Source organism: Bacillus cereus group sp. BfR-BA-01430 (assembly GCF_022663115.1).
GTDB lineage: Bacteria > Bacillota > Bacilli > Bacillales > Bacillaceae_G > Bacillus_A > Bacillus_A cereus_BD.
The window spans coordinates 1-55,795 of the sequence record NZ_JAKUEW010000017.1; the positions used below are offsets into that span (position 1 = coordinate 1).

The following is a 55,795-nucleotide window of genomic DNA, read 5'->3' on the forward strand; positions in this document are numbered from 1 at the left end:
TGCTGGCATTCACTTAACGATTTAGCTACTTGAGCATTTGCGGATAACTTTGTAATTCTGTCTCTTTTATTCACCCTATCCACCTCGTTTTATACAAAATTCAAATTGTATAACATTATTTATTTTCGAAAGTCTTCTTTTCAAATTCTTGTAACTCTTCTTCAAATGCCATCATAGCTTGTTGTAATTTTTCGATTCCTTCTTTTAGTTCCGCAAGCGATCGCTCAAACTTATCCTTAGATTCAAGAATATATTTTTCGTCTAACATTTTTATCACCTCAATAACCGTTATCTTGGCGTTGATGATTTACTTCATTTTTGCTAATGTAAGCCTGTTCAATTTCTAACAGTGAGAAACCTAGCATCTCACCTAATCCTAGGAAAGTTTCCATTAATTCTATATATTCGTAGTGATCGTCTTGTCCTGTCCAAAATACTGTATAAAATAATTGGTTTAAATGCTGAATAACATCGGATGATTTCTTTAATTTAAATTCTTCTTGTAAATCATCTTGCAAAATATCAAGTGCATGGCATTGTAATATGCTTTGTCTAATTTCCAATCCAATTGATAAAATAAAATGTAAACAATCAACATATTCATCCAATAATGGATATGATTTAATACCATCGCTAATTAAGTTTTCGCCGTCTTCTGAGGGCTTCCAATTATACTCTGGCTCAACAGGACTTTTTCGCTTACTCCAAAACTTAAACCCACGCCATTCATTAGTAAGTTCTCCAAGTTCAACTTGAAGGGCCAAAATCTTCTTTGGTAATAAATTTTGACCTTCTAATCCATGCTCCTTAACAATTCGCTTATCTAATTCATTCTGCATTTGAAATAATCTTGATAAATTAATAGTATTTTTACGCATTTCGTATCTTCCCCTAACTTTATTGAAATAATTTACTTTCTCGTGTATCCATACGCGCTACTTTTCCACCTTTGTATACAAACGACTGCTCACCATGTCCAGTTGTTGGTGGCTCAATCGGATGAATCTGTCCATCTTTCACAACGTAAATCATATTTTTTGCTAAAGAAATTTCAGCCTTCATTTCTGCAATATTTTCTTTGATAATTCCCACCGAAACCACTCCCGTATGTGTTATAATTAACTGGTCGAGTTTAGTCGAGAGTGATCTCGGCTTTTTTTATTTGCTTATAAATATTGCACAACATTTTCTGGAACAAATGATTGTTCAAGAGATAAGTGAAGACGTATTGGAATTGGCTCTTTATTATCCCTTGCTCGCTTACAAAGTTCCTCGGCTTCTTCCCATTCAAATTGCTTATCCTCCGCTCTTTTGTAACGCCAAATTCCAATTGCATAACCTTCAAATAATTCATATCGGTCATCGGGAGCCGTAGTAGGCTTTAACTCATCAACTGCCCTTGCTTGTCTTGGTACTTGAACCACTACATCAGTAAAACGTATTTGAGAATTCACCCGATGGATATGTGCCTTCTTAGGATCAAATGCAATGACTGGTTCAACATCAAATATTGTTAACTGCTTTGGCATCGACTTTTCCCTCCAACACTTGCAAACTTGTTTTCAAAATTCCTTCAAGTTGCGTTAATGTTAATTGGTCTAATGTTTTTCCATTTATTTCAGAGAGTCCTAAACTAAGTAACTTTCGAATAATGAGCAATTTTCGTCGTTCAACTTCTTGTCTTAATAACATCACCGTGCCTCCTGTTGATGATCATATCTTCTCTCTAAATTTATGAATTTGCTAAACTCTTTAATAAATGCGAGTTCAACTGTACCAACAGGACCGTTCCTTTGTTTAGCTAAAATGATTTCAGTTATGTTTTTATTCGCCGTTTCTGCATCGTAATAATCTTCTCGATATAAGAATGCAATTAAATCAGCATCTTGCTCAATTTGTCCTGTCTCGCGTAAATCAGATAACAAAGGACGTTTATCTTGTCTACTTTCAACGGCACGACTTAACTGTGATAAAGCAATCACACATACATCCAGTTCTCTGGCCATCAATTTCAACTTCCGGCTAATCTCGCCAATCTCTTGCATACGATTCCCTCTATGCTTTGGATCACCAACAATGAGCTGCAAATAATCAATCGCGATTAATACCTTTTTATCTGGATGTTTACGCTTTAATTTTCTGGTCTTTGCATAAATTTCTTGCATTGTTACATTCGCTTTATCGTATATTTCAAGCGGTAGATTGTTAATCAATCCCATCGCTTGGCTGATATTTTCCCAGTCCTTAATGTTGCACAGTTTCTTAGGGTTTTTCATTTTGGTTGCATCAACATTACCAGCACTAGAAATCATTCGCTTGAGCAATTGTTCTTCTCCCATCTCTAGCGAAAAAATTCCAACCGCTGCATTCGAACTTGCTGCATGATAGGCAATGTTTAGTACAAATGCTGTTTTCCCCATTGCTGGGCGTGCACCGACAATAATTAGGTCTTCTGTTTGTAATCCAGAAGTCATTCGATTCAAGTCGTTATATCCAGTGTTTATACCTGTTAAATCACCAACATCAATTTGCATTTTTTTATATAGATCTACAAGAGTGCCTTTTAAATCGAAGTCATTAGCATAACCAGTTTCCTCAATCGCGCTTAATTCATCAATCGTTTTACTAATCGCGCTAATATCTTTATCCTTTTGAAGTCGGTTATATAAGTTTCCAGCGACCTCTTGAGCGTGCCGCATTTTCCATGCTTCTATGACTAACCCCTCATGGTATGAGAAGTTTTTCGTTGTTGAAACAGATTCTGTTAAGTTAACGAAAAACTGAATACCCCCAATTTGATTTATAAAGCTATCATCAAATTCAGCAACAAGTGAAACAAGATCTATCGGCCTTTCAGCATCTTCAAGTTCTCTCATCGCTTTAAAAATAACTTGATGTGTTGGGAGAGAAAATTGATTCGGCTTTAACTGACAATCTTTAATCAAGTCACCCTCGATGATAATGCTTCCTAAAACGCTTTGTTCCGCTTCTACATTACGAATGATTTCATTGCTCATTGATACATCCACCCATTCTGTTGATTAAGCGCTGCAAGTTCTTCGTCAGTAGGAATGTTTTGCTGCCATGATTCTTGTTGTTGCAATACTTGTTTAGTAGATTCAGACATAGCGACAGGTTTCTGTACTGGCTGTTGTTTTACTTGTGCTGTTCGTTTAGCACGAAACTCTTTATCAGCTACCTCAACATCTGTTACTGTTTTAAAGCCTTTCGCATTCCAATCTCTCAAAATTGAATTCACATAAGACATGTTTCTTGTATTTTTTTCTAAAGCAATTTCCATGGCCTTAACAACTAGCTCTGCATTTAAATCATCTACCCATGCAAGAATTCCTTCTGCAATGAAAGGAGAAATAACTCCGAAGTTTTGCTCGTAAAAAGAAATTGGATTAACCTCAACATCTTCTTCTGCGCCTGCGCGTTCTTCTTGTTGTTGTTCTTCTTCTTTTTCTTCTTTTTTTTCTTTTTGTCCACCTGTCGTTGACGTATCGTCGGACGTATCGTGATCAGCGATGAATTCTTCAAAAATAGTACGTAATTTATCATTCTTTATTTGTGGAGTTACTAATTGAACAAGACTAATATCCTGTACTTCTTTTAATTCTTTACGAATACAATCCTCAACAGGTTTCCCCCCGCGATTAAGATTGTATTTCCCCCAGTTAACAATGGCCAATTCACGTGTTTCTGAGTTATATTTAATTAACTTATGGTGATTTTCAAAACGATCTAACATAGCATTGATTGCCTCAATCGAATAACCTAAATCAAAAGCCATTTTCTTTTTTGTAATTTGATAAACTCCAATTTGCTTTGTTGAAGGATTTGTTAAAATGTAAAGATTAAAGAGTTTATCCTCAGGAGTCATATCCTCAACTACTTTTCCATCCTCCCAAAACGAAACTTGAACCATTCTATAAACTGCCATATTCTTCATCCTCCCGTTTACATATCGCGAATCCGTCCTCTACACGTAATAAGCGATAATTCTTATATCCTGTTTTGAGATATTGCTTAACTAAGTAAATTAGGTGTTGCTCTGATGTCGCTTGCTGAAATAACTTAGGATTCAGCAACACTCTATGTAATGATTTATCTAAAAGCATGCAACACACTCCATTGTTATATGGCTTTCAATTTGGTATAATTACCTTAACTATTTTTTAAAAGCCATTTACTGATCTATCACTCTGCCAAGTGATAGATTTTTTATTTCTTTCGAGTTACTAATGAAGCATTAATTCCTCTCGCTCGAAAATCAGTTATGATTACGCGATAACTATTTGCTACTTCATGTTCCTCTTTCGCTTCTCGAAGATTCATAAAATCTTTAGAACAACGAATTAACTCTTTATCCCAGCGATCAGCTTCTTCTTTTGTTTGAGCGTTAAACATGTTATACAAGCAAGTTACCATACAATCATGTAACTCATTAGCAAGCTCAACATCTTTAGGAAGAACCAAATCTGTTAGGCGATTATATTGAGTTTTCATAGGTCTCACCTCTTTTCTTTTTAGACTGATGCTGTACGCATCGTTACAACCAGAAAGGAATCATTTTTAAGGGGATGGGGGTAACAACCCTTTCTGGTCATAACGACAAGCACAGGGCTTGTCCAAACAATTAATGAAATGTTATAATTACTTTAGATTATTTGTTAGAGCTACTGTTTCCTAGGCGGTAGCTTTTTCTTTTGCCCATTTATGTTTTAAAACGAATGACGCTTCAATAATTTTTATTCGAATTCCCACTAACTTCTTCTCTTTCATCGATTCTTTCAATTTCTTATTGTCGCCAAATGTTTTTGCTATTTTGATTTCACCTGTTAACTTTGCATCGAGACGAATCAATGCTTTATATTCTTCTAAACTAGGATTTTTATAATCTACTGTCATATGTTATCCACTCCTTTATAAGGCTTTAGTTAGATGAACTAAACTATCCACCGTTTGAATCACAACATTTTCAGACATAGCTTTTTGTAACCAACTCTTTTGTATTTGTTCCATAATGCCAAGATGAACTTGTTCTAAAGCTTGTACAACGGATTGAGTGGCTTGAATGGTATCAAATATTTCTTTTGCATGAACTGCATATTCATGTTTCTTCTTTTCATCCATTTGCCATGAGCGTGTTGTAACTTGCAACTTCATGATTTCCTTCGCGGCTGCAATTCCTTCTTCAGCTTGCTTAATATAGTTCATAAGCTGTAAATTAACATCATTGGTTAAGCGTGGATCAGTTGGTGGCAAACCTACACCGTAAATGTGTTTAATGGCCTGCTTGTTTAGCCTTGCTCCTGTTGCATCGCACCAATCCATCGCAAGTTCGAATTGTGGTTTTGAAAAACCTAATTCAATATTTTTTAAGCGTTCATATGTAATCCCTAAATACTCAGCTAATCCTTTCTTTGTTCTTAATGTTGCATCTTCGCAACACTCTCTAGCATTTTGTAAAAGTGTATTTATCGATGAATTACAATAAATACTTGTTCGCATATTTGTTCGCCTCCATATTAAGTTTTCAAATAGTTATAATGAATTTAGTACATACATAACTTGTCTATTTTTTGTGTAAGAAGAGAGGAATTAACTCTCAACATTTTTTTCTTGCATTTCACGAATAATGGCCCAACCAGCTAAATGCATTTCACGAATGATTGCATCTATCTCTTTTTTTGGTTTAGGTGGCGGGGCCACAATATTTACTTGTGTATTTCCAAATTGATAAGTCGCCGCATACTCTTCTTGACGGTTCATGCTGTCACCTCTTGAAGTGTTTTGTACATATGTATGCTGCTGATCTACTGGTACAGCCATTTGAATTGCTGACATTTTTCCACCTACTTCCAGCAAAATATACGTTTCGTATATTTTTTATTTAAAAAAATTTGCAATTGGAATTTCTAAAACTTTTGCAATTTCCTTTAACAATTCAACATCAATCCGTCTTCTTCCTAACTCATACCCGCTATACGTTTGAACAGGGATATTTAGTTTTTTCGCCACATAAACTTGTGTAATTCCTTTATTTTGACGGATATATCTAATCTTTTCGTGGACTTTCAAAACTCCACCTCCTTTATTATACGTTTCGTATAACTCATACTTTAATAATAATTATACATTTCGTATAAGTCAACACATTTTTATACTTTTCGTATATAAATTTTATTCATTTTGAATAATAATATACAATTAGTTTATCGAAGGGAGGAACAATTTATGACTCTTGGGCTAAGAATACGCTCTTTACGTGAAAGTAAAAAACTCACACAAAAAATGCTTGCTGAAAAATTAAAAATACCTAATCAAAATTTATCTAATTATGAAAGAGGATTTAGACAACCTGATTATGAAACACTTGAGAAAATCGCCGATTTTTTTGACGTATCAACTGACTATTTGTTAGGTAGAACTCAAAAAAAAGAAATGACGATTAATGAACTACCTGCATTATCTGAAAAAGAAGAACGCGACATAGCAAAGGATTTAGAGAAAACATTAGAAGAACTAGAAAATAGTGATGATGCTCTTATGTTTGATGGTGAACCTATCGATGAACATACAAAAGAAATGATTCGTATTTCTCTTGAAAACTCAATGCGTATGGCAAAACAATTAGCTAAGCAAAAATTTACTCCGAAAAAGTATCGAAAAGAATAAAAGGAGTTAATCGGGATGAACATTAAAGAATTCGTACTACACATCACGAAAAAATACGAGACAACAAATCCTTTTGAAATCGCCAGGCAAAAAGAAATTATCGTGTTGTATGAAGACTTGGGGAATACCCTTGGCTTTTACAACACTTATAAACGATTAAAATTTATTCATATTAATAATAAAATAGACGAAATCACTCAACGTTTTGTTTGTGCTCATGAACTTGGGCATGCTTTATTACATCCGAAATCAAACACTCCATTTTTGAGAAAGAAAACATTTTATTCTGTAGATCGCTTAGAAATTGAAGCGAACACTTTTGCTGTTGAACTATTACTAACTGATGAAATGATTTCACAATATAAAAATACAAGTCTTTCAATGCAAGAAGTAGCGGAAATTCATGGAGTTCCAGGAGGATTTTCTCGTTTAAAAACATATCAATCACCTAAAAAGGAGCTATATTCATGAAGATTTCAAAAAAATATTTAATTATATCAGCCATTGTTATCGGAATAGCAATCCTAACAATTAATGTTGTTTATCAGCTAACTAAAGAGCAAAAATATACTGTTGACGATATAGCTACGAAAGTTGAAGCTTCTAAAATGGGGTATAAATTAGATGAAAAACTCGGAACACAACGTGGTGAAAAAAAAGATATACTTTCCTCAATCAGATTAAAGAATACTGAAACTTCTGGATTTGCTAATAATATGATGATTGACGAATACGAAGATAGTAAAACAGCTGAAAAGAATTTCAATACGGAATTTGAACAATCTAAAAAACTAAATATTAAACAGTACCAAGTAAGAAAAGGAAATGTAATTATTCAATCGTATTGTGTTGGTGGTATTGGTCACGCCCCAACAAAAGATATATGTCCAAACTATGATAAAGAAATACGCACTTTGGAGAATGTTATAGGAAAACCAGATCGAATTAAGGAATTTGATGACGATAAGGAACATTATCACTCTATCAAAGATGTTTTAACTGTTGAAAAAACTATTGATGCTGGTGATTTTAGACTTTATCGTGCTTCTGAAGAAACTAGATGGGTATTCTATGATAATGCTATATTTGAAGATGATTTTGATGGTTTTAAATTTAAAATAAACCCTCTTTCTTTATCAAATAAAAGTGAACTTTATCAAAATAATTATTTAGGAGCTATTGGAAGTGCATTTATTATCAATAATGAATCTTCTTCAACTTTTGTATTTAACACAACTCAATTAGAGATAACTACTAATAATAACCATAATTTAACTCAAAACTCTAATACAAATATGATTAAAACTTCTCTATTTAATCCTGGAGATAAAATAAATGATCCTAAACAAGGCATAATAACATTCATATCGAATAGTACAAATTTAGAGTCTGCTGATTGGGTGAATTTCAAATTTGAAATAGCAAAACTAAATAAAGATAGAGATGTTATCCAACGTAAAAAATATAACGTAAAATTTAATATCACTAAACATTTCATAGATAATGAGGGTGACACCAAACAAGCCAAGGTGAGTACTATAGAATCTCCGATACAGGAATCAAACAGCTCGAAACCAGAAGTGAAAGGTACACATGCGTCTGAAAATAAACATACTGTCTCGAAAGAAGAATTTAATCGTATTCAAAATGGAATGACTTATGAACAAGTAAAAGATATTATTGGAAGTGACGGAACCATCTTATCTGAATCAGGAGAAAAAGGGACTGAATTCTATACAATTATGTATAAATGGGAAGGCGAAGGTTCTATAGGTGCTAACGCTAACTTTATGTTTCAAAATAATAAGTTAATGAATAAAGCACAATTTGGGCTAAAATAAAAACTCCTAAAAAGGGGTTTTTATTTTGCTATTTATTACATTTACTTCTTTATCCTATTTCCTTTTCGTATAATGGATGTTAAATAAGGAGGAATTGCTATGAAGACAGCAATCTATTTACGTAAATCACGTGCTGACATTGAAGCGGAACAACGCGGCGAAGGCGAAACATTAGCTAAACATAGAACAGCACTTCTAAAAGTTGCAAAAGAAAAAAACTTAAATATCATTGCTGTACATGAAGAAATCGTATCTGGTGAAAGTCTTGTTCATCGACCTGAAATGCTGAAACTTCTTCAAGATGTAGAAAATAACAAATATGATGTTGTTCTTTGTATGGATATGGATCGTTTAGGTCGCGGTGGTATGAAAGAACAAGGAATCATCTTAGAAACGTTCAAACGCTCGAATACAAAGATTATGACACCTAGGAAGACTTATGACCTTAACGACGAATGGGACGAAGAATACAGTGAATTTGAAGCGTTTATGGCGCGTAAAGAGTTAAAAATCATTACACGGCGTATGCAACGCGGCCGTATTGCTTCTGTAGAAGCTGGTAATTATATCAGTACCAATCCACCATATGGCTATGTTATAAAAAAGATAAAGAACGGTCGTACATTAGAACCACATCCTGAACAAGCTGAAGTTGTAAAATTAATTTTCGAATGGTACACACATGATGATCCAGAAATTAGAATTGGTGCTTCCATGATTGCAAATAAATTAAATACATTAGGATATAAAACGGCGAAAGGAAAAACGTGGGGTAACTGGACTGTATTAGGAATTATTAAAAATATTGTATATTGCGGGAAAGTAACATGGAAAAAGAAAGAAATAAAAAAATCTACTACACCAGGAAAAGTGAAAGATACACGAACGCGAGATACAAGTGAATGGATTGTAGTGGATGGAAAACACGAAGCTCTTATTTCAGAAGAGTTATTTGAAAAAGCACAAGCTATTTTAAAAGGTCGCTACCATGTTCCGTACCAATTAATTAACGGTGTTAAAAGTCCGTTAGCTGGAATTGTTAAATGCGCTAAATGTGGTGCATCTATGGTATATCGTCCATATACAACTCAAAAACCCGCTTTAAAATGCTATAACCAAACACGATGTCATAATAAATCTAGTAATTATGAGCTAGTGGAACAACGTATTTTAGAAGGACTAGCTGAATGGTTAGAAATATACAAAGCTAACTTCGAAGCAAACACACCAGAAGAAGCATCAAGCGAAGTAAAGCAAATAAATGTTTATCGACAAATGTTAAAAAATCTTGAAAAAGAATTAACCGAAACAGAAAAACAAAAAGAAAAGTTATTTGATTTGCTTGAACGCGGCATTTATACTGATGAAATGTTCTTAAATCGCTCTAAATCACTTTCTGCAAAAACTGAGAAATTACAACAAGATATTGATACTGTTAAAGAAAGCATTAATAGTGAGTTACAACGAGAGGAAGCGCAAGAAAATATTATCCCTCAAGTTGAAAGAGTGCTTGATTTGTACACTAAAACTGATGACCCTAAAAAGAAAAACAGCCTTCTCAAGTCCGTACTTGAAAAAGCTGTTTATAATAAAGAAAAGCATCAATATAAAGATGATTTTACTTTGACATTATATCCTAAGTTACCAAAGTAAGCCTGTAGACCTTGATTCTACAGTATTTTTCAAAACAGGATAAAGTGTAGTTGATAACTCATTCCCCTCTTTATCTTGCCCAATCGGGTCATGAAGTGAAACATCCTTTTTCGTTTTCTTCAAAACGCGGAGATGCATTAAAATTTCATTTTCAATACAGCGTGCTGCATATGTTGCAAGCTTTGTTCCTTTTCCTGCTGAATAGCTTTCAATCGCCTTAATAAGTCCGATCGTGCCGATTGAAATTAAATCTTCTGCATCTTCACCTGTGTTTTCAAATTTCTTAACAATGTGGGCCACAAGCCGCAAGTTATGTTCAATCAATAAGTTTCTCGCCTGAGCATCCCCTTGCTCCATTAACTCTAAGTACTTTTTTTCGTCATCTGGTGACAATGGTTGTGGAAACGCATTGTTTTTTACATAAGAAACAAACACAAACACTTCACGAACCATATATCCAATTGCGGCGAATAAACTCAACCCCTTCACCCCCGCCAAAATAGTGGTCTTTACTATATGTATGTGGGCGTGAAGTTGTTTGTGTCTGTACCCATTGAAATATGAAAATTCATCATGAAAACATATTGCCTGTGCGTGGAGAAGGTGAACATTAACGTGCTTACGATTTTACGGTAGGGGATAATGATATGCTGTAAAAAAGAATACTTAAATTGCATTAAAACCAATTCACTTACTATTTGAGAGAGATACAAATAGTCCATCAAGAGTTCTCGGTGGACTTTTTTTGTAAACTTACTTACTCCAAATCTTTTCTCCTGTATGTGCGTCAATATAGCGAATTTCTTTTCTATTTTCATAATCTGCACCATATCCATCACTCATGTTCCCGGTCGTTTGCACATAGACAAGCTGATATTGAGGCGGATTTGTCTCACATTCTTCAAACCATTTCAATCGTACGTGAAGTGCTTGACAATAAGTAGATAATGCTGTTTCTTGATTCACTTTTACATTTGTGTCATAACTGAGTAGCTGTTCAATTACCTGTTGCGATACACCACGATACATGTCTACTTCTCCTGATGATGCATCCACAACGACTCTCACCATCTCACCTTCAATACGAATCCCATTCACATACACATAAAAATTAAAATGCCCTGGATCCTCATCATCCTCTTGGTTCTTCCAAATACGAAGGTATTCTTCAAAATTTGGAAACACTTTCCCTAAAAATTGCAATGCTTTTTCCAAACATTCCTCACGTGTTAATATTGGTTCTTCGCACGCAGTCTTTCCCCACTTACAGTATGTAAGCAATTGATTTGTCTCTTGATCCATTGTTATAGTCGTTGCCTCTTCATACTGCAAGATAGGAATGTGTTGTCTACAATATGTATCAAAAGATTTATCGTTATCTTTTCGCTGCCTTTCTTCCGTTGACAACTTTGTCCAAACACTTGTCAGTTCTCTTCCTTCAGTCTTTTCATGTACTTTTTTCATTTTTGTCGTATCTATATGCAGTAGTTTATAAATATCTGTTGCCACTTCCACTTTTTCTTTCAAAGACGGCAATGGGGCTGTTTCAATGATATAATGACTTCTATCATGTAAGTCTGCTCCTGTACACGGATTTATAAAAGCATGTGCTGTAATCGGCTCGTATACAAGATTGTATCCATCCTTCATTTCGCGATTCTCATATGCAAGCCATCCGTGAGAAAGATGTACAAAAACAAGTTCCACTTCCTGTTTTTTTCGCAATTTGTCTAAAATAACTTCCTTCTTAATAATGGAACTCGGCCAAGCTGGTCTTTCTTTTATTCCTTCATTTCTAAATGTGATAATATTTCCGAGTAGATCTATTTCCACTACACAACCCGTTCGAGGTAAAGGGCATCCATGTACTTCTTGTTTATATTCAACGGCAATACACTCTTTTTTTGAAGTTACATATATAAAGTTACACGCTTCATGTATATAAGGTGCATGTTTTTTTATAAATGCATCTGCAAATTCCTTCGCTTTTGATTCCGCAATTCCGTTTCGTTTTTGCATTGTTTCTTTACGAACAGATAATTCTAATAATTCCCCATCCTCTTTCCGCAAACATACTTGAATGCTTTCCTCAGGCTTACCACATTTCTCCCACCAAAGGAGATGTACCTTTTCGTTCATTTTTTCATCATCTACAACAAGCACATATTCGTCTGGAATTTCAATAATATGTGCAACTTGCTCTTTTCTTTTTTGATCGTTTACCTCCATCATACCCTCTCCCATTCCATGTCTATCCCTTTTATTATTCCATAAAAAGGAATGGACATCTATAAAAAAACAGCTAGATCTTTCTAGCTGCCTTACTTCGTTTCACGATGCAATGTTACTCGCTTTAATCGTGGACAATATTTTTTTAATTCGATACGTTCCGGATTATTTCGTTTATTTTTCTTTGTAATATAATTACGATCTCCGCATTCTGTACAAGCTAATGTAATATTAACACGCATATGTAACCCTCCTTTCTGATTCAAGTTCGCAACTAAAACGTAATCATTACGATTTATATCGTATACAGAAACATCCCTTTTGTCAATTACATACGAAAAATTTTCTATGCATATTATGTATATTTTATAATCTACAACAAGTTACTTATGAATCAAAACGATTCATAAGTAACAAATTCTCCAATTGGTTTTCTATATCCACGTGCTCTTACTTTACTAGTATCAGCTTTTCCCATTGTAATCATAAGCATTGGCATCAAATGATTCGGAATATTTAATTCCTTTTTCATTGCTTCTTCATCAAATCCAATCATTGGGCATGTATCATACCCATAATATTTTGCCGCATACATAAAGGTCATTGCGCTTAATGAAGCATTACGAATCGCTTCATCTTCCATAAAGCGCTCTCCTCTTCCTTCATATAAATCTTTCGTTTTTTGTACAGTATTTATATACTCGCATTCGTCAATCATCTTTAACACTTTCATGCCAAAATAAATATTTTCAACGTTTTGATATGCCTTCTTATCTCCACATACAATAACAACAGCTGATGCACTTGAAACTTTATATTGTCCAAAAGCAAGTTCTCTTAATTTTTCTTTACGCTCTTGATTGCGAATTACAATATAGTGTGCGTGTTGCAAGTTATAACAAGAAGGTGAAAGTTTTGTAAGCTCAAATATTTTTTTAAAATCTTCTTCCGGAATTTCTATATCTTTTAAAAATTTTATCGCCGATCGTCTAGCATTTGCTAATTCTTCAAAATTCACGATTGCTCCTCCTTAATATACAAATACAAAAATTATTCAACCTATCATGTGTAAGAATACAATTAAAATATCTCAAATTCAAGGAATTCTTGCACTCATTATCCAAAAGACAAAAAGCTGAAACAATTAGTTCATACGAAATTCACATCAATCTATTACTATTAAACTTGTACATAATCAATTTGCTAACAATTTTTTGAATTGATATAGAAAAATGGAGAAGAAAGGAGTTAAAGCATATGAAAACCAAATATCGTTTCATGATTTCATCATTTGCAGCATGTGCTTATATGATTTGGTATTTAGTATAATAAGCAACCTGAGTTGTAAATATGAAAAAGGTGTGTATATAAATGGAATATAACCAATCAACTGTTAACTATTGGAAAACATTTGTATTACCATATACATTTGCTTTAGAAGAGTTAAAAACAAAATTTGAAATTATGAATCGGGAAGCTCAGTTCCTAGAAGACTACAACCCGTTTGAACATATAAAAACAAGGCTAAAACAACCTGAAAGCATTATAAAAAAGTTGGAACGTAAAAATTTAGCCCCAACAATCGCAAATGCTCAGAGACATTTACATGATATTATCGGCATTCGGATTACATGTTGCTTTGTAGAAGACATTTATCATTTAAAACAAGTAATTGAAAATCGTGAAGATATGCAAGTTGTAGAGGTAAAAGATTATATAGACACTCCGAAACAAAATGGGTATAAAAGTTTGCATATGATCATTAAGTATCCATTATTATTGAATTCTGGTACAAAGGATGTCTTTGCTGAAATTCAGTTACGTACACTTGCAATGGATTTTTGGGCAAGCTTAGAACATAAGTTCTATTATAAATATGAAGGAAATATCCCTGATTATTTAAAGGATGAACTACATGATGCTGCCATGAAAGCTGAAGAGCTGGATAATAAAATGGCAACCATTCGCCAAGATATCGATGAAATTGAAGCATGTACAAATCAAATTTCATTGCCATTATAATGTGAAAATGTAATCCGTGCTTTTTTCTTCTAAAAAATATAAAAGCGAGGCAAATTGCCCCGCTTTTTTTCACAATTAGCGTCTACCTTTATTTGGGTCACCGCCGCCTACAATATCAAAAACACGTTTTGCTAAGTTTGTATTTTCTTGAACACCTGAGAATAAGTATTTACCTGGTCCAAATGCATATACATTTACATCCTCACCAGTATGTCCGCCTGTTGTCCATCCCGTAACAGATCGCTTATTGAAGATATTTTCAATTGCGTTATCAATCTTCGTCACATCTTTTGACGGAGCAGCATCATTTACTGCTTGAATTTCTTCTGGTGTTAGTTCTAAATCAATATACTTTTTCAATGTCTCTTCTACGTTGGCACCTTTTGCAATTTCATTTGCCATGAAATCCGGAGTACGTTTAGCAGCTTTCAGAGGATCTACTTTAAAGTTATATTCACCATTTGCGCCTAAAGAGAAGCCTCCTGTAGAATGGTCAGCTGTTGCGACAACTAACGTATGCTTATCCTTTTTCGCAAATTCAACTGCCGCTTTAAATGCTTTTTCAAAGTCTTCCATTTCACTCATCGCTGCAACGACATCATTATCGTGACCAGCCCAATCGATTTGGCTACCTTCTACCATCAAGAAGAAGCCTTTATCATTTTTCTTTAAGCGATCAATTGCTGCATTTGTCATTTCTTCTAATGAAGGTGTTTGTTCATTGCGATCAATCATTTTATCTAAGCCACCTGGTGCAAATAAACCAAGAATTTGATCGTTTTTATCCTGTAACAATTGCTCTCGATCTGTTACATAACTATAACCAGATTTTTTAAATTCCTCTGTAAGGTTACGATCCTTTCTCGCAAAGTTTTTTATGCCGCCACCAAGCATAACATCTATTTTATGTTTTCCGTTAATTTTTTCATCAAAGTAATCGTCTGCAATACCATCCATATTTTTACGACTCGTATCATGAGCACCAAACGCAGCTGGCGTTGCATGTGTAATTTCAGAAGTTGCAACTAATCCTGTTGCTTTCCCTTGCTCTTTTGCCTGCTCAAGCACGGTTTTGACTTCCGTTTTATCATTATCAACCGAAATCGCTGCATTATATGTTTTAATACCAGCTGACATTGCTGTTGCAGCCGATGCAGAGTCCGTAATATTTTCATGCTCATCTTCTGGATATGTTTTTTGCGTCCCTACAAGATGTTTATCAAATTCTGTCGGCTCCATTCCAAATGTTTTTGGGTCATCCTTCATATAACGATGAGCTGTCATATAAGAAGGGCCCATACCATCCCCAATTAATACAATAACGTTCTTAATTTTCGCGTTATTCCCCTTACTATCTGCTTTGATTGTTTCTGAATGTGTAAAGTTCCACGTTGCCACTGAAGTAATTGCTAACGATGCAACAACGGCAAATGGCCATGCTTTCTTTATCATTTTCTTCACTTTTTTGTCCCCCCAACAGATTATTCAGTTCCCACTACCCAATCTACTGAAAAACTGTTAAGAAAAGATTAGTCTCACGTAAATATTTTGTTAAGTTATGTAAATTATCGTTATAATTTGTATAACTTTGTCCTTTCCTATCAAGTGTTTTGATCTTTACAATAGACGAGTGTATCTTCCTTTCCTTGTGATAAAATATTTATATCCATTTTGGACAAAACAAGCAGTATAAACCGAAATGGCTTTCATAACTAAAGTTTATTTACTAAAAAGAAGTGGGGGCGATTCTATGAAAATACAACGATTAAACAAATGGAACATTCCAGATTTACTATCCCTTTGTGAGTCCGTTGGATGGTTGCAACCTAAATCTTTCATGCAAAAACAATTTGAATTATATCTTTCAATCGGGACATTATTAGGCTATATAAAAAATAAAAAACTCGTTGCCGCTGGCGGGGTATTCCCCTTTCAACCAGCATGTTCTTCTATCGGTATGTTAATCGTTCATCCAAATTTTCAGAGACAAGGTATAGGCCGCGCCTTACTAGAACATTGTTTACAATTAGCCGATTCTTCTCTTCCTACTATTCTTATTGCTACCGACGTCGGCGTACCTTTATATCAATCATTTGGGTTTGAAACAATAACAAATGTCCATCGGTTTGAAAAACTCGTTACAAATCCAACTATGAAATCCCCCCATTTTAAGACAATTGCGCCACGCGATTTTGACTCTATCGTTCAGCTTGATCAAACCGCAACAGGTGCCAATCGACGACAACTTTATTCATTATTACTACCTAGAATAGCATTCTCTCTTAAACTAGAAACGAATGGTACTATAGATGCCTTTACACTATGTATACAAAAAGGAAATATTCTATGTGTAACACCTCTTATCGCGAAAAAGGAAAAAGATGCTATTCAATTGTTACAACAAATCTCTCAAATGTGGAATGGCGTGATTCGGATTGATGTCCTGCAACCACAAATCACATTTCGCACTTACTTACAAAATGAACAATTTCAGGAAACATTACGTTCTCCACTTATGATCAGAAATGGAAGACACCTTCCTGGAAATCGTGATATGCTATTTACTATGATAGATGCAGCCTTATGCTAGAAAGGGGACACATCTTTGAATAAAATAAAATGCTACATCGTCAGCTGTCTTGCTCTTATGCTATTAGCATCATGTAGCGTGGCAGAAAAACCGGTAAAACAAGCAAAAGATATCCTCACCGTTGCAGTCACTACCAATGAAAAAATGGTAGAAATAGATGGACAAACCATTTATTTTAAACAAATCGGTGACAAAAAACCTCCGCTACTTATGATTCATGGTTTCGGCGGATCATCAGATGGCTTTCAAAAAATTTACTCAGATTTAGCAAAAGATCATACAATTATTGCTGTTGATGCTTTAGGATTTGGAAAATCATCAAAACCGATGGATTTTTACTATTCTTTCCCAACTCACGCAAATTTATATTATAAATTAATGAAAAAACTAGGTTATGATAAATTTGCGATACTCGGCCATTCTATGGGGGGAGAAATTTCTCTCAATTTAACATATTTATATCCTGAAGCAGTCACGCACCTTATTTTAGCAGATGCTACAGGCGCTGCTGCATTAACGAATAAAAACGGATCACCTAAACCAAAGTTATCTGCAGATTTAAGCAATGTTTCTTCTATTACCGATTACGATGAAAATAAAGTGAAATTTAAACGAAATGATGAAGCACATTACAACAAAATGAAATTATGGCCCCGCCGTCTAAATATTAATGCAGCGGAAATAACCACTCCGGCCTTAATTATTTGGGGAAGAAATGACAATAGCGTTTCTTGGAAAGAAGGAGAAACATATCATCAATTCTTGAAAAATAGCACTTTCCATATTATCGAAAAAGGCTATCATGCTCCATTCCGTCAAGAGCCGGAAGAATTTGTAGGATATGTAAAAGAGTTCTTTGAAAAAAATCCTATTTCACCAATAAAATAATCAAAAGGGTATCCCGTATATGAGATACCCTTTTCCTATATTAAGCAGCTTGTTTCTGTCGTTTTTTTAGTTTTGAACCGAATAATTTTGCTACAATCCAGCCATCAAGTCCCAGTTTGCCAGCATTCATACTCGAAACAAGAATAAGCATAGATAAAATAACCATTTGCGGATTTACACCAATAGACCCACTAAACATATAGGAAAAGTTCATTACAAGACCAAAAAAGATAGCTGTTTTTGTTAAACAACCTACAATTAAGCCTATTCCAACTAGAATTTCTCCCCATGTTACAAGCGTATTGAATAGATCTACATTCGGAATTGCGAAATCTTGTAAAAATGACGCCCACCAAGTTTGTACAGCCGGTTGTGCTCCTTTTGATTTTTCAATGGCTCCTTGTAAATACCCTGTCGCATCAAATCCCTTTCCTTGTAATTTACCGATCCCAGCCATCAGCCATGTATAACCAAGATAAACACGAATAATCGCTAATACAAAAGAAACTGCTTTGTTTTCTCTTAAAAATTGAATAAACATTTCTTCCTCCTATAGTTGTAATTGATTTAGTTACAAAAATATAATAACATTAGTTACTTATTTTTAAAATGTTAATTATGAATAGTTTGTGACAATTATATAAAACATCTAAAGCTAATATTTATATAGTTACTTCTATTACATATAAAAACTTGAAAATATCATACCACAATTGATAATTGTTTTCATTAAAAGAATGTGAAAAATGATGTAATACATGTGAAACGTGCTCATCCTATATGGAATAAGCACGCCATTTTCTCATCTATATAATTGGAAAGTATACGTTTCATCATCTATTGTTTTCGCTGTTTGAAATGCTTCCGTGATTGTTTGTTTATGATTCATTAACCCATAAAATAGGCGAATGATAAACATTAATGCTGCATTTCCATCGACATCATCTACCGAACCAATATAAGTTTTTGCTCCGCTATTTAGAAATGCTTCTGCAAGTTTTCTATTTCCTAATGTACATCCATTATTAAAAATATGCTTATTATGCAATTTTGCATATTTGCTAATTTCCGTTACGCCAAAGTTTCCTCTCGGTTCATTTTCTTCATATACTTCTTCAGCTAATTCTCCCATTATCATTTCTCCTTCGTCGCCATGGAAACAAAAAACAATATAATGTATATCGTCATACAAAACTTCTCCCGAAAGGATTTCCATCAAATCTCGCGGTCGCCCAATCCAATAGGTAATCACTCTCGCCCCAAAATACTCAAGTGTCGATCGCAGTGATTGTGCTTCTAGATTGGAATAATCACCGACTACTAATGCAATATTCATATACTCCCTCCATTCATAGCTTTAATTTATATATACCTGTTTCTTCTAAAAAATCCTCTCTTGTCAATATTTTCTTTTGCAAATACTGCCTATATGCTGTAATTGTTCCATCATGAGAAACAAGACAAATTCTGTTTGCATGTAATGTATAGCACCATTTTATGCATTCATCCGCTATATTCATAAAGTCTTGTTCTAATATTGTATTGGTTCCTTCTTTCCATAACAGATTATTCTTACTATCTCCTACTAAAAAATTAGGAAATAACTTTTGAATGAGCTCCCGATTTAACAACTAATCACATGGCAAAGTTCTTGCTTCTTTTCGGTATGGAAAAATACGCGGTGAAATACAGGAATGAGTTATTTTTCGACAAAATACTTGCGAGCTCCAAATTTCCGCAGTCTGTAAAGTTCGAAGTGTCGGACTTACAATTAGCACATCATTTTCATTCAGCGGTAAACTCTTTCGAAGTAACAGCGCTTGTTGCTTCCCTTCTGTTGTCAAATGAGGCTGCTCGATTTGCAAACTTACTGGCACATTTTTGGTATGTACTCCTTGACCATGCCTTACAAAAAAAGTTCATCTCTCACCTCCTCTATATGAAATTCAATATATATTGTCATACTAGTTTCAATAGCAACATCCTAATCCCTTCCACTTACAATATTCTCCTCAAAAAATTTCATAAATACAATCATTTATCTCCCCCTAAACCTCTAATCATCATTTCTACCACAATTGGTTATAGTAACAGAGAGAACACGAAACTTTGAGGAGGAATCATTCATGAATAGTTCAAATGATTACTTAAACACATTGCATGAAAAACAAGCAAAGGATGAGCAAAATAGAAAGCGGCAAGGAAATGGAAACCCTGGAAAGAAGAAGCCAAATAAAACGCATAAATAATTAGAAGAAACCCACCTAAAAGTATATTTTAGGTGGGTTTCTTAAACTTCCTTAACAGAAATCACTTCTTCCCAATCCCATTTTTCATAATACGACTGAGGGACATCTATATTCTTAACCCATTTCTTCGCTGCTGATCCATCCGCATTCGCCAACCACATCTCTGCCTTTTTTCGATTAGAACGCATCCATGTTAACTTATGATTCCTTATATAAACTGGATGATAATCACCATACTTTTGAGGAGGAATTGTGATTTGACGTTGTTGATTTGTTTCAATATTCACTTGATATAATGAAGGCAAAACTCTCTTTTCTTCTTCATTTTCCCAATTCATCTCTTTCGCTCTTGAAAGTGTAATCAGCTCATTATTATGCCATGTAAAATCCCAATCCACATATCCTTTAGGAGTAAACGTTTCTTGTTGAAGCGCTGGCAATTCTTTTACTTTTAAATGCTTATTCTTAACAGCGAATCTCCCGCTTCCTTCAATATATGCTAATGTATTTTTTGATGGTGCCCATTGTATCCAGCTACTATTTAATAACATTTGGTCTATTTTTGTAAAATCCCTTCCATCTGCTTTCAAAAGACAAAGCGTGTTGCTATCAGCAGACCATGAAGCTGTTGGCACAGCTAAAAAAGCAATCCACTTTCGGTTTGGAGACCACGTAAATTTACTTGCAACATAAGCAAAGAAATCCTCCTGCATACTCGGTAGTGAATACAAATGTTTTATTTTCTTTGGGTTCAGTTGAGCTTCCTTTTGTACTTCGTATAATTGCGCCCCTGTCCAACCTGTTGGAAGAAGCTGGGCTTCAGATGAAACAAGGAATCTCTTTCCATCTGGATACCATGCATAGTCTCCGGTGCCGCTTGATACATTTTCAAATGTGGCATTCTTTTTTTCTGCATCAAATATATTTAATGTCTTTGTAAATTTAAACGCAATGATGTTGTCTGTCGGCGACCATTGATAATTTCGTGCCTCCGTTTGAGATGGCACAATTTTTTTCCCATCCTTAATGCGGTACAATTCAAGCAGATTTTGTTCTTTCCCCTTTGCATATGCAATCCATCCCCCATCGTGCGACCATTTCGGTTTTGTAATATATTCTCCGTTTGTTATTTGTGTTTCCTTACCGTTTATTTTTACCCATAAATTATGATCGCGGATAAAAGCTACTTTTATATCTTTTGTTTCCGCTTGAACAGTAGAAATACTCCCATATAAATAAAACATACAAATTATAAGAAAAAACCACTTTTTACACATTTTCTTTATCCCCCTATTATTCGTCCTCCTTATCATTCCCCCATCGCTATATTTTAGATAAGATAAAATTTTTATCAGTGGTGTTTTCTTCACCCTCTACTCCGTACAAAACTTCACCAAGTAAGCTATCCTAAAATAGAAGGGTGGGGTATCGCTATTTCATCTCCCTCTATCAAATGATCCAATACTAACTTTTTTTGTTTCTCACAAAACAAATGTTAAACAATTCGGAATCTTATGATAAAATTTTTATAAGCGTTTACATTTTTAAAAATGGTGGTGATACATTTTATAAAGGATGATATTTCAGTGAATTTCTACTGACAGAAAGAACTCATAACCAATTGATGAGAGAAAAAAGGAGGATGTAGAAATGAAAAAGAAGACAGAAATTCCAGCTCATTTAAAGCCATTTGTGTCTCAGCAGCATTATGATCAATACACACCCATTAATCACGCTGTATGGCGCTATATTATGAAGCAAAACCATAACTTTTTAAAAGATGTGGCTCATCCAGCTTATGTGAACGGATTAAAATCATCTGGTATTAATATAGATGCAATTCCAAAAGTGGAAGAAATGAATGAATGTTTAGCACCAAGCGGATGGGGAGCTGTAACGATTGATGGTCTCATTCCCGGAGTCGCATTTTTTGACTTCCAAGGTCATGGTTTACTACCAATCGCAACAGATATTCGCAAAGTAGAAAATATTGAATATACACCAGCACCTGATATCGTTCATGAAGCAGCAGGTCATGCTCCAATCTTACTTGATCCTACATATGCTAAGTATGTAAAACGCTTTGGACAAATTGGAGCAAAAGCTTTCTCAACAAAAGAAGAGCATGATGCCTTTGAAGCAGTTCGCACACTCACCATTGTAAAAGAAAGTCCAACTTCTACACCTGACGAAATTGAAGCAGCAGAAAAAGAAGTAATCGAAAAACAAAAACTAGTTTCAGGTGTATCAGAAGCGGAACAAATTTCTCGCCTTTTTTGGTGGACAGTTGAATATGGACTGATTGGCGATTTAGACAACCCTAAAATTTACGGAGCTGGTCTACTATCTTCTGTAGGCGAAGGTAAGTATTGTTTAACAGATGCTGTTGAAAAAGTGCCATTCTCAATCGAAGCTTGCATAAAGACAACATATGATGTGACGAAAATGCAGCCGCAACTATTTGTCTGTCAGTCATTTGAAGAACTGATAGAAGCACTTGAAGCATTTTCTAAAACAATGGCTTTTAAGACGGGTGGTGCGGAAGGATTAGAAAAAGCAATTCGCTCTGAAAACATAGCGACTGCTGAACTAAGTAGTGGTTTACAAATTACAGGTACATTCTCAGAAATGGTGCAAAATGAGGTTGGTGAAGTAATTTATCTGAAAACAAGTACACCAACAGCTTTAGCATTCAATCATAAGCAACTGCCTCATCACTCAACAGCTGTACATGAAGATGGATTTGGTACACCAATTGGTTTATTACAAAACAATATAGCACTAGAAGATTGTACAGAGGAATCTTTACAATCATTAGGCATTAGAATTGGAAACAATGCTGATTTTTCCTTTGCAAGTGGTGTTCACGTAAAAGGAACTGTAACTGATATTATAAAACAGGATGAGAAAGTCATTCTTATTTCCTTTACAAATTGCACTGTTGTTTATAAAGATCGCTTATTATTTGATGCTTCATGGGGAACTTTTGATATGGCAGTTGGTTCTAACATTACATCTGTATTCCCAGGTGCAGCCGATGCAGCTTCATTCTTCCCTATGGATGAAGAAATAGAAAAAACCCCCGCACCACTTTCACTATCAGAGCTAGATCGTATGTATCAAACGGTTCGAGATATTCGAAATAAAGGTGAGCTGCAAGATTCAGATGTAGAACAATTAGTAGCCATACATGAAGTATTAAATCAATTCTATAAAAAAGAATGGCTACTCCGCCTTGAAATATTAGAGTTACTTGTAGAACATAACAAAAATCAAAAAACAGCCTCTTTCTTACTGCAACAACTCTCTACATTTACAGAAAATGAATCTGTACAACGTTTAATCCATAATGGACTTGCTTTACTTCCAATAAAGGATGTGAGAAATAATGCAACGATTAACAGATCATGAAGTACAAGAGGAATTAAAGAAGCTAGATAAATGGACAGTGAAAGATGAAAAATGGATTGAAAGAAAATATATGTTTTCCGACTACTTAAAAGGTGTCGAATTTGTCTCTGAAGCCGCCAAACTATCAGAAGAACATAATCACCATCCATTTATCCTTATTCAGTATAAAGCAGTGATTATCACTTTGTCATCGTGGAATGCAAAAGGACTAACAAAACTTGATTTTGATTTAGCAAAACAATTTGATGACCTCTTTTTGCAGAATGAAAAAGCGATTATAAAAAAATAAGAAGAAGCCGCTTAGGCTTCTTCTTTTGTAATCAAGCGAATACGATGGCCAAATGGATCCTCAACTTGTAATACTCCCTCTTTGTACGTCGCAATAACACCAATATCTTTTAAGCTTTTACATACCTTTTCTGTTTCTGTTTCATTCGCTAATACAATTGTGAAATATTTCAAGCCGATAGAATTTGGCATTTGTGGTGGCACTCCTTCACCTTGCCATGTATTTAAACCGACATGATGATGATATCCACCAGCAGAAACAAACAACGCACCATTTCGGGGTGGAATCGTTACATCAAATCCTAGACCATCTACATAAAATTGTCTTGCTTCTTCTAAATCAGATACATGGAAATGAATATGTCCCATCACTGTACCACTCGGGAACCCACTCCATGCCTCTCCTTGCTGTAATAATCCTTCACCATCTAACGGGTTACTAACAAACGGGAGCTCTCCATTTTCATCGCGCCATACTTCTCTTTGGCGATCATGATAAATTTCTATTCCATTCCCATCTGGATCAGCTAAGTAAAGAGCCTCACTAAAGTAATGATCTGCTCCACCATGCAACGGATATACCTTCTCTACAAGATGACGCAGCACATTTGCTAAATCTTGTCTCGTCGGTAATAAAATTGCATAGTGATATAGGCCAGTTCGATTTCTCTGTTTTGGTAAAGCATCTTTTTGTTCTTCTATTATAAGAAGTGGTTCATTTGTATTTGTACCAAGTGTAACGATTGTCTCTTCTTCTTGAATGACTTTGAATTGTAATACATTCGTATAAAATTCTCGTGATTTTTTTATATTTGATACGTATAGATGAACAATACCAAGTGCTGTGTTGGGATGAAGCTGAAAGCTCATATTGTTATACCCCCGATAAGATTAGTCTTTTTTAAACATAGTTGCTTTTAAGAAATTATCTATAAACCCATCAGCTTTCGCAATAAATAAATGAAGTCCCATTGCTAATAGTGCAAGATCTAATTCAAAACCAGGATTTTTCCCATCTCCTAATAGACCAGCTGACCATTTTACTTTTACAATTGCTCCAAGCATAATGATTGCAAATAGTAGTCCAACATATCTTACACCTAGACCGATAATTAATAATAAACCGCCAACCAATTCCATTGTTGCTACACCATAAGCAAGGCCACCAGGTAAACCGATACTTGTAAACCATCCTGCAATATTTTCAATTCCTGATTGGAATTTTACTAAACCGTGCATGAAGAACGTTACTCCTAACACGATACGAATAATTAAATTACCAATACGTTGATTCATTTCTTTCTCTCCTTTATAGTTTTGTTATATAGAACTTTTATTAACATTACAAAACATACAATAAAATTTTTTATTCGTCAATTCATTTTTTTTAAGAAAAAATAATTTTTTTTTGCTATGATACAAATAGTTGTTTACAAAAAGGAGATTGATTTTATGAATATTGGTTCTGCAATACGCGAAATTCGTCAACGCAGAGGCATCACAATCGCCCAAATTTGTGAAGGGACAGGACTTTCTAAAGGATTTATGAGCCAGGTTGAAAATAATAAAACTTCACCATCTATCTCAACTTTAGAAACGATTTCCAATTTCCTAAATGTTCCTCTTCCTTATTTATTGCTTGAACAAAAAAATCGCATGAAAATTGTTAAAAAAGAAGAGCGGAAATATAGCGTATACGGAAAAGATCAGCAAAGAATTGAACATGTAGCAGAACAAGGTGGTCTGCGCTTATCTTTAGTAGAGATTCCTGTTGGATTCCCGAAAGAAAATAAACCAAACGCTCATGAAGGGGAAGAATGTCATCTCGTTTTACGTGGAAAATTAGAAGTACAGCATGGAGAAGATATTGCAATCGTAGAAGAAGGTGATTCATTTTCTTGGAGCGCTTGCGTGCCTCATATTGTTCGGAATATTGGGGAAGAATCTGCATTACTACTCATCTCTAGCCATGCAGAAAACCGAAAACACGTATACTAATTACTCTAAAACCGATAAAATGAAATTTTAATTAGTGAGGGTCTTCATCCCTCACTAATTATGAGCTCTCACCTATCTTCCTTGCTTCTCTTTGAATCTTGAGATAGGAGTCTTACTGCCCAGATAAAAGGCTTGTTTTCACTTTGAAAACAAGCCTTTTCTTATATGTTCTTATCACTTTTCGTTTGAATATATAGATTTTTCAACGCATTGCTATTCTCTCTATCCTAGTATATCTATCCTTCAAGGTTGTTCTTATTGTATAAGCTAGCAGATTATTCTTATACCGTTTATACAACGCTAGAAGTATCGCTTCCTACTAATCATTACTCCGCTCTTTTAATCGCATAAACAAGAACATCCTTCCCATGAAATGAAGCTGTTTTTTCATAGCTTAATCCTGTCTTTCTAGCGACAAAAATAGAAGCGGGATGATCGGGGTTAATAAGGGAAATTAATTTTTTTAGTCTTAGTGCTTGAAATCCATAGTCCCGAAATGCTGTTGCTGCTTCTTTTGCATAACCTTTTCTCCAATATGCAGGAAGTAACCAATAACCAATTTCAATTTCTTCTTTACCGTCCACTTGTTGCCGCACAAGTCCCGCGTGTCCAATCGGTACTGCTGTCTCTTTTTCAATCATTAGAAATAGTCCTAAGCCATTTTGATAACCTGGAAGAACCCAGTTTTCGAGGCTTTTTTTACACTGCATATATGTTTTAAGTGTCCCATTTCCAATATAGCGCATTACTTTTTCATTTCCCCATAACGAAGCATAAAAGTCTAAATCAGCCATTGTATATTTCCGAAACTGCAAACGATCGGTATGAAACATATTGCTACCTCCTTATCCATCTCATAATTTGACTGTAAAATCACAATATCATAATGATTTTTTTAATATGTGGCTTCATTCTTGAATTAACTGGCTAAAAAAGATGATATATATTTGGAATAACTACACCAACTAAATTTGTTTGAAGACACCTCAAATCTTTAGCCGTTGCGATTGGTACATCGTTTTGTTCCTCAATAATTGCTTCTATTCTTGTCCGCAATTTTGGACGGACGTAAGGATGACGATTGAGTATTCGAGAAACCGTTGCTTTTGATACTCCAGCTACCTTCGTAATATCTTCAATAATAGAAATGGTCATTCCCTCTTGACCTGTAATATATTTCAGAACGTACAGTATATTGCAAGTTTTACATCTATTATAAACGAGGTAAATAAAAATATGGGGAAAATTCAAATTTTAACAGAAGTGATTGAGGGAAAGGCAGTTGTTTTTGATATTGCAAATGATGAACGTGGTGTAGAAGAGCTAAATCTCTATGCTAACTTTATTATTACAGCGATATACAAGTCTTGACGAAAAAAAAAGCAGTAAACAAAACTTGTTTACTGCTTCCATATGATAACTAGTATAAAGAAAACTACAGGTTTGAGGGGGGTGTAGAATTTTCAAATATATACTAGATATTTCACTCGGTTCTAATCCTTCTAAACTCTCACATTAGAGCTATCTTCTCTCACATTATAATTGATAAAGATTATCATTGTCAATATAAAACGTATCCATTTTCTACAAAAATTTTATCTATATAAAAAAACGCTACAAAAAGATATATTCTTCTTGTAGCGTTTCATCTATTCATACTCGTTCTCCTCTAACCGATCACGCAACACTTTAACACGTTTAAAAAAGAAAAACGACATTGCTAAAAATAAAACGATAACACCCATCATCGCAAAAAATTGTACCGTTTCTCTTCCTCCATTTGGAATCAATAAACCAATCATTAAAAAGGTAGATATTGCGAGAAGGACTTGACCGAAGCGAGTATAATCTGCGATTTTTTGTTGTAATTCTTTCAACTTCTATCCCCCCTCCCTACCACTGTATCATATTCTAATAGTTTTTGAAGTAAGTAAATACAGCCAACGAGGGAGAAGTTTTCCATAGAAAAAAAGCCGTTATTAACGGCTCTTTCATTATGCCAACGCTTGTGCTAAATCTTCAATTAAATCTTGACCATCTTCAATACCGACAGAAATACGAATTAATGTATCCGTAATGCCAAGTTCTTTACGACGGTCAGCTGGAATGGAAGCATGTGTCATTTGCGCTGGAATCGAAATTAAGCTTTCAACAGCTCCTAAACTTTCAGCAAGTGTGAAGTATTGTACTTTCTCAAGTACTTTATTTAATGTTTCTTCACTATCTACATCGAATGAAATAATTGCACCGTATCCGTTTGCTTGTTCTTTTGCTAACGCATGATTCGGATGTGATTCAAGTCCTGGATAATGTACTTTATTAACTTTTGGATGGTTATTTAAAAACTCAGCAATTGCACGTGAGTTTACTTCATGTTCTTCCATGCGAATACCTAATGTTTTTAAACCGCGTAGTAATAAGAAACTATCTTGCGGTCCAAGAACACCACCTGTTGAGTTTTGAACAAAATGAAGTTCTTCTGCTAATTGCGGACTATTGACAACAACTAAGCCAGCAACTACATCACTATGTCCCCCTAAATATTTCGTTGCACTGTGAAGGACAATATCTGCTCCAAGAGAAATAGGTGACTGCCAATAAGGAGTCATAAATGTGTTATCAATAATTGTTAGCAAACCTTTTTCTTTTGCAAATGTAGAAATTGCTTTGATATCTGTAATCTTTAATAGTGGGTTTGTTGGTGTTTCAGCATAAATTGCTTTCGTATTTGGACGTACTGCTGCAGCTACTTCATCTAAATTTGTCGTATCTACAAATGTATGCTCAATACCAAAGCGGTTCAATACTTTTGTCACAACACGATATGTTCCACCATACACATCATCCGTTAAAATGATATGATCTCCTTTTGAGAATAACATGATTGTTGCTGTAATTGCAGCCATTCCGGATCCAAATGCGAATCCCGCATGGCCGTTTTCTAGCACTGCAATCATTTCTTCTAAAGCTGCACGTGTTGGATTTCCTGTGCGTGAATATTCATATCCTTTATGCTTCCCAACCGCTTCTTGTCTGTACGTACTTGTTTGATAAATTGGTACATTGACAGATCCCGTTGAAGGTTCTCCTATGCGAATACCATGAATTAATTTTGTTTTTGCTCTCATTTTTATTCCCATCCTTTGTATATATCTTTACTTAAGTAACGCTCACTACTATCTGGAAAGATCGTTACAATATTTGTACCTGGTTTTGCTTTTTCCGCTTCTAGCAAACTTGCATGAAATGCAGCCCCTGATGAACTTCCTACAAGAAGCCCTTCTTTTTGTGCTAATTCTTTCACACGTTTAAAGGCATGTTTATCAGAAATCGTATAAATTTCATCAAAATAAGACGGCTTTAAAAACGGCGGAATAAATTCAAGACCAATCCCTTCCGTTTCATGCGAACCTGCTTCCCCACCATTTAAAATAGATCCTTCTGGTTCTACAATAACCGTTTTTACGTTGGAATTTTGTTCTTTTAAATACGATGCAGTACCCATAAATGTACCACCAGTACCTGCACCTGCTACAAATATATCCACTTCTCCATTTAAAGCTTCCCAAATTTCAGGTCCCAGTGTTTTAAAATAAGCACGTGGGTTTGCCTCGTTAGCAAACTGACTTGGAGAATATGAATTTGGAATTTCTTTTACTAACTCTTTTGCTTTTTCAATTGCACCTGTCATTCCTTGTTCGGTTGGTGTATGAACAACTTTTGCGCCAAGTGCTTTCATTAGCTCTTGTTTTTCAACGCTAAATTTCTCTGGCACGCAAACGATAACATGTAAGTCATGCTCTAGTGCAGCAAGTGCCAGTCCAATACCAGTATTCCCTGCTGTTGGCTCAATAAGCGTTCCGCCTTTTGTGACAAGCCCTTTCGCTAATGCATCTTCAATTAATTCTCTTCCGAGACGATCTTTCACGCTTCCACCCGGATTATAAAATTCAAGCTTCGCAAATAATCGAACACCCTCTGGAAGTGAAAAACGAGTAATTTCTACAATCGGCGTATGACCAATTAATTCATGAACCCCACGATACACCTTCATCGTGTTCTCCTCCTTACTTGCCAATAAAGAAAAGGCAACTGTATGTAATTCTTTATATGAGACAGTTGCCTTTTTGTTACATTACTTTAACTCTTCCAAGACTTTTACGATAAAGTTTGTAGAATGAAGAGCTGCTTGATCTAAAAATTGATCAAATGAAACATTTGATTCTTTACCAGCAATATCAGAAAGTGCACGAATAATAACAAACGGAACGTTATATTGATGGCATACTTGTGCAACAGCTGCCGCTTCCATTTCTACTGCGTAAAGATTTTCAAATTTATCACGAATTGCTGCAACTCGGTTTGGATCACTCATAAATGAATCACCCGTTGCAATCATTCCTTTAACCACTTGAATATTTTCTTCTTCCTTCATGCATTTCTCTGCCAATGCAACTAATTCTTTATCCGCTTTAAATCCTGGTGGCATGCCTGGTACTTGACCGTATTCATAATTAAATGCCGTTACATCCACATCATGATGACGAACCTCAGTTGAAATGACAACATCTCCAACATTTAAAGAGTGATGGAAGCCACCAGCTGAACCTGTATTGATTACTTTTTCAGGTTGATATCTTTCTAACAACATTGTCGTAGACATCGCTGCGTTCACTTTACCAATACCGGATTTTAACAAGATTACTTCATGTCCTGCCAACATTCCTTTTGTAAATTCACAACCAGCAACGCTTTCTGTCTCTGCTTGTTCTAATTTATCACGTAAAATACGCACTTCTTCTTCCATTGCTCCAATTACAGCAATTCTCAATCTAATCCCTCTTTCTATTGCTTAGTTGCCTCCATAACCCAAACGAAATGATTTAGTCTCGTAAATGTAACATGAAAGCCATTCTTTTCAAAAATAGATTGCATGATTGGAATACGTGTATAGTATTCTGTTTGCAAATCATTAGCTAACTGATGAAAACCTCTTTGTTTTGCAGTTTCTACAGTCTTATCATACGCTTCCTGATCTGCAAATATTGTATCAGCAAAGACTATTTTACCACCTTTGTTTAGTAATTGACTATATTTCGCAATCGCTACATCTTTTTCTTCATCTGTTAAATGATGAAATGCATAAGTGCTGACAATCGTATCAATCGTATTTGGGACATCAAATTTGAGAAAATCTCCCTCTGTAATTGTAAATTCTTCTGGCAATTTTTCTTTTGCAATTGTACGCATTTCACGTGACGGTTCTATACCGTAAACAGTGCGGCCAGCAAGTAATAATTTATTTGTTAAGTTGCCAGTGCCGACACCAAATTCCAATACATTTCCAAATGATTTGTTTACTACATCCTCTAAAATTTCCTCATAACGAGCGAAAACTTCTTTATATTGTATATCTTCGCCCTGTACAAATGAGTCGTACGTATGAGCCCATTCGTCAAATAAACCATTAAATTCTGTACCCATGAAAATTCCCCTTTTTCTTATCGGTTTTATCAGTATGATATGCTTTCTTTCCTAAAATGTCAATCTAAATGTACATGGTATTTCCTTCTTTTCTTTGCTACACTAAATGTGATGAATAAAGGAGAGGAGTGTTTCTTCATGTCATTCACCTTTGAAATGTTAGAGGATAAAGTAGAATTTTTTGAAGCAACCGACTTAGTTTCTTTAGAGAAAAAGATTAACGAACAAATAGATCATAACAAAGCACTGATGCTTGAAGTTCATCGCGTTTCTCACCAAATGATTATGGATCCAGAAAGCAAACGTCCATATTATAGTGCTGTTGTTCATTTTAAACTTAAAAAATTGCGTTAACTATAAAAGAGAGAGATTCTTTTCAGAACCTCTCTCTTTTTAGTTTAGAGTTTGAACAAGTGTTGGCTTCCAACCCTCATTCTGTACCCATTCAATATTTACATAATATCTTTTCCCTGTTTGCTTATCTTGAACATTACCATACGCTTTTTCTTTCCCATTATTTCCAATGCGATGAATAATTAATTGTTCTACAGGAATTTCAATTGCAGAAGAAATTGCTTGATTCATTTCATTCCAATCTGCTGTTCCTTTTGTAAATGTCATTGCCGGCGTTGCGCCTTGCGTTGTACCTACTGGTTTCCAAGAAGGTTTTGTATAGGCATCAGTCGCCTTTGGAAGTGTTTTTTCAGCTGACACTTTTTCATTTGCCTTTGCTTCTTCCTCAGCTTTTTTCTTAGCTTCCTCTTCTGCCTTTTGCTTCTCTTCCTCAGCTTGTTTCTTTGCTTCTTCTTCTGCTTTTTCTTTTTCTTTCGCTTTTTTATTCTCAGACTTATTCTCTTTCTTTGTTTCCTGAGATACTTTCTTATCTTGAGAAGACGCTTGTTCTGTTGTATCAGAAGTAAAGAAGACTTGATATGCTACAACAATGACTGCTAATAATACAATCGCAATCGCAATATTTAAAACACCGTTTTGACGACGTTTTTGTTGTTTCTGTTGGAATCTAGATCCTCCTGCCATTCTTCAAACCTCCATGCAGTTTTTCCTACTTGCTATTGTAACATTAAATCTAAAAAGGTTGAACAATTACAAACATTTTTTCACAAACTGAAAACATTTTATATACAATTGCAAGATTACTGTGCATGTTCTAATTGATAAATCGCTTCTACAAACTCTTTAAAAATAGGGGTTACCATATTTCGGTTATTACCTGTTTCTATATCCACTACAACTAAAGCATATTTAGGACGATCATAAGGAAAATAACCAGCGAACCACCGATTTACTTTATTTCCTTTTCCGGTTTGTGCTGTACCGGACTTTCCAGCAACAGATAAAGGTAAACCTTGAAGAGCTGACCCAGTGCCTTCCTTCATTGTTACTACACTCCTTAATAATTGTTGCATCTTTGTTATCGTTGTATAAGAAGGCTGTTTTCCTTCTAACTTATGATCTTTAAACCGAAAAAAACTCGTTCCATTTTTATATCGAATTTCTTTTACAGCCTTTACTTCACGTTTCTCTCCGCCCCGAGCAATCGTTGCCATCATATTTGCCACTGCTAACGGTGAGATTCGGACATCTTTTTGTCCAATTGCAGTTTGTGCAATTGCTTTATAGCTTCTTTTATTTTCTTCTTCATCCCAAACAACAGCTCTCTTTTCTTCTGGTAACTGTTTAAACTTTAATGCATGAAATACCGGTCCCGTCCAGCCAACATCCCCACTTCCACCGAGTGCCTTTAAATATGTTTCCATCATACTTGTATCAAGCTGCAATAATTCATTTCCGAGTTCAGCAAACGTTCGGTTACAACTCCTAGCAAAACTCTCTTTAAAGTTTAATTTCCCCATCATTACTTCTGGAATATCTTCACCATATAAATCTGTATCACAATTAAACATTCTGTTATGCTGAAGTAATTTTTGATCTATTGCTGCCGCAGCTATCACCGTCTTAAAAATAGAGCCTGGAAAATGAGGTATTACCATTTGGTTTTCCAACGCCTGTTCATATGTACCCTTATCATTTTGCTGCATAGACGGCTTACTTACCATAGCTAAAATTTCACTATTTTCTATATCTAATAGTACTAATCCGCCCTTTTTTATCCCATGACTTTCCAGAAGTGCTTCAGCTTTTTGTTGCATCCGTTTATGAAGCGTTGTTTGAATCGTGACAGGATAAAACGGATTTCCCGGAGAAGTGAATTTCGCATGCTTCCCAAAAATAGGCTCCCCTTGCCGATCCACTTGATATAATATTTTTGTTTCACCGTCGGTCATCAAAAATTCATCAAATGACTGTTGTAGCCCTGAAATACCGACAGGGGTTTGACTAGATAACTTATGTTTCTCTCCATATCGCTTTTGAAACTCCCTCTTATTCTCTCCTACTACACCAATGAAATGTTCTGCTTCGGATGCTTGTTTTAACCTTACTTCAGCCGCTACCATCCCTAACAGATTTTCACGATTTATCTTTTCCATCTGTTCTTTCGTTAATTGAAACGGCTGATCACCTCTTTGAAATAGAAATGGTTTTCTTTTATTTTTCATTTGCAAATGTATGTCTTGCTCTGACACACCAATGATATGCGCAATTTTTTGTAACATGTCACTTTTTATTTGCAAGAACGGAAAAATTATTAAAGCGGGATAGCTTTTTTCACCGATTCTTTCTCCATTTCGATCAACAAAATGCCCTCTGCCATCATCCACTGTGACTGCTTGTGTACGCTGGGTGACACTCTTTTCAATTAAATTAATATGCCTATCTGTAAATGATTCAGTAGATATAAGCTGTATTTGCGCCAGTCTACCAAGTAAAAGTAGCATAATACATGTAAAACATAATAAAATGATAACAATTCTTCGCTTCATTTTCATAAAAAAACACCTCGTCTTTTCAGTTTAGACGAGGTGTTATTCTTTTTATACAAAACTTCCTTTTACCCTTGATTTGCTGGTTGCTTTAAAAACTTCTTCAAAATTGACTTATATGTCTCTTCATCTATCCCTGCATTTTTAGCAACCTCAATCGAAGTATTGGTTACCTGTATTGCGGCATTTAAATATTCTTTATGTAAACCGTCCATTTCACTTCTTTTTTCCCTTGCATTTTCAACTGTTACAGAATCAATGCATGCAATCATTTTGTCTACAATCTGTAAATAAGCGTTTTCAGCATTTATTAGCTTTTGAATGTCATCTTTATTCTTAACTTTAGATTGTTTTAAAAATGTATATGCTTGATTTACTTGATCCTTGAGCACTTTATCATTCTTTTTTGCCTGGTCTTGTAACATAGCCTTCATATCATCGATTCTCTTTTGATCCATTGTATCTCGTAGCAAAAACTCTGGATTGCCAATTGCGTAATCATATTTAATCGTTACATCTTGAAACATTTGCATTACAATAGCTAACTGATATTCTAAAGCAAAGTCTTCAAATTTTTGCTCCTTTTTCTCTTCTTTTTTATCTTCTTTTAGTTCCGAATTCTCCTTTGTACGATTTGACGTTGAAGTTTCGGCATCATTCTTTTTCTCTTCTTGTTTCGGTTTCGCTTCGTTTGATGTAGTTGTTTTCTCCGTAGAACCGCATGCAGCTAATCCTGTCATCAGGATACCACAAGTTATTGTTGTAAATAATTTCTTTTTCATGAACGTTCCTTCTTCCTTATCCCTTTTAAAATCTCTTCATGGCGCAAAATATAATTATATGCTATCAAAATTAAAACTTTTTTATTGTCGTATTATGTCGAATTTAGAGAAAATTAAAATATTACGGATGTTTATATAGCAATTTTTACTTATAATCCTCCCTATCTTACCTTCGTTTAGAGAAGGAGCTTCTCAGTGAAAATAAAAAAAGTTCACTCATAGGAGTGAACTTTTTTTATTATTTTACAGAGATAATTTCAACTTGCATTTCTCCGCCTGGTGTTTGGATTACTACTTTCTCACCAATTTGCTTACCTAATAAGCTCTTTGCAATTGGAGAATCATTAGAAATTCTTCCTTCAAATGGATCAGCCTCTGCACTACCAACGATTGTGTAAGCTTCTTCATCTCCATCTGGAAGTTCTTTAAATGTTACCGTTTTCCCTAATGTAACAACTGTAGACGCTTCACCAGTATCCTCAATGATTACTGCATTACGAATCATGTTTTCTAGCTGCGTGATACGCCCTTCTACGAATGCTTGTTCATCTTTCGCTGCATCGTACTCAGAGTTCTCAGAAAGGTCCCCGAAGCTACGTGCAATTTTAATACGTTCTACAACTTCTTTACGTCTTACTGTTTTTAATTGTTCTAGTTCGTTTTCTAATTTTTCTTTACCCTCTTGCGTCATAGGGTATGTTTTTTCTGTTGCCATTCTTTTCCACTCCTTTTATATACCAATCCCCCGAGAAAAAGAGGAGTTCCAATATGAAAACTCCTCCGCATTTCTAGTAGCGGAGGTTTCTAGTACATATGCACTAGCGGAGTTGTCACATACAACCCCGTCTTTTCCAATTCTTCCTTATATAAAGAAGATATGTATGGAAAGTTGATATAAATATGCCCTCATCTATATACAGATGAGGTTGCATGTATCATTGTATTCGATAGGAAGGGAAAAAATCCCTTCCTATCGAATATCTTTTACTATGCTATTACAAATTCACTTTTTCTTCAAGAATTGTTGCGATTTTTGTAACCATAATATCAATTGCAACATGATTTTGTCCACCTTCTGGGATAATAATATCCGCAAATTTCTTAGAAGGCTCGATAAATTGGTTATGCATTGGGCGTACAACATTTACATATTGTTCAATGACCGAATCCATTGTGCGTCCACGCTCTTTAATATCGCGTTGCATACGACGTAAAATACGAAGATCAGCGTCTGTATCAACAAAAAGTTTGATGTCCATTAATTCACAAAGGCGCGGATCCTCTAGTACAAGAATCCCCTCTAAAATAATGACATCTTTCGGTTCAACCGGAATCACTTCCTCAGAACGCGTATGCAAAGTATAATCATATACAGGTTTTTCAATCATTTTATATGCAAGTAATTGGTGCAAGTGTTCAATTAGTAAATCATTATCAAAAGCTAATGGATGATCGTAATTTGTTTTTAAACGTTCTTCCATAGGTAAATGACTTTGGTCTTTATAATAATAATCTTGCTCCAAAATTAAGATGGAATGACCTTGAAAATGATCAAAAATTGCTTTTGTTACGCTTGTCTTACCTGATCCTGAACCACCAGCAATTCCAATTACAACAGGCTTATTCGTCCCCATTCAACTACCACTCTTTCTTATTGATATATGCTTTTACGCATCATATTGTTCACATACACTGGTCGATCCACTTTGATTTTCACGATTTGCAGCGGATGTCTTGCTGCATCTAATTCATTTCCATCCTCATCCCAAATTTTCTCCACCGTTTGTGTAAAGTTTTCTATTTCTGGTCCAAAGAACTCCACTTCATGTCCTGGTTTAAAATAATTACGTTGTTCGATTGTTGCAATGCCTGTTTCTTCATTATAATCTAACACTAAACCAGCAAAATCATACGTTGTTTTCTTACTATGATTTCCATACATTTGTTCTTGATATCCTGGTACACCTTCAAAGAAAGCTGGAGCTGTGTCACGATTTGCACATTTATCCAGTTCGTCTAACCATTCTTGTTTAAATTCAAAGTTATCAGGATCTGCGCAGTACGTATCGATTACTTTACGATATACCGTTGCTACAGTTGCAATGTAATGGATAGATTTCATACGTCCTTCAACTTTTAAGCTGTCAATTCCGATTTCAATCATTTTTGGAATCGAAAGAATTAAATTTAAATCTTTCGGACTCATTGCGAAAGGAGCATCTCCTTCTTGGAACAACGGTAGTTCTTGTGCATCTTTATGCTGGGAGACCGTTTGAATTAAGTCGTAATCCCAGCGACAAGATTGGCAACAACCACCGCGGTTAGAGTCACGTGCTGTCATATGGTTACTTAATGTACATCTTCCAGAATACGCAATACACATTGCCCCATGGACAAATGCCTCAATTTCAATATCAACGTGTTCTTTTATTTCTTTCATTTCTTCATATCCAACTTCACGCGCTAATACAAGGCGATGTAATCCTTCCTCTTTCCAATATTGCGCTGCTTTCCAGTTAGATAGTGATTGTTGCGTACTTAAATGTACTTCAACAGAAGGTGCTACTCGTTTACATGTTTCAATAATAAGAGGATCTGCAACGATAATACCTGTTACACCAGCTTTCTCAATGCCTCTTAAATATTCTTCTAGCCCTTCCATGTTCTCATTATGTGCAAAAATATTTGTTGTTACATATATCTTTGCACCATATTTCTTAGCAAATTCAACGCCTTCTGCCATTTCTTCTAATGTGAAGTTTCCAGCATTGGAACGAAGACCAAATTCTTGCCCACCTAAATATACAGCATCTGCACCGTAATGGATAGCTATTTTTAATTTCTCTAAATTCCCTGCTGGGATTAACAATTCAGGTTTCTTCACAATAACGCGCTTGCCATCAATTACTCGTGAAATTTCTTGCATTGTCATATTCTACACCCTCCTCGTTTAGTAAACCGTTTCTTTAAAGAAGAATCCTGTATCAAGTGGACGATTTACTGGTTGCATCTCTTCTATCTCTTTATATAAATTTTCTTTTATGTCATAATACGCATCGCGATCTTCTACGCATAAGTCAATTGCTTTACGGTATTTCTTAGTAACCTCAACAATATATTCAGAGCTTTTTAATACACCATCGATTTTTAAGCAATCTATTTCCGCATCGATTAGTTCCTCTAATTCATCAATAAAGCAAATATCATTTGGACTCATAATATGCGTACCATTTGCATCTTCATAAATCGGGTATTTATTATTACGTTCTTCATCATATAAGAACATATTTTCTTCCTGTTTTTTCTTTTCAATCTCCAAATGACGCCCTTGATATTCAAAGTAGTTCCCAACCAATGAACGTTTTGATTGGAACATGCATGTCATACCGTGAATTTGTACTTCCACTTCTACCTTTGCATGCTCTTTTAATTCAATAATTTCATCTAAACTTAACTCGCGTGCGAGCACAGCACGTTTTGCCCCTTTACGTCCCCAATAATTACATGAAAACCAGTTCGTTGCTGTCGTTTCCGTATTCCAATGCAACGGCATATTCGGTGCTACTTCACGAACTGTCATAAGTACAGCAGGATCGCCAAAAACAATCGCATCTACTTGTACATCTCGCAAAAATGAAACATAGTCTTTTAAAGTTTCTACTTTTTCATTGTGAAACACTGCATTCATCGCTACATAAACTTTCATACCGTGCTCATGCGCAATATTTACAGCTTGCTTCACGTCTTCACGAGAAAACTCACCAGCTAATCGTAAGCCAAACTCTTGTTCACCAATTATGACCGCATCTGCACCTGCCTTTGCAAGAGGTTCAATATCTGCAATCCCTCTTGGTGTTACTAACAATTCAGGTTTTTTCATACCTTTGTCACCCTTTCTTTTTGCTCACTGCTACTCCGTCACCAATCGGGAAAATTGTTGTATCATATCCCTTATGGTTCATAAGCCACTCATTATACGTCTTAATACGGCGAATTAAACCACGTGTACGTCTATTTTCAATCTTCTCTTTTGTCGTTACGAGTCCGTGATATAACACATTATCTGAAATAATAACGCCACCTGGATTTAATAACGGCTCATATAAATCAAAAAAGCGACGATATTGTCCTTTTGCAGCATCAATAAAAATAACATCAAACGTTCCGTGTTCCTTTACTTGCTCGCCCGTTTCTAATGCATCACCGTAAATAACGGAAATGCGTTCTTTAACAGGAGAACGCTCTATATATTCAAGTGCTTTTTCATATCGATCACTATTGCGCTCTACTGTCACAATGCGTGAATTTGGAATTGCTTGCATCATACGAATACTAGAATAACCAATTGCTGTTCCTAGCTCTAATATGCTTTTCGGTTCAATCAAACGTAAAAATTGAAGCATAAATTCCATACCAAGGCGATCCATAATCGGCACATGATGTTCACTCGCATATTCTTCCATTTCAAGAATAAGTTCGTCTTTTTCAGTAATAAATGATAATAAGTATTCGTTAACTGCATCCTTCATAAATGGTCCTCCTTATTTGCACGGAGAAGTGCCTCTATGACGTGTCAGTCTTTGTTCACACATAGAATGCAATAAAAATACAAGCCAGCTTCACCCTTAGCTTGTACGTCCCGTTTCAATATTACAAACGATTCTTCTGCCACTTTTTAACCCGATATATTTTAACATAAAAAAGAAGGATATGCGACTTTTTTCGCTATCCCCCTCATTTCATTATTTTTTTGTAATGTATTTCTGCTTTAGTGCATTATGTTCTTCTAACGTTTTTGCATAATACACTTCACCATTTGGTGCTGCTAAGAAATAATAATAATCCGTTTGTGCAGGCTCTAACGCTGCCTGTACAGAATGCTTGCCAGAGTTTGCAATCGGCCCAACTGGAAGTCCTTTTACCACATACGTATTATATGGCGAATTTACTTTCAAATCTTTATATAATACACGCTCTTTATGCTTTCCAAGCGCATACAATACAGTCGGATCTGTCTGTAATGGCATTCCTTTTGCTAAACGATTGTAAAAAACACTAGCAATCTTTTGACGATCTGTAAATCCTGTTGCTTCTTCTTCAATTAAAGAAGATAACGTTAACAGCTGATGAACATCAAAATTTTTCTTCTTCATTTTCGCTTCATTTTGCACAATAAGTGCATTTGTTTTTTCAAGCATTGCTGTTACAATTTCTTCTAACGTTGTATCTTTTTTATAAAAAGAGTATGTTGCTGGATATAAATAGCCTTCTAACGGATATTTTATATTGCTGTCAAAAATTTTATTTGTTAATAGTGCCGGATACTTTTGCTGCAATTTTTGAACAAATGATTTATCATTTAATTGACGTACTACATCATCTTTATTCCATTTTAATTCCTTCGCAATCATATCGGCAATTTCGACAACCTGTGCCCCTTCTTTAATCGTTATTTTATACGCCACTGGACGATGTACATTTCCAGATGACATTTGTTCCATCACTTCATCTACATTCATCGACGTATGTAATAAGTATGTACCAGCCTGAAGGTTTTTCGATTTTGCCTTTGCATAAATACTAAATACCGTACCATTTTTAATGGCACCTTTTCCCTCTAAAATTTCTCCAATTTTACTTGTAGATGAACCTTTTGGAATCTCAACTACAATTTCCTGTTTCTTACTACGATCAATCGGTTTCAATGCAGATGAAATGTACGCATAGACTGATACGCAACATACAAATAGTGCAATAATCACCACAAAAGCGACACGTCTACGCTTCTTCTTCATTTGATTTTGTATCAAAGTTCTTCCTCCTTATTCCATTGTAGACCATATGTATATCTTCTATACAATGCTCTACAGCACCAAAGCAAAACTCTATTCATTTATACATAATTGTTATGTTATACAATCCGTATTATTATACTATAAATCACAACATGGTTTCGACAAAAAATCTTTCATTGAACACATGAATATAAAAAAGATGGGCTGCATGTGCAGTCCATCTTTTTTATATTATTCTTCTTCGTCTTCTGCAGCAAGAGTGTTAAACATTTCTTGGACCATTTCCCACTCTTCTTCAGATTCGATTGGAAGCAATGTACCACCAGCTTCATCTTCGTTTTGCTCGTATGCCATTGCATCGTAAATTGGATCTCCATCTTCGTCTACTTCACCGATTGGTGAGAACACAACATATGATTTGTTTCCAAATTTTTCAGCATCAAACGTGAAAATAATTTCACATAAATGCTCATTTCCTTTTTCGTCAACAATTGTAATTTGATTTTCTTCCATTCTGGTCACCTCTTATTTGCTATCTAAATATCCTTGTAAAATCACGACTGCAGCCATTTTATCAATGACTTGCTTTCGTTTTTTTCGGCTTACATCAGCCGAAATGAGAAGTCGTTCCGCTGCCATTGTTGACAAGCGTTCGTCCCAAAGTATAACTTCTAGTTGCAAAAGTTCACGTAAACTTTCAGCATATCTTTGACAAGCTTCACCGCGCGGACCGATTGTCCCATTCATATTCTTTGGCAATCCTACTACTATCTTGTCCACATTGTACTGTTTTACTAGTTCAGAAACTCGATCAAAACCGAAAATTTCTCGTTCTTCGTTAATTTTAATCGTTTCTAAACCTTGCGCTGTCCAGCCCATTTCGTCGCTAATGGCAACGCCGACTGTTTTTGTACCAACATCTAAACCTAATATTCGCATAAACTACTCCTCACGATGTTGCTTCAAATAAGACTTCACAAGTTCTTCAATTAACTCATCACGTTCCAGTTTGCGAATAATATTGCGCGCGTCTTTGTGACGAGGTATGTATGCTGGATCTCCGCTTAATAAATAACCGACAATTTGATTAATCGGATTATAGCCTTTTTCTTGAAGTGCATCATACACAGTTAAAAGTACATCATTTACATGGACACTCTGTTTTTCATCTTGAATGCTAAACTTCATTGTTTTATCAAAACCGTCCATTTCAAGCACCTCACTTATCAAGTAGTAAATATAGGGAGAAGACTATTTCCTCTCCCTACTATTGTACACTACTCTCTCTTTATTTTGAAACAGATTTAACGTACTCTTGTACAAAAGCTAGCGCTTCATCTACTTGCGCTGGATTTTTACCGCCCGCTTGAGCCATATCAGGACGGCCACCGCCGCCACCGCCGCAGCGAGATGCAACTTCTTTTACAAGTTTACCCGCATGATACCCTTGACCAACTAGATCTTTCGTTACACCTGCCAAGATATTTACTTTATCATCATTTACAGCTGCTAATACAATGACTGCAGATTCTAATTTATTTTTCAAGTCATCCATCATTGTACGTAAGTTATTCATATCTGCAATATTTACTTTCGTTGCTAATACATGAACCCCATCCACTGAGACAACTGCGTCTGTTAAGTTTCCAGCTTCAATATTACTTAACTTAGCAGCAAGAGATTCATTTTCTTTTTGAAGTTGTTTCACTTCAGCAAACAAACCATCCACTCTTGTTAAAATATCTTTCGGATTTGTTTTCATTTTCCCTGCAGCCTCTTTTAATAAACTTACTTGATCGTTCATTAATTCGTATGCCGCTTTACCAGTTACCGCCTCGATACGGCGTGTTCCTGCACCGATACCAGACTCAGCAACGATTTTGAAAATACCGATAGAAGCTGTGTTATCAACATGGCAACCACCACAAAGTTCTAAACTGTAATCACCAACTTGAACAACGCGAACAACATCTCCATATTTTTCACCGAATAATGCCATTGCACCCATTTCTTTTGCTTCTTCAATTGCCTTTTGAGAAATTTCCACATCCATACTTTCCCAAATTTTCTCGTTTACAATACGCTCAATTTTTTCTAATTCATCAGCTTGTACTTGACCGAAGTGAGAGAAATCAAAGCGTAAACGCTCTGCTGTAACAAGAGAACCCGCTTGGTTAACATGTGTTCCAAGCACATCTTTTAACGCTTGATGCAACAAGTGAGTTGCTGTATGGTTCTTTACAATGCTACTGCGATTTTTCGTATCAATAACAGCTTTCACAGTTGCGTCTTTCGTTAATACCCCTTCTTCCACAACTACTTTGTGTAAGTTTTGACCATTTGGTGCTTTTTGTACGTCTTTTACAAGAACTTTCACACCGTCTGTAAGAAGGTAACCGCGGTCTGCAATTTGCCCACCGCTTTCAGCGTAAAATGGCGTTACATCAAGCATTAATTGTCCTTCTTCACCTGCTTGTAAGCTGTCTGTATACTCGCCATTTTTCACAAGTGCTATTACGTTGCTTTCTGTTGCAACAGTGCCGTAGCCAACAAATTCACTTGCTACTTTAATTTCCCCAAGAACGCCGCCTTGAACTTGCATAGAATCAACATCTTGACGAGCCGCACGTGCACGTTCACGTTGTTTTTCCATCTCTGCCTCAAATCCTGCATGATCAACTGTCATGCCAGCTTCTTCAGCGTATTCTTCTGTTAATTCAACCGGGAATCCATATGTGTCATACAGACGGAATGCATCTACTCCAGAAATAACAGTTGTTTTTTCTTCTTTCGCTTTTGCAATCACTTCTGCTAAAATCGCTTCACCGTCATGAAGTGTTTCATGGAAACGCTCTTCTTCATTTTTCACAACTTTTGCAATGAAATCTTTCTTTTCAAGAACTTCTGGATAAAAGTCTTTCATCACTTCTCCAACAACTGGTACTAATTCATACATAAATGGACGGTTAATGTTTAATTTTTTCGCATAACGAACAGCGCGACGTAATAAACGACGTAACACATAACCACGGCCTTCGTTCGAAGGAAGAGCCCCATCACCAACAGCAAATGTTACAGTACGAATATGGTCTGCAATCACTTTAAACGCCATATCTTTCTCTGCGTCGCCACTACGATACTTTTCACCAGAGATTGATTCTGTTGCACCAATCATCGGCATGAATAAATCTGTATCAAAGTTTGTAGGTACGTTTTGAACGATAGATGTCATACGCTCTAGACCCATTCCTGTATCGATGTTTTTCTTTGGAAGCGGTGTATAAGAACCATCTGGGTTATGGTTAAATTGAGAGAACACAAGGTTCCATACTTCTAAGTAGCGCTCATTTTCACCACCAGGATATAATTCTGGATCACTTGGATCATTACCATAAGCTTCGCCGCGATCATAGAAAATCTCAGTATTCGGTCCACTTGGTCCTTCACCAATATCCCAGAAGTTTTCTTCTAAACGAATAATACGTTCTTTCGGAATTCCCATTTTTTCATGCCAAATTGTAAAGGCTTCTTCATCTTCTGGGTGAATTGTAACAGATAATAATTCTTTATCAAATCCAATCCATTTGTCGCTCGTTAAAAATTCCCAAGCCCATGTAATTGCTTCTTCTTTAAAATAATCACCGATTGAGAAGTTTCCTAGCATTTCAAAGAATGTATGGTGACGAGCTGTTTTCCCAACGTTTTCAATATCGTTTGTACGAATTGATTTTTGCGCATTTGTAATACGTGGATTTTGTGGGATAACACGTCCGTCAAAGTATTTTTTTAATGTCGCTACGCCACTATTGATCCATAAAAGAGATGGATCTTCGTGCGGAACTAATGATGCACTCGGTTCAATCGCATGCCCTTTTTCCTTAAAAAAATCTAAAAACATTTGACGAATTTGTGCGCCTGTTAATTGTTTCATCTATATTTCCTCCTTAAAAAAATTCCATAAAAACAAAAAACTCTCGCCCCTATAAAAGGGACGAGAGTTAACTCGCGATACCACCCTAATTATGAAATAAAAAGCGGAAGCGTCTCGCTTAAAAGCGGAAGAAATTAGACCAGTCGAACGGAAAGACGATTTTTATCTTTCAGTGAGATTGGGAAATTTCAGAGCTTTTAGACGCTGAAGCTAGATTGCATATAATAATATGCATTTATTTCATCACCTCATGGTGCCGTAACGTGGCAAGACGGCAGGGATTAGCTGCTCTCAGGAGTAGCGTTCTGTCATCCTTCATTTAAAACTTCTTTCAGCCAATGGAAGTTTCTCTCTACAAATGGACTATGACATACTCGTTCCGTCATCAATTTCAAATCAGTATAGAATACATTTTATGATGGAAACTGACATAAGTTTCTACTATATGCCAAAATTGTAGCGAATTCGTTTCTATTTGTCAATGTCTCCAAAGAGGCTTTATATGAACGACTACAGTTCGAATAACCGCTAAAATCGGAACAGATATTAAAAGGCCGACAATTCCACCTACCTCGCCCCCAACAAGCAGGGCGAGCATAATGACAACTGGATGCATGCGAAGCGATTTCCCAACAATATACGGAGATAAAATGTTACTTTCAACAAATTGCAAAATCGCTAGTGCAATCCCAGCTTTAATGAATAAACTTGTGGATACTGTTGCTGCAATCATTAACGTTGGAATCGCTCCTAAAATAGGACCAAAGTATGGAATAATATCTGTAACCCCGACAACAATCCCAAGAAGCAATGGATATTTCATACCGATAAACCAAAATGCAAGGGCGGACACACCGCCTAAAACTAAACAAACAAATAATTGTCCGCGAATATAACTCCCTAATGATTTATCGATTTCTTTTGCTAATATTTGTCCCGTATCTCGCCATTTATAAGGAATTACTTTCCAAAAAACATGATAAAACGCCCCATAATCTTTCAGTATGTAAAACACAATGAACGGAATAAGAAAAATGATGAGTAAAGAGTCAAGCACACCGCGGGCCGTACTCATCACTTTATTTAATAAGGATTGTATTTTCATTTCAATTCCAACAAAAATTTGCTTTACTTTATCATGAATAAACGACGGGAAATTATCCGTTTGTTCTGTGACACCATCCATCCATGAATCATACATTTTCATAAACTCAGGAAATTGCTTATTCATTTCTTGCAACTGGCTAATAACAACTGGTGTTCCTTTATAAATCCCGTAACCAAGACCACCAAAAAAGAGAATATAAATGAGTAAAATCGCAAGGGTACGGGGCATTCCTTGTTTATGTAATTTCTCAATTAAAGGATGCAGTAAATAAGCAATAAAACAAGCAATGAAAAACGGTGTAATGGCTACTTTACATACAAATACAATCGGTGCCCATAATGGTTTGATTTTTAAAAAAACAAGTAAGCAGAGAAATACTAATAACAATAACCCTAGTCGATAGATCCAAATAATTTTAAGATTCTTCAAACGAAAAACCTCCTCTTCTCTTATTTTGAAAAGAAACCGAGCAGGTTATGTGTAAAACTTCAAAAAATCATTGGATTAAAATATTTTCAGCCAGACCATACTGTTTCTAAAAGATGGACATATATTTAACCTAACAAGAACAACTACTCTGAGCCTACAACATAATAAAATGATAGTCAGGAGGAACAAAATGGTCTGGTTTATGCTTAGCTTGTCGGCACTTTGTATGATTCTTGAATGGCTTTGCATTGGTCTAGGAATTTGGAAAGGTTTCTTTACACATACAGCACGTAAAGAGCGCGCAAAACATTTATGGTATTATGGCGTACTTGGCATTGGCTGTTACGGTCTTTCTCATGTATTTTCAGAAATCGGACTTTTTTATTTGCATATGAGTGCATAAAAAAACTCCCTGCTCATTTAGGGAGTTTTTCATTTTATAAAAAACCGTCACAAGTACGACTTAATCATTTTGCGTGCTTTTTTCATATTACGTTTTGAAAATAAATCTTGTTTGCGAGCATATCGATATGCTGCAGCTCCAATTCCTAATGCAATGAATGAATTGCGTAGATTCAAAGTAAATCCCCCTTTTCGTTATCCGATCGTTCTTTCATCCTCATCAAATAAGTCATCGAGAGAACTTAACGAACCATCTTCTTCTACTTGATGTGTATGGATTTTCCCCTTTGAAACGGATAATTCGATATAACAATTCCAACAATAAAATTGATTCACACCGATTTTCCCAATATCTTTTCCTTTGCAATTTGGACAACTAAACATATGGCTTCCATCTCCTTACGTTCTCCCAGATTCTATTCGCCATTATGTCCAAACTGCATTCATTTATACATGTTAGCAACTTTCAATATGATACACTTGAAAGCTTCACTATATAATTTCACCTCGTTACATAAAATCATACGGTGAAATGTTTTCCACGTCCATTTCTTCTCCATTAATAACAACCATCTGTACTTCGCCTTTTGCCTCTTGCAAACGACTTCCTAAAGTTGTTTGCCGCATGGCATCATCGAGACGGTTCACTCCAGATCGAAAAGCTTCTTCTTCTCCGCAGATAATCAAAAACTTTTTACTTCTTGTAATACCCGTATAAATTAAATTCCGACGCAACATGCGGTTATAACTTTTTACAATCGGCATAATTACAATCGGAAATTCACTACCTTGCGACTTATGAATGGAGCAGCAATATGCATGTGTAATTTGATTCAAATCAGCCTTCGTATATGTCACTTCAATGCCATCAAATGAAACAACAATCATATCTTGTTGCTCCACATTTTCCTTCGCGTAAAATATAGAAATAATTTCGCCAATATCTCCATTAAACACTTGGCTTTCCGGCTGATTGACTAATTGAAGAACTTTATCGCCTCTTCTATATACAACATCACCATAAGCAATTTCTTTACTCTTTTCTTGTTTCGGATTAAATACTTGTTGCAGTGCCTCATTTAACACATTAATCCCTGCCGAACCGCGATACATAGGTGCTAACACTTGCACATCTTTTGCACTAAATCCCTTTACCTTTGCGCTTTCACACACTTGTTTTACAACATCAACAATTTGATTCCCTGTGCACGTAATAAAGGAGCGATCTTGTTTATTTTTCGTTACATCTGGCGGTAACGTTCCATTCTTTATCGCATGAGCGAGCTGAACAACAGATGACCCTTCAGCTTGCCGATAAATTTCGGTCAGCTTTACCGTTGGAATGATACCGGCATTTAATAAATCTTTTAATACTTGTCCTGGTCCTACAGATGGCAATTGATCTTCATCGCCAACAATAATGACTTGCATATTTGTCGGCAATGATTTCAAGAGCTGATTTGCAAGCCAAATATCAACCATGGAAAATTCATCGACAATAAGAAGTTTCCCCTGCACCGGATCTGTTTCATTTCGCTGAAACGAGCCTTCGGGCGTCCAACCAAGCAAACGGTGAATTGTACATGCAGGAAGACCTGTTGATTCGCTCATTCGTTTTGCCGCACGACCTGTTGGAGCTGTTAATAAAATAGGAAATGGATTATCATCGCTATAATCTTTAGGATTTAACGATAATCCATGTAGCGATGCATACATTTCTACAATTCCTTTAATAACTGTTGTCTTTCCTGTTCCTGGACCACCGGTTAACAGCATCATCGGTTGATGAAGTGCCGTTTGAATCGCCTCTTGCTGAAGCGGTGCATACTGCACTTTCATTTGCTCTTCAATCTTACCTAGCGTTAATAACACTTCTGCCTCGGGAAATGACGGCGTTTCCTCTTGGCTCATCAGGCGGCGAATCGACTTCACAACACCTTTCTCAGAATAATATAAAGAAGCTAAATAAATACGCTCTTCTTCTATAATGATTTTTCCTTCACCTTGCATCATTTCGATGCATTGCACGATATCTTCTTCCGTCACAGTCCCTTCTCGGTTATTTAAAAGGGACATCGTTTCACGTACAAGCTGCTCCTTCTCCATATAAACATGACCATATTGAAGCGATACATTCTCCAACGTATAAAAACATCCCGCTCGTACACGATCATTATGATTTCCTAATATCCCAAGAGCGCGTCCTATATCATCTGCTCTTCCAAAGCCAATTCCGTCAACTTCTTCAATCAACTGGTACGGATTATTTCGAATAACTTCTAGTGTCATTTCTTTATACTGCTGATAAATTTTAATGGAAAGCTTTGTCCCAAATCCATAACCGTTTAAAAAGCTCATCACTTTTTCAAGTCCTTGATGCTCAATGATCGTCTCATATATTTCTTGCGCTTTTTGCTTATTGACGACACCTTCTAGCGCAGCCGGATCATCCATAATTTTAGAAATGGCATGTTCTCCAAGATGATTGACAATTTTTTCAGCTGTTCGCTTCCCAATTCCTTTAAATAAATCGCTAGCTAAATATTGCACCATTCCGGTTTTCGTTTGGGGCAATTCTTTTTTAAATGTTTCAACTTGATATTGCTTTCCATATTTAGGATGCTCTTTAAAATGCCCTGTTAATGTAAATACTTCATCTTCATGCATACGGGGAAAATGACCGTTAATCATCACTTTTTTTTCGTCATATGCTTCATTTGTTTCAATGACTTTCATACTGACAACGGAATAGAGGTTTTCTTCGTTGTGGAAAATAGTATGAAGAACTTGCGCCTTTATAAATTTTCGCTCTTCCTCAAACAAATCCATAGCATGTTGATTCTCCATCATTCCTCTCCTTTCCGACTTCTGTACTCTAATGAGCAGTACACCCCCCACCTAACTGACCTTTAGATGGAGGGGAACTGCGCGTTAAAGCTGTTTTATTTACTTTCTTGTTCTAACAAACGAATACCATTCCCAGCTAAAAAGTGATCTGGTTGGATTTTTGTTGCTTTTTTAAATAAAGCAAGCGCCTTTTCGTTATTCTCTTCAAATACGTAAGCAACACCTAAATTATAATACGCGTCCGCATGTTCTTCATCCATTTGTAATACCTTTTCAAAGTACGGTTTCGCCTCTTTAACATGTTCTAATCGCGCAAGGCATAATCCGCATTGAAATGCTGCCTCGACATCCATTTCATCCAATTCCGCAGCCCTTTGTAGAAATGGCAATGCAAGGCGATCATTTCCAAGCTGCACATGTGTAATCCCAAGCATAAATGCGATATCAGCTGATTGCAAACCAACTTGCATTGCCTGTTCAAACATTGCTTTCGCTTCTTGAAATTGCTCTCGACTATAATATATGTTCCCAAGTCCATAATAGGCAGTAGCTGATTTTTCATCTAACTCTAATGCACGTTTATAAAATAAAATTGCACGCTCGCTATCGCCTAACACATCTAGTAAATTGGCAAAGTTAATATATCCAAGAGCATCTTTTGGATTTTCTTCAATTGCCTCTGTAAAGTTTTTGGCTGCTTCTTCCCAGTTTCCTTCTTGCATATATTGAATGCCTATTTCAAGCTTATTTGACATGTTCTTCACCTCTACAACAAATTATAACAAAGATTCTATTTTGTAAGCGAACAAAAATTCGCTCTTTAAAAAAGAAACCCCTGACCGCTAATCGGCAGAGGTTTCTCCGTTTTATCCTAGATAGTCTAACTGTTTACCATTTCGGTATACTTCATCAATTGTTGCACCGCCTAAGCACTCATCTCCATCATAGAAAACAACCGCTTGTCCTGGTGTAATCGCACGAATTGGTTCATCACAAAGAATACGGATTGTATTTTCATCTACAATTTGAACCGTTACACCGTTATCTTCTTGACGATAACGGAATTTTGCTGTGCACTTAAATTCTTTTTCTTTCGCTCTATCGCTTACCCAGCTTACATTTGTGGCAATGACTTCATCGCCGTATAAAAGTTCATTATGGAACCCTTGATCAACATATAAGATATTCTCTTTCAAGTTTTTCCCAACAACAAACCATGGGTCACCATTCCCACCAATACCAAGGCCATGACGTTGTCCGATTGTATAATACATCAGACCATCATGTTTCCCTTTTACTTCACCAGATAATGTTTGCATCACACCGGGCTGAGCAGGTAAGTAGTTGCTTAAGAAATCTTTAAAGTTGCGCTCACCGATAAAGCAAATACCTGTACTATCTTTTTTCGCAGCTGTTGCTAAACCGGCTTCTTTCGCCATTTCACGAATTTGCGGTTTCTTTAATTCACCTAATGGAAACATCGTTTTAGATAATTGTTCTTGACCTAACTGATTTAAGAAATACGTTTGATCTTTATTATCATCTACGCCGCGCAACATTTTATATTCGCCGTCCATATAAGCGACACGTGCATAATGTCCTGTTGCGACATAGTCTGCACCAAGCGCCATCGCATGCTCTAAAAAGGCTTTAAATTTAATTTCCTTGTTGCACATTACATCTGGGTTCGGAGTACGACCAGCTCGGTACTCATCTAAAAAGTACGTAAATACTTTATCCCAATATTGCTTTTCAAAGTTTACTGCATAATACGGGATACCGATTTGATTACAAACTTCAATAACATCATTGTAATCTTCCGTTGCTGTACAGACACCATTTTCGTCTGTATCATCCCAGTTCTTCATAAAAATTCCGATTACATCATATCCTTGCTCTTTTAATAAAAGCGCAGCTACAGATGAATCGACGCCACCAGACATCCCGATGACAACGCGCGTTTCGTGAGGTAGTTTGTTCATCATGTCACCTCCCATGCTAGTTTTGCGAGAATCGCTTCACGATTTTCACTGTTTCGTACGCCGCTTTTTCTACTTGTTCTTTCGTATTCCCAAGCCCAAAACTAAAGCGTACGGATGAACGTATTTTATCGGAATCTTTTCCAAACATCGCCACTAATACGTGTGATGGATCAATCGACCCAGCTGTACAAGCAGAACCACTTGATACTGCAATACCAGCTAAATCTAAGTTCACAAGAAACGGTTCAATATTCATCCCTGTGAAACTTACATTCAACACATGCGGCAAGCGATATTCTACATTTCCGTTTACCTCAAAAGCAATGTCTTCTTTTTGAAAGACAGATATCATTATATCTTTAAATTCTTCATAGTGGGCACTTTTTTGCTCGCGCGTTTCCTCCGCAAGTGAAATAGCATGCCCAAGCCCTACAATACTTGGTACATTTTCCGTACCTGCTCGGCGCTTTCGCTCTTGTTCTCCACCTGTTAATAAAGGTTCAAATTTCACTTGTGCGCTCGCATATAAAAACCCTACACCTTTTGGACCATTAATCTTATGAGCGGAAATGGATAATAAATCAATCCCTAGTTCTTGTACATCAATCTTCATTAAACCATAGGCTTGTACAGCATCTGTATGGAAATAAGCTTGATGTTCTTTTAAAAGTTCTCCAATTTCTGCAATTGGTTGAACGGTTCCCACTTCATTATTTCCAAACATAACCGATACAAGAATCGTTTGATCCGTTAACGCCGCCTTCACATCATCCAGTTGCACGCGCCCTGTTTCATCAACGGGCAAATATGTCACTTCAAATCCCTCTCGCTCCAGCACCTCACATGTATGCAAAATAGCGTGATGTTCAATCTTTGTTGTAATAATATGGTTCCCTTTATGACGATTTGCACGCGTTACACCTAAAAGTGCTAAATTATCAGCCTCTGTACCACCGCTTGTAAAAATAATTTCATTTGGATTGGCATTGATGCTGCGCGCACAAGCGCGTCTTGCTTCATCTACAGCATGGCGGGCTTGTCGTCCATAAAAATGAATACTAGACGGATTTCCAAACATTTCTGTCATATATGGAATCATCTTTTCGACCACTTCTGGATGAACTTTAGATGTTGCTGCATGATCTAAGTAAATGCGTTCCATTCAATCTCCTTCTTTCCAAATCGTTTCACAAGGAATTAAATGTAAAACATATAACCCCCATTATTTTCTTCCTCATAGCGTACTAAATCTTCCAAAGTTGTACTATCTAATACTTCTTGTACCGCATCACGAACACGCATCCATAGTTGACGCTGTGCTGGCTCTTCCTCCTCTAGCATCTCAACGACACTAATTGGCCCTTCCAACACACGAATTACATCGCCTGCCGTTATATTAGCTGGTTGATCAGACAATACATAACCACCATATGCACCGCGCGTACTTTTTACAAGACGAGCATTGCGAAGCGGAGAAATTAATTGTTCTAAATAATGCTCAGATAAATCGTGCGCTTTAGCAATTGATTTTAATGAAATCGGCCCTTCACCAAACTTTTTCGCAAGATCGATCATAATCGTTAAACCATAGCGGCCTTTTGTTGAAATTTTCATCTATTTCGCACCTCTTTTCAAAATGTCACTTCTATTTGGTTATCGCTTATTTATCAAAAGAACACAATTTAAAATCCTATGAAATTATAGCATAATATAGTATTATAAGAAATTTCAACTTGTGTATTCAACATGATAGCATAAAATCACATTGAAAAACTCAGAAATTATTACAATTGAAAGAAAAATAAAATTATTTACCTTTATCCCTCTTTCAAGATCACGTCTATTTTAATTTCCAATCAAAAAAATGATAACATAGACTTACATTCTATATAATTTAAGGGAGACGGATACAATGAAACAACCACTCGCACATCGAATGCGCCCAACAAATATTTCAGAAATTATCGGGCAACAACATTTAGTTGGGGAAGGGAAAATTTTATGGCGAATGGTTCAGGCCAACCATTTTCAGTCGATGATTTTATACGGTCCTCCTGGCACAGGAAAAACATCGATTGCTAGCGCTATTGCCGGTAGTACCGGGACACCCTTTCGTCTATTAAACGCGGTAACACATAACAAAAAAGATATGGAAGTTGTCGTACAAGAAGCAAAAATGCATCGTCACCTTGTGTTAATTTTAGATGAGGTACACCGTCTAGATAAGGCGAAACAAGACTTTCTCTTACCGCATTTAGAAAGCGGGCTCCTTACTTTAATCGGCGCCACAACGAGCAATCCATTTCACGCCATTAACTCAGCGATTCGAAGCCGCTGTCAAATATTTGAACTACATGCACTGACAGAAGATGATATTTTAACCGGATTAAAACGGGCACTAGCTGATAAAGAAAAAGGGCTCGGAGAATATCATGTAACAGTTACAGATGAAGCGATCCGCCACTTCGCAAGCGCTTCTGGCGGAGATATGCGCTCGGCCTATAATGCACTTGAACTTGCTGTTTTATCAAGCTTTACAACAGATGAACAAACAGTCGAAATTACATTAGAGGTCGCAGAAGAATGTTTACAGAAAAAAAGCTTTGTTCACGATAAAGATGGAGATGCTCATTATGACGTCTTATCAGCCTTTCAAAAATCAGTGCGCGGAAGTGATGTAAATGCCGCTCTCCATTACTTAGCTCGTCTAATTGAAGCAGGCGATTTACAAAGCATTTGCAGAAGACTTCTTATTATGGCATATGAGGATATTGGACTTGCTAGCCCGCAAGCTGGCCCTCGAACTTTGGCGGCCATTGAATCGGCGGAACGAGTTGGATTTCCAGAAGCCCGCATTCCGCTTGCTAATGCTGTTATTGAACTTTGCTTATCACCAAAATCAAATTCAGCTTATAAAGCGCTTGATGCAGCGCTCCACGATTTACGAAATGGACAAACTGGTGATATCCCAAGCCATTTAAAAGATAGTCACTATAAAGGAGCCGAATCTTTAGGAAGAGGTATCGGTTATTTATATCCGCATGATTATCCAAACGGATGGATTGAGCAACAATACTTACCTGATAAAATAAAAAATAAGCGGTACTATCAACCAAAAACAACAGGAAAATTCGAACAGGCACTCTCGACTGTTTATGAAAGATTACAGAATTCGCATAAAACAAACTCTAAAGGGTAATCTAAGCGAAAACGACATCATAATGGAGGTTTCACTTATGAAAACGCGCCAAGATGCATGGACGAAAGAAGATGGTTTCCTGTTAGCAGAAACCGCTTGACGGTATTTTTGCATAGCACCGTTAAAAACATTTGACGAAATACCAAACAAGCTACCCAAAACCTCCACTGCTTGTAGCTTCCAATTGAAGCAAGAAATATAAAGCGAAGGCTATTACGGGCAGTAAAAACAACGAAAAGAGAAGGAATTAATTCGCTCCTCCTCTTTTCAAATCTCATCCTTATCAATCTATTAAAACTGAATCCTTTCATTTGTCCATATTTTTATTTATGATTTCTCTTCCGGAACAATAAAAATAACATTACAAACATCAGCATAACACCGCTCATATAAAATATTGTCGTCCCAGTACCGCCAGTATTTGGAATTACCCAATCACCCTTAGTATTTTTTACTGTTATTTTTTGTGTTCTTTCCGTTTCTGTAACTTCTATCTCAATCGAATCCCTAAGCAACATATAACCATCTGGTGCTTTTATTTCTTTAATCGTATATTTGCCAAGTGCCAATTGTTTAGAAATAGCCTTACCTTTTTCATCTGTCGTTAATCTACCAACTTCTATCCCGTCTTTATTTAAAATTTGAAACATAGCCCCTTTTAATTTCATACTTGAATCATTAGCATCTACTTTCTCAATCTCAATCTGTCCTACTGAATCGGGGGCTTTTTTATTTTTCATTATCATTTCTACTGTCTCTTTTTGCTTTACTGTTACCGTTATTTTATCTTTTGATAATTCGTAGCCCGTTGGCGCTTCTATTTCAACGATTTTGTATTCACCTATCGGTAAATCTTTTGATATTGCTTCCCCTTTTTCATCCGTCTCTAATTTTTCTACTACTTTTTCGTTCCCGTCTACAAGATTAAACTTCGCTCCTGCCAATGTTTTATCTACATTGTCCGTATCGACTTTCTTCAGTTTAATTCTACCTACTGGATCGGGAGCTTTTTTATTTTTCACTATCATTTCTACTGTCTCTTTTTGCTTTACTGTTACCGTTACTTTATCTTTTGATAAT

At 35.9% G+C, this 55,795-nt stretch carries 66 protein-coding genes and 2 pseudogenes; 15 read left to right on the forward strand and 53 right to left on the reverse strand.

Annotated elements, in window-relative coordinates:
- Nucleotides 1-115 precede the first annotated feature (115 nt).
- The 13 genes from MR058_RS19770 to MR058_RS19830 all read right to left on the reverse strand — a co-directional run bounded on the left by MR058_RS19770 (nt 116) and on the right by MR058_RS19830 (nt 6,087).
- Entirely contained in the window at nt 116-268 is a 153-nt protein-coding gene (locus MR058_RS19770) for a hypothetical protein (protein WP_210351805.1), read from the reverse strand.
- Between the two features lie 10 nt (nt 269-278).
- Complete coding sequence (locus tag MR058_RS19775; protein WP_210351995.1) at nt 279-863, reverse strand: dUTP diphosphatase; 585 nt, start codon at nt 861-863, stop codon at nt 279-281.
- A gap of 34 nt (nt 864-897) precedes the next feature.
- Nucleotides 898-1,092 (reverse strand): DUF3954 domain-containing protein, encoded by a 195-nt coding sequence (locus tag MR058_RS19780; RefSeq protein ID WP_210351806.1) that lies wholly within the window; start codon nt 1,090-1,092, stop codon nt 898-900.
- Nucleotides 1,093-1,166: 74 nt separating this feature from the next.
- A complete protein-coding gene (locus MR058_RS19785) occupies nt 1,167-1,529 on the reverse strand; it encodes a cell division protein SepF (RefSeq protein WP_210351807.1) in 363 nt (120 codons plus the stop codon).
- The gene (locus tag MR058_RS19790) at nt 1,504-1,692 is read right to left on the reverse strand and encodes a hypothetical protein (RefSeq protein WP_210351808.1); all 189 of its coding nucleotides are present in this window, start codon (nt 1,690-1,692) and stop codon (nt 1,504-1,506) included. Before MR058_RS19790 ends, MR058_RS19785 begins: the two co-directional genes overlap by 26 nt.
- Nucleotides 1,692-3,017, reverse strand: coding sequence for a replicative DNA helicase (dnaB, locus tag MR058_RS19795; protein WP_210351809.1), 1,326 nt, complete (start codon nt 3,015-3,017; stop codon nt 1,692-1,694). Before dnaB ends, MR058_RS19790 begins: the two co-directional genes overlap by 1 nt.
- Nucleotides 3,014-3,946 carry a DnaD domain-containing protein gene (locus tag MR058_RS19800; protein WP_210351810.1) on the reverse strand — a complete coding sequence of 311 codons (933 nt, stop codon included), beginning with the start codon at nt 3,944-3,946 and terminating at the stop codon, nt 3,014-3,016. The genes dnaB and MR058_RS19800 overlap by 4 nt, the downstream gene beginning before the upstream one ends.
- Nucleotides 3,933-4,124 carry a hypothetical protein gene (locus tag MR058_RS19805; RefSeq protein WP_242145477.1) on the reverse strand — a complete coding sequence of 64 codons (192 nt, stop codon included), beginning with the start codon at nt 4,122-4,124 and terminating at the stop codon, nt 3,933-3,935. Before MR058_RS19805 ends, MR058_RS19800 begins: the two co-directional genes overlap by 14 nt.
- 103 nt (nt 4,125-4,227) lie before the next feature.
- Entirely contained in the window at nt 4,228-4,512 is a 285-nt protein-coding gene (locus MR058_RS19810) for a hypothetical protein (RefSeq protein ID WP_210351811.1), read from the reverse strand.
- A gap of 180 nt (nt 4,513-4,692) precedes the next feature.
- Nucleotides 4,693-4,914, reverse strand: coding sequence for an RNA polymerase subunit sigma (locus MR058_RS19815; RefSeq protein ID WP_210351812.1), 222 nt, complete (start codon nt 4,912-4,914; stop codon nt 4,693-4,695).
- A 15-nt stretch (nt 4,915-4,929) separates the two neighbouring features.
- Nucleotides 4,930-5,517 (reverse strand): sporulation sigma factor-processing peptidase, encoded by a 588-nt coding sequence (locus MR058_RS19820; RefSeq protein WP_210351813.1) that lies wholly within the window; start codon nt 5,515-5,517, stop codon nt 4,930-4,932.
- A gap of 90 nt (nt 5,518-5,607) precedes the next feature.
- Entirely contained in the window at nt 5,608-5,853 is a 246-nt protein-coding gene (locus MR058_RS19825; RefSeq protein ID WP_210351814.1) for a hypothetical protein, read from the reverse strand.
- Between the two features lie 42 nt (nt 5,854-5,895).
- Nucleotides 5,896-6,087, reverse strand: coding sequence for a helix-turn-helix domain-containing protein (locus MR058_RS19830; protein ID WP_242145478.1), 192 nt, complete (start codon nt 6,085-6,087; stop codon nt 5,896-5,898).
- A gap of 156 nt (nt 6,088-6,243) precedes the next feature.
- Here MR058_RS19830 and MR058_RS19835 point away from each other — a divergent pair, with 156 nt between their 5' ends.
- The 4 genes from MR058_RS19835 to MR058_RS19850 all read left to right on the forward strand — a co-directional run bounded on the left by MR058_RS19835 (nt 6,244) and on the right by MR058_RS19850 (nt 10,178).
- Nucleotides 6,244-6,684, forward strand: coding sequence for a helix-turn-helix domain-containing protein (locus MR058_RS19835; protein ID WP_242145479.1), 441 nt, complete (start codon nt 6,244-6,246; stop codon nt 6,682-6,684).
- A gap of 15 nt (nt 6,685-6,699) precedes the next feature.
- Entirely contained in the window at nt 6,700-7,155 is a 456-nt protein-coding gene (locus MR058_RS19840) for an ImmA/IrrE family metallo-endopeptidase (RefSeq protein WP_242145480.1), read from the forward strand.
- Nucleotides 7,152-8,525 (forward strand): hypothetical protein, encoded by a 1,374-nt coding sequence (locus MR058_RS19845; RefSeq protein ID WP_242145481.1) that lies wholly within the window; start codon nt 7,152-7,154, stop codon nt 8,523-8,525. The genes MR058_RS19840 and MR058_RS19845 overlap by 4 nt, the downstream gene beginning before the upstream one ends.
- Nucleotides 8,526-8,624: 99 nt before the next feature.
- The gene (locus tag MR058_RS19850) at nt 8,625-10,178 is read left to right on the forward strand and encodes a recombinase family protein (RefSeq protein ID WP_242145482.1); all 1,554 of its coding nucleotides are present in this window, start codon (nt 8,625-8,627) and stop codon (nt 10,176-10,178) included.
- A 15-nt stretch (nt 10,179-10,193) separates the two neighbouring features.
- Here MR058_RS19850 and sigK read toward each other — a convergent pair.
- The 4 genes and pseudogenes from sigK to MR058_RS19870 form a co-directional block, all read right to left on the reverse strand.
- Nucleotides 10,194-10,658 (reverse strand): annotated as a pseudogene (sigK, locus tag MR058_RS19855) (RNA polymerase sporulation sigma factor SigK); the annotation flags it as partial.
- A gap of 273 nt (nt 10,659-10,931) precedes the next feature.
- Nucleotides 10,932-12,407: a YcdB/YcdC domain-containing protein gene (locus MR058_RS19860; protein WP_242145483.1), complete on the reverse strand. Its 1,476-nt coding sequence runs from the start codon at nt 12,405-12,407 to the stop codon at nt 10,932-10,934.
- Nucleotides 12,408-12,499: 92 nt separating this feature from the next.
- A complete protein-coding gene (rpmG, locus tag MR058_RS19865) occupies nt 12,500-12,649 on the reverse strand; it encodes a 50S ribosomal protein L33 (protein WP_001265619.1) in 150 nt (49 codons plus the stop codon).
- Nucleotides 12,650-12,801: 152 nt separating this feature from the next.
- Nucleotides 12,802-13,428, reverse strand: a complete 627-nt coding sequence (locus tag MR058_RS19870; RefSeq protein WP_242145519.1) for a nitroreductase family protein — start codon at nt 13,426-13,428, stop codon at nt 12,802-12,804.
- A gap of 350 nt (nt 13,429-13,778) precedes the next feature.
- Here MR058_RS19870 and MR058_RS19875 point away from each other — a divergent pair, with 350 nt between their 5' ends.
- Entirely contained in the window at nt 13,779-14,429 is a 651-nt protein-coding gene (locus tag MR058_RS19875; RefSeq protein ID WP_242145484.1) for a GTP pyrophosphokinase, read from the forward strand.
- Between the two features lie 75 nt (nt 14,430-14,504).
- Here MR058_RS19875 and MR058_RS19880 read toward each other — a convergent pair whose 3' ends face one another.
- Nucleotides 14,505-15,890 carry an alkaline phosphatase gene (locus tag MR058_RS19880; RefSeq protein WP_242145485.1) on the reverse strand — a complete coding sequence of 462 codons (1,386 nt, stop codon included), beginning with the start codon at nt 15,888-15,890 and terminating at the stop codon, nt 14,505-14,507.
- Between the two features lie 289 nt (nt 15,891-16,179).
- Here MR058_RS19880 and MR058_RS19885 point away from each other — a divergent pair, with 289 nt between their 5' ends.
- Nucleotides 16,180-17,019: a GNAT family N-acetyltransferase gene (locus MR058_RS19885; protein WP_242145486.1), complete on the forward strand. Its 840-nt coding sequence runs from the start codon at nt 16,180-16,182 to the stop codon at nt 17,017-17,019.
- Nucleotides 17,020-17,076: 57 nt separating this feature from the next.
- Nucleotides 17,077-17,907, forward strand: coding sequence for an alpha/beta fold hydrolase (locus MR058_RS19890; protein WP_242145520.1), 831 nt, complete (start codon nt 17,077-17,079; stop codon nt 17,905-17,907).
- A gap of 40 nt (nt 17,908-17,947) precedes the next feature.
- Here MR058_RS19890 and MR058_RS19895 read toward each other — a convergent pair whose 3' ends face one another.
- The 3 genes and pseudogenes from MR058_RS19895 to MR058_RS19905 all read right to left on the reverse strand — a co-directional run.
- Entirely contained in the window at nt 17,948-18,448 is a 501-nt protein-coding gene (locus MR058_RS19895) for a DoxX family protein (RefSeq protein ID WP_242145487.1), read from the reverse strand.
- Between the two features lie 261 nt (nt 18,449-18,709).
- Nucleotides 18,710-19,243 (reverse strand): CHAT domain-containing protein, encoded by a 534-nt coding sequence (locus MR058_RS19900; protein ID WP_242145488.1) that lies wholly within the window; start codon nt 19,241-19,243, stop codon nt 18,710-18,712.
- 13 nt (nt 19,244-19,256) lie between these two features.
- Nucleotides 19,257-19,820: pseudogene (locus MR058_RS19905) on the reverse strand (histidine phosphatase family protein); the annotation flags it as partial.
- Nucleotides 19,821-20,033: 213 nt separating this feature from the next.
- Here MR058_RS19905 and MR058_RS19910 point away from each other — a divergent pair.
- A complete protein-coding gene (locus MR058_RS19910) occupies nt 20,034-20,156 on the forward strand; it encodes a DUF4023 domain-containing protein (protein ID WP_041810033.1) in 123 nt (40 codons plus the stop codon).
- Nucleotides 20,157-20,197: 41 nt separating this feature from the next.
- Here MR058_RS19910 and MR058_RS19915 read toward each other — a convergent pair whose 3' ends face one another.
- Nucleotides 20,198-21,433, reverse strand: a complete 1,236-nt coding sequence (locus MR058_RS19915; RefSeq protein ID WP_396021459.1) for a TolB family protein — start codon at nt 21,431-21,433, stop codon at nt 20,198-20,200.
- 373 nt (nt 21,434-21,806) lie between these two features.
- Here MR058_RS19915 and MR058_RS19920 point away from each other — a divergent pair, with 373 nt between their 5' ends.
- Together MR058_RS19920 and MR058_RS19925 are read left to right on the forward strand one after the other, a co-directional pair.
- Nucleotides 21,807-23,567 carry an aromatic amino acid hydroxylase gene (locus MR058_RS19920; RefSeq protein ID WP_242145489.1) on the forward strand — a complete coding sequence of 587 codons (1,761 nt, stop codon included), beginning with the start codon at nt 21,807-21,809 and terminating at the stop codon, nt 23,565-23,567.
- A complete protein-coding gene (locus MR058_RS19925) occupies nt 23,542-23,856 on the forward strand; it encodes a 4a-hydroxytetrahydrobiopterin dehydratase (protein WP_242145522.1) in 315 nt (104 codons plus the stop codon). The genes MR058_RS19920 and MR058_RS19925 overlap by 26 nt, the downstream gene beginning before the upstream one ends.
- 11 nt (nt 23,857-23,867) lie before the next feature.
- Here the strand turns inward: MR058_RS19925 and MR058_RS19930 are convergent, their stop codons facing one another.
- Both MR058_RS19930 and MR058_RS19935 read right to left on the reverse strand, forming a co-directional pair.
- The gene (locus tag MR058_RS19930) at nt 23,868-24,725 is read right to left on the reverse strand and encodes a VOC family protein (RefSeq protein ID WP_242145490.1); all 858 of its coding nucleotides are present in this window, start codon (nt 24,723-24,725) and stop codon (nt 23,868-23,870) included.
- 21 nt (nt 24,726-24,746) lie between these two features.
- Nucleotides 24,747-25,151 carry a DoxX family protein gene (locus MR058_RS19935; protein ID WP_242145491.1) on the reverse strand — a complete coding sequence of 135 codons (405 nt, stop codon included), beginning with the start codon at nt 25,149-25,151 and terminating at the stop codon, nt 24,747-24,749.
- Between the two features lie 156 nt (nt 25,152-25,307).
- Between MR058_RS19935 and MR058_RS19940 the strand changes: the two genes are divergently transcribed.
- The gene (locus MR058_RS19940; RefSeq protein ID WP_242145492.1) at nt 25,308-25,853 is read left to right on the forward strand and encodes a helix-turn-helix domain-containing protein; all 546 of its coding nucleotides are present in this window, start codon (nt 25,308-25,310) and stop codon (nt 25,851-25,853) included.
- 326 nt (nt 25,854-26,179) lie between these two features.
- On the opposite strand, the gene MR058_RS19945 is transcribed toward MR058_RS19940, so the two are convergent.
- Together MR058_RS19945 and MR058_RS19950 are read right to left on the reverse strand one after the other, a co-directional pair.
- Nucleotides 26,180-26,686 carry a GNAT family N-acetyltransferase gene (locus MR058_RS19945; protein ID WP_242145493.1) on the reverse strand — a complete coding sequence of 169 codons (507 nt, stop codon included), beginning with the start codon at nt 26,684-26,686 and terminating at the stop codon, nt 26,180-26,182.
- 94 nt (nt 26,687-26,780) lie between these two features.
- Nucleotides 26,781-27,008, reverse strand: coding sequence for a LacI family DNA-binding transcriptional regulator (locus tag MR058_RS19950; protein WP_242145494.1), 228 nt, complete (start codon nt 27,006-27,008; stop codon nt 26,781-26,783).
- A gap of 81 nt (nt 27,009-27,089) precedes the next feature.
- On the opposite strand from MR058_RS19950, the gene MR058_RS23355 reads away from it, so the two are divergent.
- Nucleotides 27,090-27,224, forward strand: a complete 135-nt coding sequence (locus MR058_RS23355; RefSeq protein ID WP_277926642.1) for a hypothetical protein — start codon at nt 27,090-27,092, stop codon at nt 27,222-27,224.
- Between the two features lie 278 nt (nt 27,225-27,502).
- Here MR058_RS23355 and MR058_RS19955 read toward each other — a convergent pair whose 3' ends face one another.
- The 5 genes from MR058_RS19955 to MR058_RS19975 form a co-directional block, all read right to left on the reverse strand.
- Nucleotides 27,503-27,730, reverse strand: a complete 228-nt coding sequence (locus tag MR058_RS19955) for a YrhC family protein (protein WP_242145495.1) — start codon at nt 27,728-27,730, stop codon at nt 27,503-27,505.
- A 117-nt stretch (nt 27,731-27,847) separates the two neighbouring features.
- On the reverse strand, nt 27,848-28,981 hold the full coding sequence (locus MR058_RS19960; RefSeq protein ID WP_242145496.1) for a bifunctional cystathionine gamma-lyase/homocysteine desulfhydrase: 1,134 nt from the start codon (nt 28,979-28,981) through the stop codon (nt 27,848-27,850).
- A gap of 2 nt (nt 28,982-28,983) precedes the next feature.
- The gene (locus MR058_RS19965) at nt 28,984-29,907 is read right to left on the reverse strand and encodes an O-acetylserine dependent cystathionine beta-synthase (RefSeq protein ID WP_242145497.1); all 924 of its coding nucleotides are present in this window, start codon (nt 29,905-29,907) and stop codon (nt 28,984-28,986) included.
- An 81-nt stretch (nt 29,908-29,988) separates the two neighbouring features.
- A complete protein-coding gene (mtnN, locus tag MR058_RS19970) occupies nt 29,989-30,684 on the reverse strand; it encodes a 5'-methylthioadenosine/S-adenosylhomocysteine nucleosidase (protein ID WP_242145498.1) in 696 nt (231 codons plus the stop codon).
- Between the two features lie 14 nt (nt 30,685-30,698).
- The gene (locus MR058_RS19975) at nt 30,699-31,337 is read right to left on the reverse strand and encodes a class I SAM-dependent DNA methyltransferase (protein WP_242145499.1); all 639 of its coding nucleotides are present in this window, start codon (nt 31,335-31,337) and stop codon (nt 30,699-30,701) included.
- Between the two features lie 138 nt (nt 31,338-31,475).
- On the opposite strand from MR058_RS19975, the gene MR058_RS19980 reads away from it, so the two are divergent.
- Nucleotides 31,476-31,691 carry a YrzA family protein gene (locus tag MR058_RS19980; RefSeq protein WP_242145500.1) on the forward strand — a complete coding sequence of 72 codons (216 nt, stop codon included), beginning with the start codon at nt 31,476-31,478 and terminating at the stop codon, nt 31,689-31,691.
- Nucleotides 31,692-31,730: 39 nt separating this feature from the next.
- Here MR058_RS19980 and MR058_RS19985 read toward each other — a convergent pair whose 3' ends face one another.
- The 14 genes from MR058_RS19985 to MR058_RS20050 form a co-directional block, all read right to left on the reverse strand.
- Complete coding sequence (locus MR058_RS19985) at nt 31,731-32,375, reverse strand: YrrS family protein (protein ID WP_242145501.1); 645 nt, start codon at nt 32,373-32,375, stop codon at nt 31,731-31,733.
- 116 nt (nt 32,376-32,491) lie between these two features.
- A complete protein-coding gene (locus tag MR058_RS19990; RefSeq protein ID WP_242145502.1) occupies nt 32,492-34,246 on the reverse strand; it encodes a peptidoglycan D,D-transpeptidase FtsI family protein in 1,755 nt (584 codons plus the stop codon).
- Between the two features lie 62 nt (nt 34,247-34,308).
- Nucleotides 34,309-35,022 (reverse strand): hypothetical protein, encoded by a 714-nt coding sequence (locus MR058_RS19995; protein ID WP_242145503.1) that lies wholly within the window; start codon nt 35,020-35,022, stop codon nt 34,309-34,311.
- Between the two features lie 238 nt (nt 35,023-35,260).
- Nucleotides 35,261-35,737 (reverse strand): transcription elongation factor GreA, encoded by a 477-nt coding sequence (greA, locus tag MR058_RS20000; protein ID WP_242145504.1) that lies wholly within the window; start codon nt 35,735-35,737, stop codon nt 35,261-35,263.
- Between the two features lie 280 nt (nt 35,738-36,017).
- Nucleotides 36,018-36,656 carry a uridine kinase gene (udk, locus tag MR058_RS20005; RefSeq protein ID WP_012095554.1) on the reverse strand — a complete coding sequence of 213 codons (639 nt, stop codon included), beginning with the start codon at nt 36,654-36,656 and terminating at the stop codon, nt 36,018-36,020.
- 17 nt (nt 36,657-36,673) lie between these two features.
- Nucleotides 36,674-37,954, reverse strand: a complete 1,281-nt coding sequence (locus tag MR058_RS20010) for a peptidase U32 family protein (protein ID WP_242145505.1) — start codon at nt 37,952-37,954, stop codon at nt 36,674-36,676.
- An 18-nt stretch (nt 37,955-37,972) separates the two neighbouring features.
- Nucleotides 37,973-38,902: a peptidase U32 family protein gene (locus MR058_RS20015; protein WP_242145506.1), complete on the reverse strand. Its 930-nt coding sequence runs from the start codon at nt 38,900-38,902 to the stop codon at nt 37,973-37,975.
- Nucleotides 38,903-38,909: 7 nt separating this feature from the next.
- Complete coding sequence (locus MR058_RS20020; RefSeq protein ID WP_012095557.1) at nt 38,910-39,551, reverse strand: O-methyltransferase; 642 nt, start codon at nt 39,549-39,551, stop codon at nt 38,910-38,912.
- Nucleotides 39,552-39,764: 213 nt separating this feature from the next.
- Nucleotides 39,765-40,832: an endolytic transglycosylase MltG gene (gene mltG, locus MR058_RS20025; RefSeq protein ID WP_242145507.1), complete on the reverse strand. Its 1,068-nt coding sequence runs from the start codon at nt 40,830-40,832 to the stop codon at nt 39,765-39,767.
- 216 nt (nt 40,833-41,048) lie between these two features.
- On the reverse strand, nt 41,049-41,330 hold the full coding sequence (locus MR058_RS20030) for a DUF1292 domain-containing protein (RefSeq protein WP_012095559.1): 282 nt from the start codon (nt 41,328-41,330) through the stop codon (nt 41,049-41,051).
- Between the two features lie 12 nt (nt 41,331-41,342).
- Nucleotides 41,343-41,756: a Holliday junction resolvase RuvX gene (gene ruvX, locus MR058_RS20035; protein ID WP_242145508.1), complete on the reverse strand. Its 414-nt coding sequence runs from the start codon at nt 41,754-41,756 to the stop codon at nt 41,343-41,345.
- 3 nt (nt 41,757-41,759) lie between these two features.
- Nucleotides 41,760-42,026 (reverse strand): IreB family regulatory phosphoprotein, encoded by a 267-nt coding sequence (locus MR058_RS20040; RefSeq protein ID WP_012095561.1) that lies wholly within the window; start codon nt 42,024-42,026, stop codon nt 41,760-41,762.
- A gap of 79 nt (nt 42,027-42,105) precedes the next feature.
- Nucleotides 42,106-44,748, reverse strand: coding sequence for an alanine--tRNA ligase (gene alaS / locus MR058_RS20045; RefSeq protein ID WP_242145509.1), 2,643 nt, complete (start codon nt 44,746-44,748; stop codon nt 42,106-42,108).
- A gap of 478 nt (nt 44,749-45,226) precedes the next feature.
- Nucleotides 45,227-46,285 carry an AI-2E family transporter gene (locus MR058_RS20050; RefSeq protein ID WP_242145510.1) on the reverse strand — a complete coding sequence of 353 codons (1,059 nt, stop codon included), beginning with the start codon at nt 46,283-46,285 and terminating at the stop codon, nt 45,227-45,229.
- Between the two features lie 190 nt (nt 46,286-46,475).
- Between MR058_RS20050 and MR058_RS20055 the strand changes: the two genes are divergently transcribed.
- Complete coding sequence (locus MR058_RS20055) at nt 46,476-46,688, forward strand: hypothetical protein (protein ID WP_242145511.1); 213 nt, start codon at nt 46,476-46,478, stop codon at nt 46,686-46,688.
- A gap of 47 nt (nt 46,689-46,735) precedes the next feature.
- Here the strand turns inward: MR058_RS20055 and MR058_RS20060 are convergent, their stop codons facing one another.
- The 7 genes from MR058_RS20060 to cymR form a co-directional block, all read right to left on the reverse strand.
- Nucleotides 46,736-46,864, reverse strand: a complete 129-nt coding sequence (locus MR058_RS20060) for a YrzQ family protein (RefSeq protein ID WP_012095565.1) — start codon at nt 46,862-46,864, stop codon at nt 46,736-46,738.
- 18 nt (nt 46,865-46,882) lie between these two features.
- Nucleotides 46,883-47,071, reverse strand: a complete 189-nt coding sequence (locus MR058_RS20065; RefSeq protein WP_242145512.1) for a hypothetical protein — start codon at nt 47,069-47,071, stop codon at nt 46,883-46,885.
- Nucleotides 47,072-47,197: 126 nt separating this feature from the next.
- Nucleotides 47,198-49,534, reverse strand: coding sequence for an SF1B family DNA helicase RecD2 (gene recD2, locus MR058_RS20070; RefSeq protein WP_242145513.1), 2,337 nt, complete (start codon nt 49,532-49,534; stop codon nt 47,198-47,200).
- 95 nt (nt 49,535-49,629) lie between these two features.
- Nucleotides 49,630-50,289 carry a tetratricopeptide repeat protein gene (locus MR058_RS20075; protein WP_242145514.1) on the reverse strand — a complete coding sequence of 220 codons (660 nt, stop codon included), beginning with the start codon at nt 50,287-50,289 and terminating at the stop codon, nt 49,630-49,632.
- A 111-nt stretch (nt 50,290-50,400) separates the two neighbouring features.
- The gene (gene mnmA, locus MR058_RS20080; RefSeq protein ID WP_242145515.1) at nt 50,401-51,516 is read right to left on the reverse strand and encodes a tRNA 2-thiouridine(34) synthase MnmA; all 1,116 of its coding nucleotides are present in this window, start codon (nt 51,514-51,516) and stop codon (nt 50,401-50,403) included.
- Between the two features lie 16 nt (nt 51,517-51,532).
- Complete coding sequence (locus MR058_RS20085) at nt 51,533-52,678, reverse strand: cysteine desulfurase family protein (protein WP_242145516.1); 1,146 nt, start codon at nt 52,676-52,678, stop codon at nt 51,533-51,535.
- Nucleotides 52,679-52,713: 35 nt separating this feature from the next.
- The gene (cymR, locus tag MR058_RS20090) at nt 52,714-53,130 is read right to left on the reverse strand and encodes a cysteine metabolism transcriptional regulator CymR (RefSeq protein ID WP_012095571.1); all 417 of its coding nucleotides are present in this window, start codon (nt 53,128-53,130) and stop codon (nt 52,714-52,716) included.
- A 298-nt stretch (nt 53,131-53,428) separates the two neighbouring features.
- Here cymR and MR058_RS20095 point away from each other — a divergent pair, with 298 nt between their 5' ends.
- Nucleotides 53,429-54,715: a replication-associated recombination protein A gene (locus MR058_RS20095; RefSeq protein ID WP_242145517.1), complete on the forward strand. Its 1,287-nt coding sequence runs from the start codon at nt 53,429-53,431 to the stop codon at nt 54,713-54,715.
- A 323-nt stretch (nt 54,716-55,038) separates the two neighbouring features.
- Here the strand turns inward: MR058_RS20095 and MR058_RS20100 are convergent.
- Nucleotides 55,039-55,795: LPXTG cell wall anchor domain-containing protein (locus tag MR058_RS20100; RefSeq protein WP_242145518.1), on the reverse strand; the 757-nt coding region annotated here is incomplete at its 5' end.

Coding starts and splice junctions, on each gene's coding strand:
- MR058_RS19785 (WP_210351807.1), bottom strand. CDS start 1,529: ATGCCAAAGCAGTTAACAATATTTGATGTTGAACCAGTCATTGCATTT.
- MR058_RS19910 (WP_041810033.1), top strand. CDS start 20,034: ATGAATAGTTCAAATGATTACTTAAACACATTGCATGAAAAACAAGCA.
- MR058_RS19820 (WP_210351813.1), bottom strand. CDS start 5,517: ATGCGAACAAGTATTTATTGTAATTCATCGATAAATACACTTTTACAA.
- MR058_RS19800 (WP_210351810.1), bottom strand. CDS start 3,946: ATGGCAGTTTATAGAATGGTTCAAGTTTCGTTTTGGGAGGATGGAAAA.
- MR058_RS20055 (WP_242145511.1), top strand. CDS start 46,476: ATGGTCTGGTTTATGCTTAGCTTGTCGGCACTTTGTATGATTCTTGAA.
- ruvX (WP_242145508.1), bottom strand. CDS start 41,756: ATGCGAATATTAGGTTTAGATGTTGGTACAAAAACAGTCGGCGTTGCC.
- MR058_RS20040 (WP_012095561.1), bottom strand. CDS start 42,026: ATGGACGGTTTTGATAAAACAATGAAGTTTAGCATTCAAGATGAAAAA.
- rpmG (WP_001265619.1), bottom strand. CDS start 12,649: ATGCGTGTTAATATTACATTAGCTTGTACAGAATGCGGAGATCGTAAT.
- MR058_RS19805 (WP_242145477.1), bottom strand. CDS start 4,124: ATGCTTTTAGATAAATCATTACATAGAGTGTTGCTGAATCCTAAGTTA.
- MR058_RS19890 (WP_242145520.1), top strand. CDS start 17,077: ATGCTATTAGCATCATGTAGCGTGGCAGAAAAACCGGTAAAACAAGCA.
- MR058_RS20010 (WP_242145505.1), bottom strand. CDS start 37,954: ATGACAATGCAAGAAATTTCACGAGTAATTGATGGCAAGCGCGTTATT.
- MR058_RS19900 (WP_242145488.1), bottom strand. CDS start 19,243: ATGAATATTGCATTAGTAGTCGGTGATTATTCCAATCTAGAAGCACAA.
- MR058_RS20075 (WP_242145514.1), bottom strand. CDS start 50,289: ATGTCAAATAAGCTTGAAATAGGCATTCAATATATGCAAGAAGGAAAC.
- MR058_RS19975 (WP_242145499.1), bottom strand. CDS start 31,337: ATGGGTACAGAATTTAATGGTTTATTTGACGAATGGGCTCATACGTAC.
- cymR (WP_012095571.1), bottom strand. CDS start 53,130: ATGAAAATTTCAACAAAAGGCCGCTATGGTTTAACGATTATGATCGAT.
- MR058_RS19935 (WP_242145491.1), bottom strand. CDS start 25,151: ATGAATCAACGTATTGGTAATTTAATTATTCGTATCGTGTTAGGAGTA.
- greA (WP_242145504.1), bottom strand. CDS start 35,737: ATGGCAACAGAAAAAACATACCCTATGACGCAAGAGGGTAAAGAAAAA.
- MR058_RS19850 (WP_242145482.1), top strand. CDS start 8,625: ATGAAGACAGCAATCTATTTACGTAAATCACGTGCTGACATTGAAGCG.
- MR058_RS19960 (WP_242145496.1), bottom strand. CDS start 28,981: ATGAGAGCAAAAACAAAATTAATTCATGGTATTCGCATAGGAGAACCT.
- MR058_RS19920 (WP_242145489.1), top strand. CDS start 21,807: ATGAAAAAGAAGACAGAAATTCCAGCTCATTTAAAGCCATTTGTGTCT.
- recD2 (WP_242145513.1), bottom strand. CDS start 49,534: ATGGAGAATCAACATGCTATGGATTTGTTTGAGGAAGAGCGAAAATTT.
- mnmA (WP_242145515.1), bottom strand. CDS start 51,516: ATGAACAAACTACCTCACGAAACGCGCGTTGTCATCGGGATGTCTGGT.
- MR058_RS19875 (WP_242145484.1), top strand. CDS start 13,779: ATGGAATATAACCAATCAACTGTTAACTATTGGAAAACATTTGTATTA.
- MR058_RS19930 (WP_242145490.1), bottom strand. CDS start 24,725: ATGAGCTTTCAGCTTCATCCCAACACAGCACTTGGTATTGTTCATCTA.
- MR058_RS19860 (WP_242145483.1), bottom strand. CDS start 12,407: ATGGAGGTAAACGATCAAAAAAGAAAAGAGCAAGTTGCACATATTATT.
- MR058_RS19810 (WP_210351811.1), bottom strand. CDS start 4,512: ATGAAAACTCAATATAATCGCCTAACAGATTTGGTTCTTCCTAAAGAT.
- MR058_RS19885 (WP_242145486.1), top strand. CDS start 16,180: ATGAAAATACAACGATTAAACAAATGGAACATTCCAGATTTACTATCC.
- dnaB (WP_210351809.1), bottom strand. CDS start 3,017: ATGAGCAATGAAATCATTCGTAATGTAGAAGCGGAACAAAGCGTTTTA.
- MR058_RS19990 (WP_242145502.1), bottom strand. CDS start 34,246: ATGAAAATGAAGCGAAGAATTGTTATCATTTTATTATGTTTTACATGT.
- MR058_RS20030 (WP_012095559.1), bottom strand. CDS start 41,330: ATGGAAGAAAATCAAATTACAATTGTTGACGAAAAAGGAAATGAGCAT.
- MR058_RS19950 (WP_242145494.1), bottom strand. CDS start 27,008: ATGACCATTTCTATTATTGAAGATATTACGAAGGTAGCTGGAGTATCA.
- MR058_RS19845 (WP_242145481.1), top strand. CDS start 7,152: ATGAAGATTTCAAAAAAATATTTAATTATATCAGCCATTGTTATCGGA.
- MR058_RS19980 (WP_242145500.1), top strand. CDS start 31,476: ATGTCATTCACCTTTGAAATGTTAGAGGATAAAGTAGAATTTTTTGAA.
- MR058_RS19965 (WP_242145497.1), bottom strand. CDS start 29,907: ATGAAGGTGTATCGTGGGGTTCATGAATTAATTGGTCATACGCCGATT.
- MR058_RS20015 (WP_242145506.1), bottom strand. CDS start 38,902: ATGAAAAAACCTGAATTGTTAGTAACACCAAGAGGGATTGCAGATATT.
- MR058_RS19945 (WP_242145493.1), bottom strand. CDS start 26,686: ATGTTTCATACCGATCGTTTGCAGTTTCGGAAATATACAATGGCTGAT.
- MR058_RS20085 (WP_242145516.1), bottom strand. CDS start 52,678: ATGGAACGCATTTACTTAGATCATGCAGCAACATCTAAAGTTCATCCA.
- MR058_RS19815 (WP_210351812.1), bottom strand. CDS start 4,914: ATGACAGTAGATTATAAAAATCCTAGTTTAGAAGAATATAAAGCATTG.
- MR058_RS19835 (WP_242145479.1), top strand. CDS start 6,244: ATGACTCTTGGGCTAAGAATACGCTCTTTACGTGAAAGTAAAAAACTC.
- MR058_RS19995 (WP_242145503.1), bottom strand. CDS start 35,022: ATGAAAAAGAAATTATTTACAACAATAACTTGTGGTATCCTGATGACA.
- MR058_RS19790 (WP_210351808.1), bottom strand. CDS start 1,692: ATGTTATTAAGACAAGAAGTTGAACGACGAAAATTGCTCATTATTCGA.
- MR058_RS19985 (WP_242145501.1), bottom strand. CDS start 32,375: ATGGCAGGAGGATCTAGATTCCAACAGAAACAACAAAAACGTCGTCAA.
- alaS (WP_242145509.1), bottom strand. CDS start 44,748: ATGAAACAATTAACAGGCGCACAAATTCGTCAAATGTTTTTAGATTTT.
- MR058_RS19770 (WP_210351805.1), bottom strand. CDS start 268: ATGTTAGACGAAAAATATATTCTTGAATCTAAGGATAAGTTTGAGCGA.
- MR058_RS19940 (WP_242145492.1), top strand. CDS start 25,308: ATGAATATTGGTTCTGCAATACGCGAAATTCGTCAACGCAGAGGCATC.
- udk (WP_012095554.1), bottom strand. CDS start 36,656: ATGGGGACGAATAAGCCTGTTGTAATTGGAATTGCTGGTGGTTCAGGA.
- MR058_RS23355 (WP_277926642.1), top strand. CDS start 27,090: ATGGGGAAAATTCAAATTTTAACAGAAGTGATTGAGGGAAAGGCAGTT.
- MR058_RS19895 (WP_242145487.1), bottom strand. CDS start 18,448: ATGTTTATTCAATTTTTAAGAGAAAACAAAGCAGTTTCTTTTGTATTA.
- MR058_RS19825 (WP_210351814.1), bottom strand. CDS start 5,853: ATGTCAGCAATTCAAATGGCTGTACCAGTAGATCAGCAGCATACATAT.
- MR058_RS20095 (WP_242145517.1), top strand. CDS start 53,429: ATGAAACAACCACTCGCACATCGAATGCGCCCAACAAATATTTCAGAA.
- MR058_RS20065 (WP_242145512.1), bottom strand. CDS start 47,071: ATGTTTAGTTGTCCAAATTGCAAAGGAAAAGATATTGGGAAAATCGGT.
- MR058_RS19840 (WP_242145480.1), top strand. CDS start 6,700: ATGAACATTAAAGAATTCGTACTACACATCACGAAAAAATACGAGACA.
- MR058_RS20020 (WP_012095557.1), bottom strand. CDS start 39,551: ATGAAGGATGCAGTTAACGAATACTTATTATCATTTATTACTGAAAAA.
- MR058_RS19915 (WP_396021459.1), bottom strand. CDS start 21,433: ATGTGTAAAAAGTGGTTTTTTCTTATAATTTGTATGTTTTATTTATAT.